Genomic DNA, 57,671 nt, shown 5'->3' with positions numbered 1-57,671 from the left:
GCGGCACCGAAAAACTGGATGAAGTTTATACTTTCATCGAAGAACTACGGAAAACCCAAACGTGGACAAGAGTTGCTAAATAAGCATTAATACTTGTTAAATATTTTTACACTATCTTTGCAGCACAAAATTCCTTCCTCGCCGGAAGGATTTTTTATGGACGATGTCATTCTTGATGAATCCGCAACCTGCGGAACCCTGAAAATTTCACGGATTTTCTAATTCATTTCTTCGTTACATTATAGAAAGAATGACGCAGCTCATTTTATTTTAATTAAAAACATTTCATTTGAATTTTACCGACTTACAATTAATAGATCCTATCGCAAAAGCGTTACAGGAAGAAGGTTACACCCAACCAACACCTATTCAGGCAAAAGCAATCCCAAGCATTCTGCAGGGAAGAGACCTTTTGGGAACCGCACAGACCGGAACCGGAAAAACCGCAGCATTTGCCATCCCAATTCTTCAGAATTTAACAGAAAAAAATATCCGTAACAATCAAATTAAAGCTTTGATTTTAACGCCTACAAGAGAGTTGGCGATACAGATTGAAGAAAGCTTTAATGCCTACGGACGACATTTAAAACTCAGAAACCTCGTGGTATTCGGCGGAGTAAAGCAGGGCGCGCAGGAAGCTGCTCTAAAAAAAGGTGTAGATATTCTGGTTGCAACACCCGGAAGACTTCTCGATTTTATTTCACAGGGAATTATTTCACTTAAAAATCTTGAAATCTTTGTACTCGATGAAGCCGACAGAATGCTGGATATGGGTTTCGTACACGATGTGAAACGGATCATAAAACTGCTTCCACAAAAGAGACAGACGCTTTTTTTCTCGGCAACATTTCCGGAAGAAATCAGCAAACTGGCCAATTCGATGCTCACCAATCCTGTAAAAGTAGAAGTAGCTCCTGTTTCCGCAACTGCAGATACCATTCAGCAAAAAGTATATTTTGTTGAAAAAGAAAATAAACTCGATTTGCTTACTCATATTCTGAAAAACGATATTTCAGATTCTGTTTTGGTGTTCTCGAGAACGAAGCACGGCGCTGACAAAATTGCAAGAAAACTGCAGTCACAAAAAATTTCGGCGGAAGCGATTCACGGAAACAAATCTCAAAACCAAAGACAGAACGCTTTAAATAACTTCAAATCCGGCAAGACAAGAATTCTTGTCGCTACCGATATTGCAGCGCGCGGAATCGACATTGATGAACTGAAATATGTGGTGAATTTTGAACTATCTGATGTTTCGGAAACTTATGTTCACCGTATTGGCAGAACAGGAAGAGCCGGCGCTGATGGAAGTTCCATTTCGTTTGTTGACGGCCTCGACTTGCTGAATTTAAAAAACACAGAAAAACTCATCGGAAAGAAAATCCCTGTGGAAACCGATCATCCGTATCATACAGACGGTTTGGTGCCGCAGAAAAGAGATTCGAACAACAAACCTTTCACCCCAAGACCAAAGCCGCAGAGCAAAGAAAATATCGGTTACAAAAAACCGAAGAATAAAAGTAATTTTTCAAGGAAAAAATAAATATCTAAAAAAACCGCGAAGCACATTTCGCGGTTTTTTAATTTTAATTCTTAGAAAAAATCCGTTCAGCATTTTCGGTCGTGATGCGGTCGATTTCTGAAAAATCTTTCCCGTAAATATTCACGAGCTTTCCGGCAACGAGATCAAGGTAAGAACTTTCGTTTCTTTTGCCACGGTGCGGAACCGGAGCCAGGTATGGCGAATCAGTTTCGAGGACGATTTTGTCTAAAGGAATTTCATGGAGAAACTGGTCGATTCTACCGTTTTTGAATGTTACTACTCCACCGATTCCTAACAGAAAATTCAAATTCACTGCATGTTTTGCCTGGTCGAGATTTCCGGAAAAGCAATGGAAAATCCCACGAAGTTTCGGGTGTTTCTTCCTTTCTAAAACCTCGAAGACTTCATCGAAACTTTCACGTGTGTGAATCACGATCGGTAAATCCTTCTGTATCGCCCAGTCGATTTGCTGCTCGAAGGCTTTCACCTGAATATCCAGGGTTGATTTATCCCAGTAAAGATCAATCCCAATCTCCCCGATTGCAGGAAAACTTCTTTGATTTAGGTAATCCTCTACAATTCTCAGTTCTTTTTCCCAGGTTTCAGGTTTCACATAACATGGGTGGAGTCCCATCATCGAAAAAATCTGATTCGGATATTCCTTTTCCAAAGCGAGCATTTGGTCATGAGTTGTAGAATCAATCGCCGGAAGGTAAAATTTGGAAACTTCTTTTGTAAGAGCTCTTTCTATCATTTCCTTTCGGTCTTCATCGAATTCTTCTGAGTATAAATGGGTGTGGGTATCGATCATTACATTTGTTTTTAGGTTGCAGCCCGACTTGAACGGAGCTCTTTTTGTGAAGCAAAGCGGAACAAAAAAGCGGGAGTGGAAGGCGGAAAAGCTGCCCAAATCAATTTAAAAAATTTTATGTTTCACTTTCGTTTGCTGTGCTGCAATTCGTTTTTCAATAGTTGAGAGAAATTCCTGATGTTTCGGGCTTTTTTCATCCGCAGGTTTGTGGTCTAAAGCTTTTGCGATCTTAAAGTTTTCCTCAACAAAATCCATGGTTTCATCAGAAAAATAAGCGCTCCCAAATTTTTCCCAAATGTACTGAACAGCCTGCCTGCTGGGATGAATTAAATCTTCTTTATAGAAGCGATAATCGCGTAAATCATCCATCAAAATCTCGTAAACCGGCAGATAGTGGCAGTTGTCGAACTCTGGCAGAATTTCATGAATTGCTGCGATTAATTTGGCTTTACTCAGATTATTTTCAACCATTCCGTCTTTGGTATGACGCACCGGAGAAACCGTGAACAGAATCTGAACATTTTCTTTGCAGATATCTTTCAGCAAGGTTACTGTTTCGTAAACAGCATCTGTGATTTCCAGATGTGTTAAAAGCCTTTTTTCAAAATATTTCCCGGGGATTTTATGACAGTTTGCCACCAGTTTTTTCTTGGGCATAAATTCATAGACAAATGAAGTTCCGTACGTGATAATCACCCAATTGGTTTCCTGCAGAAAACGGTTTCCCAACTCAATTTCAGCATTTATTTTTTCCAAAGTCTGATGAACAAACCGGGAATTGAATTTGCTGTGATGATCCAGGGAAATTACTTCTTCATTGAACTTTATTAAATCGTCTTCAGCATAAAATTCGGAATGGTACAGCTTTTTAACCGCCTGATTGATTGAAAAGGGGTTAAATATTGTTCCAAAAGGATTATTCAAAGTCTGAATCTGCCCTGTTTTCAGCAAATCTGATATTTCAGACGCAAAGCATGAGCCGATTGAAAACACGCGGTCATCAATTTCCAGCGCTGTATCTGAAACTGGTATTTGTACTTCGGTACGGAATTTCATTGGTGAGATTGAGAATTAACTTTCGCGTCGAAGAAGATAATTTGCAAGTTCGATAAACGGCTTCTTTTTCTCATCCGGAACATTAATCTGGTTAAGGTATTCCTGGGCGATTTCGTTATACTTTTGAATAAGAAGAAGGGTTTTTTCATCAACTTTTGTACGGCGGAAGATCTTCTCAACACTATACACTTTGTCTACATTATCGGTTTTTTTCGCATACCAGTAATCAAGTTCTTTCTTTTCTTCTTCGGTTCCGTGTTCTTTGGCTAAAAGATATAGAACGGTTTTCTTATTTTCGTAAATATCACCGGCATGTTTTTTACCGAACTGTTCCTGATTGCCGAAAACATCCAGATAATCATCCATAATCTGGAAGGCAATCCCTACATTTTTACCGAAGTTAAAAATCGCTTTAGCGTCTTTGAAATCAGCACCAGCGATCAGCGCACCAATTTCAAAAGAAGAAGCACTTAAAACCCCGGTTTTATAAGTGATCATGCGGATGTAATCATTAAAAGTTACATCTTCCTGGGTTTCAAAATTAATATCGTACTGCTGGCCTTCGCAAAGTAAAATACCGGTGTGGGTAAAGACCCTGATACATGCTTTGTAAAGTTCCGGCTCCAGATCATCGAAAAATTTATAGGCTTTCAGCAGCAGTCCGTCTCCCGACAGAATCCCGGCATTAATTCCATGTAAAGTATGAATAGTAGGTTTGTTTCTCCGCAAGGGTGCCTCATCCATAATATCATCATGAATCAGCGTAAAATTGTGGAAAAACTCAATAGCCAAAGCTGGTTTTATGGCTTTCTGAAGATCGCCGCCAAACATATCGTTCGCCATTAAAACCATAATCGGACGAAGTCTTTTGCCACCATGGGAAATGATGTAATTCATCGGATCATAAAGCTCAGTGGGTTTATCTTTGAATCTATATTTGTCGATCGCTTTGGAAACTATTTCCTGATATTCTTCTAAAAACTGCATAAAATTTCTTATTTGTACAAAATTACGATTTTAAAAACTTTCTTGCTTCACAAATGGACATAAAAAAACCACTTTGTTACAAGTGGTTTCATGTTTTTTCTGAATATTTTTTATCTTACTGCAATAACAAGCAGGTAAGTAACTCCTGCTACGATCGCCGAAATTGGAATGGTTAAAACCCACGCCCAAAGAAGACTTACTGTGATTCCCCAGCGTACTGCGGAAACTCTTTTTGTTAACCCCACCCCGATGATTGCACCGGTAATGGTGTGGGTAGTAGAAACAGGGATCCCAAGGTGATCGGTAATGAATAGAGTGATCGCTCCGGCAGACTCCGCACTTACCCCTTCCAAAGGAGTAACTTTAGTAATCTTGGTCCCCATTGTTTTTACAATCTTCCATCCGCCGCTCATTGTACCCAAACCAATCGCGAGGAAAGATACAAAAGGTACCCAAATGTAGTCGGTGGTGAAATGCTTAAACCGGTCTGCTGAATCCATCAATGCATAAGGATCATTTCCGCCAATCAGCGTTACGTGATAGTAGATTACTGCAGCACCAATAATTCCCATTACTTTCTGCGCGTCATTAAGGCCATGACCTAAACTGAAAAGTGCAGATGAAACCAGCTGCCATTTCTTAAAATGCGCGTCAGCTTTTCGCGGATTGCTGTTTTTGGCAAAATTTACGATAATCAAAGTAATGATTACAGAAACCAACATCCCGATAAACGGCGCCATAAATATGAACAGGAAAATAGGGATTACCTTTTCATACTTTACAACATTCTGAGTGAACAGCTGCTGAAAGGCCAGTTTCAGTTTCTCAAAAATACCCAAATCCGGACTCGCTAATGCTACGTGATGATAATCCATCACCAAAGCGTGCATTAAGGCCGCGCCAAGGAAACCTCCGATCAAGGTGTGCGATGATGAGGAAGGTATCCCGAACCACCAGGTAAGGAGATTCCATGCGATTGCTGCGATAAGTCCAGAAAATATAACTTCAAGGTTAATATAATCTTCGTTTACGGTTTTGGCAATCGTGTTACCGATTTTAAACTCACCAATGATGTACATTGCCACAAAAAACGCTGCGAAATTCCATACAGCTGCCCAAAGAACTGCCTGAAAAGGCGTAAGAACTTTTGTTGAAACAATGGTAGCAATGGAGTTGGCCGCATCGTGAAAGCCGTTGATAAAATCAAATATAAGTGCGAGGACAATAATGATTATTAATAATATTGGTAATTCCATTCTTAACTTTTAAGGTTACTTCCCTGGATTAAGCATATTTAATAACAATACTGTCCATCGTGTTTGCTACATCTTCAGCCTTATCGGTTACGATTTCAAGATATTCCAGAACAGATTTAATTTTGATGATGTTAATCGCATCATTGGTCTCGAAAAGTTTTACGGTAGCCTGACTTAAGACATCATCAGCAATATTCTCGTAGGAGTTAATTTTAATACACGATTCTTTCACGGCTTTTCCGTTTTTGAAATCCTTCAGGTTTTCCATTGCAGTTTGGATTTCAATACAAGATTTGTATATCAATAAGCTGAATTCGGTATAAGCAGGATCAAGCGGTGTTTTATAAAGGTAAATGTACTTTGCAGAAGCATACATATAATCTGCAATATCATCCAGCCCGCTCGCTAAATGGCTGATGTCTTCTCTGTCGAATGGCGTAATGAAGTTTTCGCCTAACTGTACAAAAATCTCATGGGTAAGATCATCGAGTTTGTGCTCGTAATCGCTCATATTGTTAAGCATCGTATCATCATTGATATCGAAATCCAGAAGCCCTTCATGAAATTCTTTAGACATCTCAGTCAAAGTTGCTGCTACTTTTTCAAACAGTACAAAAAACACTTTGTCTTTTGGTTGGAACGCTTTAAAAATATTGCCGATTCCCATTTTTTTTGATTTAAAATTAGTGGTGCAAATTTCCGAAAAACCGTTTTAACTTAGCCATTTTAATATTAATTTTTCGTAACATTGAGAAATATCTATCCACAAAATTACAAAAAATAAGTCCCGAAATAATATCGGGACTTATTAATTAATTGAGAAAGGAAATTAGTTTGCCACTTCGGCTCTCATTTCTTTTCCTTTAAATTTCTGGGTTTGTAAACCTTTTATCACTTCATCTTTAAATGATTTTTCAACTTCAAAGAACGAGAATTTTTCCAGAATCTCGATTTCACCGATATCAGGTCTCTTCTTGGATTTTGCGGTAGATTTGTTAATAATCTCGAGCATATCCATTTTCTTCAGCTGATCTTTTTTTCCTAAGTTAAAGAAGAAACGCACCATATCACTGTTGCTTTTTCTAGGCTTTCTGTCGCGGTCGCGTCCGCCGTCTCTGAAGCTGTCTCTACGGTCACCTCTGTCGCGGTCTCTGCCACGGTCACGATCTCTGCCTCTATCGCGGTCTCTACGGCTGTCGCCACGATCATCAGCATTGAATTTCTGATCTGCAAGGTCATTTTTATCTTTGTAGAACATCGCCAGATCTCTTAACTGCAACTGAAGAAGTTTGTGAACCAACTCTTCTTTAGAGAATTCAGATAAATCCGGAATTAAAGCATCATCGAAAGTGAAAAACTCTTCGTGTTCGGTAAATAATTTCTCGAAAACACCGCCAACCTGAGCTTTGATAATCGCCTCACCGGTGGGGATTTTCTTTTCAACAATGTCAATTTTGGTTGACGATTTAATCTGCTTCAGTTTTCTTGATTCCTCTGGCTTGATTAAAGCCATTGATACTCCGTCTTTTCCCGCTCTACCCGTTCTACCGCTTCGGTGAACAAATACTTCAGGATCATCCGGCAAAGAATAATGAATAACGTGAGTTAAGGAATTTACATCCAATCCTCTCGCCGCAACATCAGTCGCTACCAGGATATCGATATTTTTGAGACGGAATTTTTTCATTACCGTATCACGTTGAGCCTGTGACAAATCACCATGAAGTGCATCTGCAGCATATCCGTTTTGCATCAAGAAGTCTGCAACTTCCTGCGTTTCCATACGAGTACGGCAGAAAATAATCGAGTATTGATTAGGGTTTGCGTCGATCAGTCTTTTCAAAGCTTCTTTTTTATGACGGTAACCTACCACATAAAATTCGTGCTTGATGTTTTTCTTCACCTCATTAATCGATCCTACCGAAATACGGTGTGGTGAAGTTAAATAGTTTTTAGAAATTCTTTCAACCTCTTTGTTCATCGTTGCGGAGAACAGATAAGTTTGCTTGGTATCCGGAGTTTCTCTTAAAATGGTTTCCAGATCTTCTTTGAAACCCATTGAAAGCATTTCGTCGGCTTCATCTAAAACCAACCACTGGATTTCTGAAAAATCAAGTGCTTTTCTGTTAATTAAATCGATCACACGACCTGGCGTACCCACAATAATCTGTGGTTTTTCGCGGAGTGACCGGATTTGATCCATAATACTGCTGCCTCCGTAAACCGCGGTGGTTTTAACGCTCGGCATGTATTTCGAATAATTTTTAATGTCTTTCGTAATCTGAAGACACAGTTCTCTTGTCGGACAAAGCACCAAAAATTGGATTTTGCGACTACCCTCGTCAATCATATCCAAAATCGGAAGCGAAAATGCTGCTGTTTTGCCCGTCCCCGTCTGCGCTAGTGCGATCATGTCGCGTATATCTGTAGAGATAAAAGGAATGGTCTGTTTTTGGATTTCTGTGGGGCTTTCGAAGCCCATTTCGCCAATTGCCTTCAAAATTTCAGGACTTAGATTGGTTTCCGTAAATAAATTCATTAAGTATTTTAAAATATTCTGCAAAGATACACTTTTTTGAATTGATAAAAATTACATAGTTTTATTAAACTTTTGTTAAAGCAGTCTTCCGTTCTGCAGCTTTATAAATTTTCTCTAAATTTGAATAAAAATACCAGAAACATGTCTGCTGTCATCAAAAATTCAACTTTACTCTTTCTTAATGATCTTCATAAAAACAATAACCGCGACTGGTTTAATGAAAACAAAGGCCGTTATATTTCAGCTAACACCAACGTGACCGATTTTGTGGATGAACTGATTGAAGAAATCGGAGAATTTGATGAAGAAATCTTAAAGACAGATGCTAAAAAAGCACTGTTCCGGATTTACCGCGATGTAAGGTTCTCCAAAGACAAATCACCGTACAAAACCAATTTCGGTGCGGGTTTAGGAATGGGAAAAGGAAACAGAATTTCAGGCTACTATCTTCATATCGAGCCCGGAAAATCTTTTTTAGCAGGCGGTGTTTACCAGCCCGAACCTTCAGTTTTAAAGGAAATACGCAAAGAAATCTCCATGAACGGCAAAGAATTCCTGAGTATTTTACAGCAGGATGAATTCCGCAATAATTTTCGGGGATTAAGTGTAGAAAATAAGCTGCAGCGCGTCCCGGTCGGTTTCGAAAAAGATGATCCCATGGCGGAATTTTTAAAACTGAAAAGTTTTATTGTGGTTCATCCGGTTTCCAACGAAGCGCTAATGAAAGAAAATGCCGCTAAAAATTTCGCTCAGATTTATAAAAGCATTAAACCACTCAATGACTTTCTGAGGGCACCTTTCCTTTAAATATTTTTTCTAAAGACTGTTGTTTTTCAGCTGATCAATCGTTTTCTGCATTTCGGGATCGGTTGGACTGATTGCATAATATTTTGCGATTCCGCCTTTCTGGTCTACAATAATAAACCTTGGCACCCAGTTCAGATCGATATAATTATTGAAATTATTTTTCCAGCCTTCATCAAACCAGTAATTTTCATTTTCAGCAATCTGGTATTTTTCCAGACCTTTTTTCCATTGCTCGTGCGAGCGGTCGAGTGAAAAATAAACAAATTCAATTTCAGGGTTTTTCTCCTTAAGTTCTTTTGTGGAAGGCAGCGCGAGAATACAGTCGCGGCACCAACTTGCCCAGAAATCGATGATTAAAATTTTGCCTTCATGCTGTTTCAGAACTTCTGAAACCGAAAGCTTTTTACCGTTTTGCGAGGTAATTTTTTGTGCTAAGGCTTCCTTAGAAAACGATGTTTTGTTTACTGCCGGAACTTTCTGTGAAAAAACCGTACACGAAATGAATATAATGACTAAACTGAATATTTTTTTCATATTTAAATCTGTTCAAACAAAACCAACGAAAATTCAGTATTGATTATTGCTTTTCCGTTTTCAACTTTTATCGTTTTGCCGGAATACGCATCGCGGAGTTTTGTGCCGTTTTCGAAAATACCTGTTACAGAAACTTCTTTGGTTCCTGTATTTAAATCCAAACCAATCAAAACTTTGTCGGTATTGAAAGTTCTTGTAAACCAGTAAGGCGACGACGAAACCATCAGATGAACCCCCGATCCAACAGCAGGATGATTTGCACGGAATTTCCCTAATTTCTGGTAATGCTTTAATAAATTGTTCGTCGATGCACTTACTGCAAGATCATTCCAGTTCATATTGCTGCGAAGCGTTGCATCGCCGGATGCACCTTCAATCGTTAAATCTCTTGCGGTTTCGTCACCATAGTAAACCTGCGAAATACCAGGAGCAAGAAGCAGTTTTGTGCCGGCTTCAAAAGTTCTTGTTCTGTCTTTGTCGAATGGTGAACCATCGTCGTGGGAAGTCAGATAATTCATCACGGTTTTACCGTTCAGATCCCCGTGCAGAAGTTTTGAATAATTTGAAAACAGTTCTTCATAAGATTTATTTGCGTCACCTTTAAAATCGAAATTAATTAAAGATTTGAAACCGTTTTGGTAATAATTTACTTTTCGGTCACTAAAATTGTAATCCTGTTTTTGGGAAATCCCGTAACCGTAAACCTCGCCCACGGTGAAAAACATATTATTATCGAGAACTTTTGTAGGATTATTCCGTTTATAAATATCGAAAGCTTCCTGACAAACTTTCTGGAAGTCTTTCCAAACATCCTCATTCGTATGTTTTACTGTATCCACGCGATATCCGTCAATCCCGAATTCCTGCACGTAATCGGCAAGCCATTTCATGATGTAGTATTTAGGTGCTCTTGGATATCCGGTTCTGGCAAAAAAATCATTAAGTGATTTTATTTCAGCCTCATAACGGCCTTCTTTTTTCCATTTTTCCACCAACATTTGTGGCAGTTCGGCTTCCGCATTTGATTCTGTAAGAATGTCGGGAAGATTTGCGACCAGAGTACACGCCGTTGTGTTTTCGTAGGTATTGTACGTACACTGTGGTGAAGTCCGCACCCAGGAATCCGGGTAAACCGAATCAATTGGCGTTACCGGACCGGTGTGATTAATTACTGCATCCAAAACAATTCGGATTCCTTTGGCGTGAGCTTTTTCTACAAGTTCCTTTAGATCTTGTTTCGTACCGAAATTGGGATCCAGCGCCGTCCAGTCTTTCGTCCAGTAGCCGTGGAATCCGTATGTTTTACCAGTTCCCTCGTCAGTGGCTCCGTGGATTTGTTCCACAATCGGCGTTATCCAAATCGCATTGATTCCCAAATCCGAAAAATAATTGTCATCAATTTTCTGAATGATTCCGCGGAGATCGCCTCCTTCAAAACCCCTTAAAACTGCTGCTTTTTCAGTTCTTCCGAAGTTTAAATCATTGGTTTGGTCACCATTCTTGAAGCGGTCGGTCAACAGAAAATACATGTTGGCGCCCTCCCAGGAGAACGGCTGTTTATTGGCGTTTTGCACTGTTGCACACGATGTAAGAAGTGCAAATCCGGCGAGGAGAAATATCTTTTTCATAAAAAAACTGTTAGAAGGCTAAAGGTAGTGAAAAGCAGTTTTTAGACGAAACAATTTCATCATCAAACTTTGTTTTAACATTTATTTAACATAATTTACTATCTTTGTTTGCTGCAATCGATAAAACGTATGTCTTTATACCACCGAATTACTGAAAAATTACAGTTTTTTGCGCCGGCTTTTTACAAGGAAAGATATTTTAAACACTTAAAAAATATTTCTAAAGTAAATTATTCCGCACGCAACATCGAACCGGAACTGATCTGGATTAAAGATTTTTTACCAAAAAATGCGGTAATGATCGACATTGGTGCTAACGTAGGAAGTTTCATTTATCAGCTTGAGCAAAAACTTTCGCCACAGAATATTTACGCCTTCGAACCGAACAAAAAACTTTACATGCGTCTTAAAAGAATTTTCCCTCAGGTTCATGTTTATCCACTGGCGCTTTCCGACCGAAATGAAACTGCAGAGTTTAAAATTCCGGTCATCAAGGGAAAAATCTACACTTCACGGGGAACACTGAAACTCGATTACCGCGAAAATGAAGAGTCGAAACATTTTCTTCAGCAGGTGAAAGTAATAAAACTGGACGATTGGGCAGGCCTTGAAAACCTTAAAAAAATCGATTTCATTAAAATTGATGTGGAAGGAAACGAAATGAACACCCTGCGCGGCGCAAAAAAAGTGATTGAAGATTACCGACCAACTTTAATGGTAGAAATGGAACAGCGCCATCATGCGGAACCGCTCCAGCAATTAATCCGTGAAATTGAGCATTGGGGCTACGGGGCTTTTTTCCTGAACCGCACCACATTCGAACTCGAAAAACTTACTGAAAATATTATTGCCGGACTTTCCGGAAACAGTGTAGGCAGCAAAGAGACGTATATCAACAACCTCATATTTATTCCGAAACCTCTAAAAAACACCCACGGATGAGTGTTGTAGCAAGACAGGGTTTTAAATATTCGATTATTGGGTATCTGGGTTTTTTACTCGGAACGTTTTCGGCAATTTTCGTATTTCCGCACGATATGGAATTTTACGGAAAACTCCGTTACGTGCTTCCCACAGCAGAAATGCTTCTTCCGGTTGTGGTTTTCGGACTTTCTTTTTCAAATGTAAAATTCTACACCCAAAGCCGCGCAGACGGTAAACACCAGAATTTTCTGTCGTTGTCTTTACTGGGGATTCTGCTGAATTTCATCATCTTCCTCATCGGTTATTTTGCGGTAAACCTAATTTTTCCAAAACTTCAGGAAACTGAAATGTGGCAAATGAAGCGCCTGATTTTGCCGCTGATTCTCGTGCTGGCATTCAGTGCCGTTTTTAATAAATATTTATCAAACTTTAAGAGGATTGCCATTCCGAATGTTTTTGAAAACCTTCTGCCAAAGCTTGCCAATCTGGGTGCCTTCTGTATTTTCTTTTTCCTGGGATTCCCCGAAAAAGCAGCGTACCTGTTTTTTATCTTCATGTTTGTACTGGGGCTTTTCGGCTATGTGTATTACACAAACCGCCTCGAAAAATTAAAGCCTGATTTTTCCACAGATTATATTAAAAAAGACAATCTGTGGAAAGAAGTGCTGAATTACAGTTTCTACGGTTTCCTTGGAAATATCGGGAACTTCGTCGCTGTAAGAATCGACAGTGTGATGATCGGTGAATTTCTTGGTTTCGAGCCGAACGGCGTTTACAACACACTGTACTCTATCATTTCGCTCATTACCGTTCCGGCCATGGGATTGTACAGCATTTCGGCGCCGATTATCAACAAACATCTCGCCGGAAATGAGTTTGATGAACTCGACAGGCTGCATAAAAAATCTTCCCTTGTGCTGTTTTTTTTAGGGTTTGTACTGCTTTCCTGCGTTTTGGTTGGTTTCCCGTATCTCACTCATTTCATTAAAAACGGCGAACTTTTACGGCAGTCGGAACCGGTTATCTGGGTGTTGGGATTTGCCATGCTTTTTGATCTGGCTACAGGATTCAACGGTCATATTATTTCGCTTTCGAAATATTACCGTTTCAATATTGTAGTGATGCTGTTTTTAGCGGTAACCACGGTAACACTGAATCTTTATTTCCTCAACAATACCAACCTGGAACTGTTCGGCGTGGCGATTGCGACCGCAATTTCACTTACCCTTTTCAATATTGCGAAGATCGTTTTCAACTACATTAAATTTGGAGTTTTCCCACTGACGATTGAAATGATTTATGCTCTGATCATCGGGACTTTAGGAATTACGGTGGCGGTAATTCTTCCGGAATTTAAAAGTAGTTTTGTAAATCTGTTTTATAAACCCGGAATCGTATTACTCATGTTTTTCGTCGGCAATTATTTCCTGAAAATCTTCCCGCTGGAAGAATACATCAACCGAAATTTCCTGAAAAGTCTTTTCAAGTTTTAAAGAAGCTCTGCCAGTGTTTTTTCTAATGATTTTAAAACGGTTTCCTTCTCGAAATGTTCCTGAAAATCATAATCTATCCCATTTTGGCAGCTGTCAATCTGGTTTTCAACATTTTCTTTTTCAGGAATAATAAAAGGATATGAATCCGGATAATCGGCAGGAAAAATGGCTGTTTTTCCATATTTAATGGCGTCGCCCACGTTGCCGCTCATCTTGGTGATTCCGTAGAATTCTTTCTGACTGAAAAATTCAGTTTCTTTCTGAAGCGGACACCATAAAACATCGGCTTTGCGCATCCATTCATCAAACACAGGTTGACGAACTTTTTCTGTGAAATATTTGAAGGAAATATTCTGAATTTTGTCTTTTTCAAAATCCTTTAACCACCGAAGTTCCTTTCCTACAACTTTACCTAAAAAAACAAACTGAAAATGAGTCTTCCTTTTAAAATCTTTAATTCTTTTTAAAATATGAACATAATCACGTCTTTCCTGAGAAACCCCGCCCGGAATTACAATGGTTATAATAGATTTCCGGTTTATTTCGTATTCTTTAAAAAAGAAAACTGGCAAAAATTTCAATTTAGATTGAGGATTTGTCTTGAGTAAAGACTCATCCAAAACCAGAAGATTTCTGGCATTTTCAAATACTTTGGGTGCAGAAAGCAAATCTTCTTTCAATAAAAGTTTTAAACGGTATTTAAAATCTTTTTTAAAGATATTTTTAAGAAGTTGAAACCTGGAAATCTTCGTGAAATTCAGATTGTGAACGATTACTGAAGTATTGAACTGTTTTGAAATTTTTAAAAACGCATCAAAATACCGGTGAACAGTCCCGATAATCACCAAATCATAATTCTTTTCTTTCAGAATATTGAAAATATCAGAACTCTCCGCCACAAATATATTGTCAGCCGTTTGCCCGATTTGCTTTGAAATCTTATTACTGAAATAATAATCCACAGAAAATTCACTGGAATCCTTCATGAGATCCATAAAATTCCTTGCAATTTCAGCGTGCGTATCGAGCTCGATGTAGGCGATTTTCTTCAACGGTTAATGAACTTTTTTTCCGTTGGAGTACGTTGTATTAACTTTTGTATCAAGAATTTTTCCTTCTTCAACAGTCATTAAATCCTGATTCAGCACCACGAAATCCGCAGATTTCCCTACTTCAAGACTTCCTATTTCTTTTTCCTGAAAAGCAGCTTTTGCAGCCCAGATCGTCATTCCGCGCAGCGCCTGTTCTCTTGTCAGCGCGTTCTCTTTCTGGAAACCGTTTGCCGGGAAATTCTTCGCGTCTTTTCTTGCCACCGCAGCATAGAAAGTTTTTATCGGATTGATTTCTTCCACAGGAAAATCGGTTCCCAAAGGAAGCCAGCCGTTCTGTTTCAATAAGTCTTCGTAAGCATAAGAATATTTCAGCCGCTCTTTTCCTAACCGCTCTTCTGCCCAATACATATCCGAAGTCGCGTGTGTAGGCTGAACAGACGGAATAACAGAATATTTACCGAACAAATCGAAATCGGTTTTTTCCACAATCTGTGCATGCTCAATCCGCCATCTTCTATCATTTTTTATGCCTAAAACATCGCCGTAAATTTTCAGAATGGTACGGTTGGCAGAATCGCCAATCGCATGCGTACACATTTGAAGATCGCTGTTTTTAAGTTTCTTCGCCAAATTCTCAAAATGTTTCTGATCACTTAAAAGAAAACCTTTCCAATCTTTTTTATCTGAATAATCGTGTAGCAAACACGCACCACGACTTCCCAAAGCACCGTCTGAATAGACTTTATAACCACCAAAAGTGATGTTACCATTGGTAAATCTGCCCTTTTTAATCCATTCGTCGTAACTTGTAGGATTGTCCTCAAGCAAGGCAAAAATCTTCATCTGAAGTTTATTCTGCTTCTGCATTTCTTCCAGAAGCGAAAAAGTATGCGTTGAAATTCCACAGTCGTGAAGTGAAGTAAGACCGTAAGAAAAACACTCTTTTTGAAGATCTGCAAAGTAGTTGATCGCCATTTCGCTGCTGATTTCAGGAATGTGTTTTTCCACCAAAAGCATGGCGTTATCGATTAGAATACCGGTGAGTTTACCATTTTTCTGTTCGATTTCTCCACCGGTTAATTTTGTATTCACCGTAATTCCTGCAATATCCAAAGCTTTCTGGTTGGCCACTGCGGCGTGTCCGTCGATTCTTTTTAAATATACCGGACGGTCCGGAAACAGCTGATCAAGTTTTTCCTTCGTCGGAAATTCCTTTACCGGCCAGTCGTTCTGGTCCCAACTTCTGCCGTAAAGCCATAGCATGGGAGCGTTTTTGGAGTATGCTGTAAGCCGCGAGATAATTTCGTCCCAGGATTTTGTTCCCCACAGTTCACATTTCCACTTATCGGTTGCGTATCCTGTAAAATGGCAGTGTGCATCGATAAATCCCGGAAAAACCGCTTTACCGTCGAGATTCTGAATGTTTTGGGATTTATATTTTTTCAGAATATCCTTGATTTTCCCAACCGCAAGAATTTTTCCGTTGGTAACCGCCATCGATTCTGCTACATCGAATTTCTGGTTAACTGTATAAATTTTTGCATTCGTAATGATGAGATCCGCAGATTTTTGTGCAGATAATCCTAAAGAAAGCAGGACAGAAAAAATTCCAAAAATGTATTTCATGATTTTATTTTTTTTTAAGCATTTCACGCCAGCGCAAATTGCGAATGAACTGAAGTTCTTCTTTCTTCAATGACCTTTCACCTTTCTGCGTGAGAAACGATTTCATTGTCAGAAAAAATTCAGAAAATGATCTGTTTTTAAAAGAAGATTTTGCTGAGGAAATTACAGCCAAAGGTAAACTCAAACCGATATTGTAAAAATACTCACCAAGTTTTACGGCTATTTGATTTTTGTATTTGTAAGCGGTTGGCCGTAGGTGCTTCACCCACAAATCTTTAATCGTCACCACTTCCCAACCGTGTTTTTTTGCCAGCATTACGTCGATATTATCCCAACCGAGAACAGGCCGCAAACCGTTCATGTGCTGGAAACATTCTTTACGGTAAGATTTTATCGGTCCGCGAACATGATTTTTTGAGGAAATATTCTCGAAAATCCAGTGCTTTTTTTCGTCTCTGAAATCGAAAGCCAGTTTCTTTTCGAAAAGCGATTTTTTAATTTTTACGATTCCGGAAACCATTCCTGCTTTTGGATTGTTCTCGTAAACTTCATTTACTTTTTTGAGATAATCGGGCGGAAAAATAATATCTGCATCGAATTTACAGATGATATCAAAGTCATTCAGACCAACCGCTTGCAAACCTTTGTTGAAAGTACGAACCACTTTTGCGCCGGGCTGATGTTCCGATTTTTCTAAATTCTTTAGTTCAAAATCTCGATGATTTGCGAGAAATTCCTCCAAAATCTTTTGAGTATTGTCACTCGAGCCATCATTTACAACTACAATTTTATAGTCTTTGAAAGTTTGATTTTTCAAGGATTCCAGACAGAAAAGAATGTTCTTTTCTTCGTTGTGTGTAGGAATAATGATGAGGAATTTCATAGTTTAAAACCGTTTATTTCCGTTTGCTAATGCGCCTCCAGCCAGTTATCTCCTACTCCAACTTCCACCAGCAAAGGTACTTTGGTTTCAATTGCCGATTCCATTTCGGATTTTATTAAATTTTTGGCGATCTCAACTTCCTCTATCGGAGCTTCAAACAAAAGTTCATCATGAACCTGAAGCAGCATTTTGGTTTTTAAATTCATTTCCGTCAGTTTCTCGTCGATTTTAATCATTGCCAGTTTAATCACATCGGCAGCACTTCCCTGAATTGGTGCATTCACAGCGTTTCTTTCTGCATGCGCTTTCACCACAAAGTTAGCGGAATTGATGTCTTTTAAGTGACGCTTCCGGTGAAGAATTGTTTCCACATAACCCAGTTCCTGCGCTTTTTGCACCTGCTCTGCCATATACTTTTTAAGTCTTGGATAGGTTTCAAAATACGCTTCAATCATCTGTTTGGCTTCGGTTCGTGAAAGTCCGGTCTGTTCAGCCAAAGCAAAAGCGCCCTGGCCGTAAATAATGCCGAAGTTCACCGTTTTCGCCTGAGAACGCTGGGTTTTACTTACTTCTTCGAGTGGAATATTAAATAATTTCGAAGCTGTGGAAGCGTGAATATCTTCTCCGTTCTGGAATGCCAGAATCATATTCTCCTCATTGGAAATTTCTGCTATCAGACGCAATTCGATTTGTGAATAATCTGCAGAAATAATTTTTTTCCCTTCACCTGCAACGAAAGCCCCGCGAATCTGCTGACCTCTTAAAGTACGGATTGGGATATTCTGAAGATTCGGATTTACCGAAGCCAAACGGCCTGTAGCTGCCGTTGTCTGCGAAAAATTGGTATGAACCCGCTGATCATTTTTGTCGATCTGCAGAGGTAATGCATCAACATACGTTGATTTCAGTTTCTGATAGGTTCTGTATTCTAGGATATATTTAATGATTTCATGCTTACCGGCAAGCTTTTGCAATATATCTTCGGAAGTGGCGTACTGACCGGTTTTAGTCTTTTTCGCTTTCGGGTCGAGCTGCATTTTTTCAAACAGAATTTCGCCCAGCTGTCTTGGGGAATTCATATTGAATTCTTCACCGGAGAGTTCAAAAATATTCTTTTCAAGCTCTCGCAGATCATTTTCGAGGTCTTTACTTTCCTGTTCAAGCCAGTTTTTATCCAGCGAAACACCCTCAAGTTCCATCTTGGCCAGAACTTTCAATAACGGCATTTCAACTTTATAAAATAAATCCTGAAGATTTTCTTTGTGAAGCTGTGGCGCAAAAAGCTCGTAAAGTTGCCACGTAATATCTGCATCTTCAGCCGCATAATTCGTTTGCTCTTCAACGGAAACTGCCCGCAAAGTGACCTGGTTTTTTCCTTTGCCAATCAGCGTTTCAATGGATACCGGTTTGTAATTAAGATAGATTTCAGACAGATAATCCATGCCATGCCGCCCATCGGGATTCAGCAGGTAGTGGGCAATCATGGTATCGAAAATTTCACCTTGGACCTCGATTCCATAGCGCTTCAGGATTTTGTAATCAAATTTAAGGTTATGCGCTACCTTAAGGATTTCTTCTTTTTCAAATAAGGGCCTGAAAATTTCGAGCGTTTCCAAAACTTCCTCCCTGTTTTCAGAAAGTGGAATGTAATAGGCCAAACCTTTTTTATAGGAAAAACTCATCCCGATTAATTCGGCTTCCAGCTCATTTAAGGAAGTGGTTTCGGTATCAAAACACACCGCTTTCTGCTGAAGCAGGTTTTTAACGAGAATCTTCTGCGCTTTTGGCGAATCGATGTATTGGTAAAGATGATCGCTTTCGGCAATATTCGATTTGGTATTGGTCGCCTGATCGAGTTCTTCATAGCTGGCAAACAGATCGAGCTGAACCGATGCCGCGCCAAGATTTCCTAAAGGTGCAGCATTTTCAACTTTATCATAACGGGAAATTTTATCCGGACTTTGAGCCTGAGCTTCCGTTGCTGGCGCAAAAGCCCGGTAAAGATTTTCGTACAGTCTGCGGAATTCGATCTCGTCGAAAACTGATTTCACTTTTTCGAAATCGGGAGTTTCCAGATCGTACTGTTCCTGATGAAATTCTATTGGTGAATCACAAATAATCGTGGCCAGTTTTTTTGATAAAATACCGCGTTCGGCACTGGCTTCTACCTTTTCGCGCAGTTTCCCTTTGATTTCGTGCGTGTTTGCCAGAAGGTTTTCGATGCTTCCGTATTCTTTCAGGAATTTTTTTGCAGTTTTTTCGCCTACACCGTCCAGTCCCGGAATATTATCTACTGAATCTCCCATCATGGCAAGGAAATCAATCACCTGTTTCGGGTCATCAATTTCGTATTTGGCTTTTACTTCTTCAACGCCTAAGATTTCAAATTCCGCTCCCTTTAATCCGGGTTTGTAAATTTTAATTTTATCGGTCACCAACTGCGCAAAATCTTTGTCCGGCGTTACCATATAGGTCGTGTACCCTTCTTTCTCTGCTTTGCATGCAATGGTTCCGATAACATCATCGGCTTCATAACCTTCAACTCCAAGAATGGGAACATGCATCGACTCCAGAATCCGGTGAATGTAAGGAATTGCTATCTTAATGGCTTCCGGGGTTTCGCTTCTGTTGGCTTTATAATCTGAAAAATCAGCAGTCCTCACGCTGGCTTCCCCAACGTCGAAAACTACGGCCAGATGCGTAGGTTTTTCCCTTCGTATGAGCTCGATTAAAGAATTGGTAAACCCAAAAATGGCAGACGTGTCTTTTCCGTCGCTCGTAATCCTCGGACTGCGGATTAGGGCGTAATATCCACGAAAAATCATCGCATACGCATCGATGAGGAAAAGCCGTTTATCGTTGTTGTGTGACATAAAAGCAAAGATAATATTTTTGACTGTAAGCCGGGGACGAAAACAGAAGTTTTGGCGCGAGCGAAGCGAGCGCCAAAAAGTATAATAATAAAATCAGTGAAAAATACGCGCTGTCAGGAATTTGTTTTCGCTCTGTTGTAAATCACTTTTAATGAAAGTGTCGCAAAAAAACCGCCCAGGAAAAAGCCCATTAAAGCTCCCATGATAAGATCCATCGGGAAATGTACCCCCAGATAAATGCGGCTGTAGGAAACCATTGCCGCCCAGAAGAATAATAAATAGGGCAAATATTTGTGGGTTTTCCGAAGCAGGATGCTCATTAACGTGGCAATAAAAAAAGTATTGGAAGCATGGCTGGAATAAAAACCGAATTGACCGCCACATTTCACCTCCCTTACCAAACCTTCCAAAGTTGGGTCATGACACGGTCTGAGCCTTGCAATCCCGGTTTTGAAAATCCCGGCAAGCTGATCAGACACCGTCACGCCCAAAGCGATGAAAATAAGGATGAAAATTAAATTCCGAACCCTGTATTCTTTGTACAGTAAATAAAGAAAAATAACATAAAGAGGAACCCAGATCCAGGTCGCAGATACCATAATCCAAAACTGGTCGAACGGCTGGCTCCCCAGATTATTGAGGTAGAGAAAGGCTTGTTGGTCTTCCTGAATGATTTCGTGCATATTAACGGCTTACAGGTCCTTCGTGCTGGTCGTCGTCAGCAAGATTAACTTTAGGTTGTACCTTTTCAGCGAGTGCTTCTTTATGCTGTGCCTCAGCAAGTGGATTATAATCTTTGGCCGCCTGCTTTACTTTGTCGATTTCACGCTTTATTTCAGATACAGGATTATCGGTTTCTTTTAAAATCTCAGTTTTCACGTCCTCCATAGCACCGCGCATCTTACGCACACCCTCTCCCAAATCTCGTGCAATCTGAGGTAATTTATCTGGACCGAATAAAACGACGATTGCAACAGCAATCAAAAGCATCTCTCCTATACTTAATTCCATGGCGTAAAATTACGAAAGTTTATGAAATCAATTTTCATTTTTAAAAATTTAAATCTTCGCGGGGAAGTTAATGACTCCTTTTCTCCCGAAAAACATAATATACGATTACCGCACTGATGGCCATCAGCAAAAATCCAAGGAAAAACGGCGCTCCTGGAAATATAAACGGTGCTGAATCGTGCGTAAAATAATAAAAAGTATTGGTCATGAGCGGTGGACCTACAATGGCGGTAAGACTAACCAGACTTGCCAGCGCGCCCTGAAGCTCGCCCTGTTCACTTTTTGGCACTTCCGAAGAAATGACCGACTGCAGCGCCGGACCTGCAATTCCGCCCAGACCGTAAGGCACCAGAAACGCGAACATCATCCAGCTTTCACTGGCAAAAGCAAATAAAATCATCCCGACGGCATACAGCGAAAGACCGTAGAAAATACTTTTTTCGTTTCCGATTTTAGGTTGAATGAAGCGGATTAAGTAGCCCTGAACCAAAGCCGCCATAAAACCGGAAACTCCTAAAGAAATTCCGACCAAAGTTTCAGTCCATTTGAATTTATACATCGTGAAGAATGTCCAGTTGGTCTGTACCGCATGTCCTGCAATATATACGAAAATTAAAGCTGTGATAAGTCCAAGGATTTTCGGGTATTTTTTCAACTGCAAAAGCGAACCTATGGGATTTGCACGCCTCCAGTTAAAGGGACGGCGGTGTTCTTTATCAAGACTTTCAGGGAGAATAAACCAGCCATAGAGAAAATTGACAAGACATAGAATCGATGCTGCGTAAAACGGAACCCTTGCGCCATACTGCCCCAAAACACCACCGATCACCGGTCCGATGATGAAGCCCAATCCGAAAGCCGCTCCAATCATTCCAAAGTTTTTAGCGCGGTCTTCATCGGTAGAAATATCGGCAATATAAGCACTGGCCGTTGTAATACTGGCTCCCGTAACTCCGGAGAACAGCCGGCCTACAAAAAGCCAGAAAATAGTCGGCGCTAAAGCCTGAATCATAAAGTTAATCGAAAACCCAAGCAGTGAAAAAAGAATAATCGGTCTCCGCCCAAACCTGTCGCTTAATCCTCCCAGAACCGATGCAAAGACAAACTGCATTGCGGCGTACACAAAACTCAGCCAGCCTCCGTATTGAGAAGCCACACTGAGATCCGGATTCTGAATTAACTCCTGAATAAGCTTGGGTACCACAGGAATTACAATTCCCCATCCTGTAATATCGATGAGCAATGTGATAAATATAAAACCGATGGCTGCGGATTTCTGATTCTTTTTCATGACAGAATGCAAAGATAGTTTTTGTAAAAGCAAGTTTTATTACAAAGCCAAAAAAAATGCCCTTTTTTCAAAGGACATTCTATTTATATGAAATAAGATTAAGCTTCTTCAGGCGTAGCTTCTTTCTTAGCAGCTAAACTTTTCTTGGTTCCTTCCACCCCTTTCTTCTTCAGCAAATCATAAGATACTGCTGATGCGATAAACCAGGTAGAATACGTACCAAAACCAACCCCGATAAGCAGGGCAAACATAAATCCTCTTAAGTTTTCACCACCGAAGATAAAGATGGCAAGAATTACAAGGAAGGTCATGAATGCGGTATTAAACGTTCTTCCCAAGGTACTTGAAATGGAGTCATTGAATAATCCTTCAAGGGTCAGGGCCTTTTTCTCGTTTAGATATTCACGGATTCTGTCGAAGATGATTACCGTATCGTTGATGGAGTACCCCAGTACCGTAAGAATTGCCGCGATGAAATCCTGGTTGATCTCCATATTGAAAGGCATTACATTCTTCAGGATCGAGTAAGCACCCAGAATTACAATGGCGTCATGCACTAGCGAAGCCACTGCGCCGGTTGAAAACTGCCATTTCTTGAAGCGTACCAAAATGTAAAGAAAAATCCCGGCCAGCGCAATAAGCAATGCAATAACACCGCCTGATTTAATATCATCCGCTACCGTAGGTCCTACTTTTACAGAACTTACAATACCGTAACTGCTTCCTGAATCTTTAAACCCTGAAAGCTGTGCATCTGCAGGAAGATAAGGCTTCAGTCCGTTAAACAATTTGCTTTCAACATCCTGATCGGCTTCTACACTTTCTTCATCAATTCGGTAATCTGTTGTTATTTTAAGCTGGTTATCGCTTCCGAAGGTCTTCACATCCACTGCGTTTTTCTGGCCTTCTTTGTTAACGAACTGTTTTTCAAGATTATCGGCAGCGTCATTTGCCACTACAGGTTTCTCAAAACGTACCACATAACTTCTGCCTCCTTTAAAGTCGACCCCGAATTTAAATCCTGAAGTTACGATGGAAGCAAGACAGATGATGGTAATAATTCCGGAAATGATATAAGCATATTTTCTTTTTCCAATGAAATCAACCCAGGTATTTCTGAAGATGTTTTTACTGAACTTAGTCCATACAGAAAGTCCTTTTCCTTTTTCAAGTCTGCTGAAAATAAGTACTCTCGTTAAAAGTACACAGGTAAACATCGAAAGGATAATACCGATACCCAATGTTACCGCAAAACCCTGAATCGGACCTGTACCGAAGATATAAAGCACCACCGCTGTAAGAAGTGAAGTTATGTTGCCGTCGATAATCGCCGAAAGCGAGAAGTTGAAACCTTCGTTGTATGCTTCACGGATATTTTTACCGGCAAAGAGTTCTTCTTTGGTTCTTTCATATACAATTACGTTCGCATCAATCGACATTGCCATGGAGAGTACGATACCCGCGATACCAGGAAGCGTAAGCGTAGCATCCACAGAATCCATGATTCCCATCAGGTAAAACAAGTTGAAAGAAATCGCGATTACCGCATAAATCCCTGCCCCACCGTAATAGAACAGCATATAAAGAATAATGATTACAAAGGCGATGATGAAGGAATACATCCCGGCATTTACCGATTCTGCTCCCAGTGACGGCCCTACCACTTCTGCCTGTACAATTTTTGCACCTGCAGGCAGTTTACCTGCTCCAAGAACGTTTACCAGGTCCTGCGCCTCTTCCTGTGAGAAACTTCCGGAAATCTGTGTTCTACCGTTAGGGATTTCGTTTACAACGTTCGGTGCGGTATAAACCACATTATCCAAAGTTACGGCAACGGGTTTGTTTACGTTTTTACCGGTCAGTGTTTTCCAGTCTTTAGAACCTTTAGAGTCCATCTGCATGTCGACCACGATTCTTCCAAGGTCATCATAGTTTACCCTTGCAGATTCCACCGCACCGTCTACCGGAGCTTTTTGGTTGATGTTTCCACGGATGGCGTAAAGTACAAGATTGTTTGCGTCACCTGCTTCCGGCTTATATCCCCACATAAACTGGGTATATTTAATGTTCTGCGGTCTTAAATCGTGAGCAATTTTGCTGTTGATGATTTTATTAATCGCAGCAGTATCGGAAAGTTTTACATTCGCAACACCGTTAGATCTTAACGAATTTAACTGTAAAAGGTTTATGAGGTTGGTATTTTTGGCAACACCCATAGAATCACCTTTCGTAGCGATTACAGCATTAAGCTGTTCCAGGTAAGGATACACTTCCTGAAGCTGCTGAACTTCCCAAAACTGTAGTTTCGCAGAGGTCTGAAGCATTTTTTTCACCCGGTCGATGTCTTTCACGCCAGGCATTTCCACAGAAATTCTTCCTGTTCTTGGTACACGCTGCACATTAGGCTGGGTAACCCCCATTTTATCGATACGGGTTCTGATTACTTCGTAGGCAGTCCCTGTAGAAAGCTCAATTCTGTTCTCTATAATTTTTTTAACCTGCTCATCGGGCGTATTGAATTTAATCTCGGAAAGATTAGTATTCCCGAAGATTTCAGCGTCTGCAAGTTTCAGGTTGGTTCCTTTTTCTTTATTTACCAGATCAAATTGGGTAAAGAAATCCTTGATATAAGGATTGGTAGAGTTTTTCTGCATCTGGTCGGTACGGTCCAGCGCCTCCAGAAGAACCGGATTGGTAGAATAATTGGTTAAGTTATTTACCAAATCTCTTTGGTTGATCTCCAAGAGTACGTTAATCCCGCCTTTCAGATCCAGACCTAGCTTCATTTCCTTTTCTTTCGCCTGGGAGTAATAAAGTTTTGTAAAACCGAGATTCAGGGTGTCTTTAGAAAGTCTGGCCATCTCTTTCTGATACTTTTCCGGGTTGTTACCGGCGAGTTCAGTGGCCTGTTTTTCAATTTTGCCTGCATACCAGGTTGGTAACAATTCATTAAGACAAATAAGTCCCAGAATTATCGCAACCAGCGTAATAAGTCCTTTTCCTTGCATTGTTAATAGTTTACAACATTAAAATTATAGTCGGCAAATATAATGATTTTCAATAGAATTAAGAATTTTTAACAAAATAATTTAGATTGAATTATAAATGGATAAAAACTCTCAAAACATTGCTAAACCAACGGCGTTTTGCGGGTTTCCCGACTGAAATATAAAAAGCGGCTCAATGGCCGCTTCCCTATTAGATCGTCATAGAAAATATTCTTGTTTCCGGTTTGTTGCGCATCATTCTGAGATCGAACGTCATGGCAACGTTTCTGGTAAAGGCCCGTCCTTGCTCGGTGATCTTTATGGAACTATCGCGCAGTTCCACCAAACCGTCGGCTTCCATTTCCTTTAAAGATTCCAGTGCATTTTGAAGCTCCGGAAAATCGGTGGATTCATCCCAAGAAGTTTCGAGGCGACACATTAAATTGAGAATATGTTGACGCACCAAAAGATCTTCCTGATTTAAAATATGACCTCTAAACACAGGAATCATTCCTTCCTCTACCCTTTTTTGATATTCTTCGACGGTTTTTTCGTTTTGTGCAAATGCATACCAGGAATCCGAAATGGCGCTCATTCCCAAACCAACCATCAATTGGGTTTTGCTGGAAGAGTAACCCATGAAATTTCGGTGAATATCTCCAGAAATCATGGATTGATAGAGGTCGTCATGCTCCAATGCGAAATGATCCATCCCCACTTCGATATAGCCCAATTCTTCCAAGAGTTTTTTTCCGTTTTCGTAAAGTTTTCTTTTCTCCTCTCCACTTGGCAGATCGTTTTCATCAAAACCTCTCTGTCCAACCCCTTTGATCCACGGAACGTGTGCATAAGAATAGAAAGCCAAACGGTCGGGTTTCAGTTGCAAAGTCTTGCGGATGGTATATTCCATTTTTTCCCAATTATGAAAAGGAAGTCCGAAAACCAAATCGTGAGAAACGCTTTTATAACCGATTTCTCTAGCCCAATTGGTCACTCTTTCTACATTTTCGAAAGGCTGAATTCGGTTGATCGCTTTCTGAACTTGCGGATCATAATCCTGTACCCCGAAACTGCATCGCCTAAAGCCTAAATCATATAAAGTTTGCAAATGCGCTTTCGTGGTATTATTGGGATGACCTTCAAAAGAAAACTCTGGATCTTCAGCAATTTCTGCATGTGCGAAAATTCCTTCCAATAAAATTTTGAGATTCTCGGGCGAGAAAAATGTTGGCGTACCACCACCCAAATGAAGTTCTTTGATTTTCGGTTTTTTACCAAATAATTGCAGGTATAATTGCCATTCCTTCAGCACGCTTTCCAAATAAGGTGTTTCCACAGAATGTTGTTTGGTAATGCGTTTATGACAAGCGCAAAACGTGCAAAGTTGCTCGCAAAACGGCAAGTGAATATAGATGGAAATCCCTTCAGCATCGTTGCTTTCATTGAAAGATCGGATGACTGATTGCTGCCACAAATCCGAAGTAAATGCCGCTTCGTCCCAAAAAGGAACGGTAGGATAAGAAGTGTAACGCGGTCCGGGAATATTATATTTGTTGATCAGAGAAGTGTTCATGGTGCAAAAGTAGGAAATTTATTTCCTTTGTTTCACTGATTAATGTCAACTGAAAAATTGCCTATCATTAAAACGAACAAGCTATAAGATTTTACTCGATGGGCTTTAGCTCATCGTTTTATTTTGATGATGCAACCGTTGATTGGTAATTCATTAGTTATAGGAATTGATATCATTCTATAGCTTTTGTTCTCCACCCATCCATAAGAATTCCATCTACCCTATTTAAAAAATCCATTAAGAGCGATGGATTTTTTGGTTTGAATAGTTTACATTTGGAGTCAACAATTCTTTTGTTTGCAGTTTAGAAGGATAAAAATATGAGTGAGATTTTAAGACGTCAAATTGAGAAAATTACGCCATTAACTGACCAAGAGTTCGAGTACATCCTGTCTCATTTTACCTTGAAAAAAATTAAAAAGCATCAGATTTTAATTCAAGAAGGAGATACCGTACAAAATGATTATTTTGTGATGAATGGTTTGTTAAAAGCTTCTTACCTGAATAAAGAAGGGAAAGAGCACATCATGCAATTTGCAATGGAAGATTGGTGGATTACCGATTATCAAGCGTATTTTAATCAAACGGAAGCTACTTTTACCATTGATGCATTAGAATCTACCGAAGTACTTACTTTGTCTCTCTATAACCGAGAGAAACTCTGTGCAGATATGCATAAAATAGAACATTTTTTCAGGAAAAAGTCTAATAATGGTTATATCGCGCTCCAAAGAAGGATTTTGTCTCTGCTGAATAGCAATGCCAAAGAACGCTATGAACAATTTATTTCTCAATATCCCACACTTTTACAACGATTGCCCAAAACATTAATCGCTTCATATTTAGGTGTTTCCAGAGAAACCTTGAGTAGGCTTTCGGTGTAATGTGATGTAGGTCACAAAAAAGTTGTGAGGTAGGTCCTGTTGTTTGTGGGGAGCTGCATTTACCTTTGTACTATCAAATCAATAGTAAAATGAATCACAACAAGTTTTTATCCAAGATTATTTTCTTAACGGGTTGTATTCTTTTTTTAGGGATTAATATGATCAATGCACAAACAAAAAAATCTAACAAAATGAGCAAAAAAGTGTTATTCGTGGTTACGAGCCACGGCGAATTAGGAAACACTGGTGAATCTACCGGTTATTATTTAGGTGAAGTTACGCATCCTTGGGCTGTATTAGTAGATGCTGGTTACGAAATAGATTTCGTGAGTCCAAAAGGTGGAAATCCGCCATATTATGGAAATACTCCAGATGATAAGGTTAATGAAAGATTTTTGGCAGATGAATATTATCAAAATAAAATTCAGAATACCATGACGCCTTCAGAAGTAAATCCTGATGAATATGTGGGGATTCTTTATGCTGGTGGTCACGGTACGATGTGGGATTTTGCAGATAATGAAGAATTGGCAGTAATCGCACAAAAAATCTACGAAAAAAATGGAATCGTAAGTGCGGTTTGTCACGGTCCTGCTGGATTGGTGAACATTAAACTCAGCAACGGAAAATACTTGGTAGATGGCAAAAAAATCAATGCTTTCACCAACGAAGAAGAAGCTGCTGTGAAATTAGATGAAGTGGTTCCATTTAGATTAGAATCTAAATTAATAGAACGCGGAGCCAAATTTGAAAAATCTGGTTTATGGCAAACTCACGTTACCGTAGACGAAAGAGTGGTAACAGGACAAAATCCTCAATCTGCTCATGCAGTTGGCGAAGCTGTTTTAGAAGAACTTAAAAAACTCTAATAATTAAGAATACAAAAGAGACGGTTTTCAGTCTCTTTCTTTTTATGCTAAATTGAAATTTTCTTTGAAAAATCAAGATAAATCTTGTATACAAAGCAAAGGTTCAACCTTTCACAAAATCATATAAAAAAATGGAGCCGGGGAAATACCTGGCTCCATTTAACTGTATTAAATATTTGTGTTCGATTGCTTACTTTACTGCTAGTAGATCTACCATTTCAAGTACAGGATCTTTCGCAAGTAATTCAGAAGCATTGGCCATTAAAGCCTTTGCAATCTCACCATTCAAGTGAGCCTCTCTTGCATCTGTAGTTCCGAACGTATCGAATATTCCAAAAGTAGAAGGGCCGATTTGTAAAGCATACCATCTTACGGTTCCCGGCTCACCTTCAGCAAGCGGCAAAGCCGACTTTAGGAATTCCAATACGTCATTTTCTTTACCCGGTTTTGCTTCTACTCTAGCTAATATTGCAAACTTTTCCATAATTTAAAAATTTAATGTTATAAAGAGTGTTCTTCAACTCTTTCTAACAAAAATAGGTTTTACTAACCAGTCTAAAAACACAAAAGATGTTAAATAACGTTAATGTGGATCATCGAAAGTCAGCATCATTTGTGCTGCCCACCTACAATTTGTTCAGCAGAAAGTAGTTCAGACGATTCCTTGGGTAGCTTTAGTATTATTTTTTATAATAATCTCCGGCTAAACTTGCACCGCCGCCACAAAAGTAATTTAATACGAATCTATCGTCAAATTTCGAAGTAAATACTTCAGCTGTTTTATCCTTAAATAAAATCGTCATCGTACCTTTTAAATCTTTATTGATGGTTTTTAAATCAACATCAACCTGATTATTCACTAACTTTCCTTTGCCCTCAAACGTACATCCTTTCGCAGCACCGGTAAAGGAAATTTTCACTGAATAAATACTGTCATTTTCAGATTTCAATTCCAGAATTTGGTTGTATCCTTTTCCGCTTGCGTCGGTGTTATACGTACCGTTCAACTGAGCCGGCGTATATGCTTTTATTTCTCTAAAAATATAATTTTTGGCTAGTTCTCCACTTACTTCTTTCTTATCACCATCCAATCTTACCAAGGTTTTGTTGGGTTTTACCAGATAATATTCCTTGGGCGAATTTGGGATGGACACTTCAATAATGTCATCATTCTTTGTCCAGGTACCATACTCGTTTTCAGAAGTACCGTCGCTGTCTAAATACGATGTACTTTTAACCGCTTTGTTGTCTTTTTGAAAGGTAATATAGGTTTCGATTCCCATACAATCTGCGCAAGGCAATGTTGCAGTGTAGATTCCTGAAGAAAAATCATTTTTCTGCTGCGCCTCAGTTTTTGCCTGCTCTTTATTTGCAGTTTCAACGGTCGATTTACTGTCGCTGCAAGAAACAAAAATGGTGGGTAGTGCTGCTACGGTTAAAAATTTAAATGCGTTCATTATTTTTTTTTGATTAATTTAAAATGTTTGATGACCTAATTATTTATTCTAAAAGACAGATTTAAGTCTTGAGAAGTACTAAAATTTGAAGTAATTATTTTTGAGATAAGAATAAATTTCCATCGAAAAACTGCTGTTATCGTTGCAGGTGATTTCCCATAGAGGAAAAAATAACAAACTTAATTTTTGGTAGCTTAACTCCTCGCACAACTTTGTAATATCAGTTAAAAAAGGCTACAACCGATTTACAAAAAAGAGACCATTCTAGAGGTCTCTTCAGTATTTTTAAATTTTTTATCGATAAATCCATAATGCTAAAAAAATCTTTCGAATCTTTCGTTCAAAAGAAATCTATTTCAGCGTTTTTTATTTTTATTTTGATTCGATGATTTTTCAATTCATTGTCGGCTTTTTAAGAAGGACAAAAGTCTGGTTATAATCTGCAGTCTTTATTATTCCAAATTGTTATCTGTAGCGTATATGTGGGCGCGCATGCAGGGTGAGTAACATTCGGTCTGCATGCGGATGCATTCTCTGCTCAGCACACTTGAAGATTAAGTTTTTATTGATTGAAAAGTCTGGTCAGCGCAGGGTCATTTTCACAATTCTGTCTTTACCCGCAAAAATCAAGGTGTTTTTGTCGAGCCATTCGCACACATACAAGCCTTTCTCATCGGAAATCTTCGTCCAGGTTTTCCCATAATCACTGGAGAATTCGATATTCTGGTCCCCAACGGCAATGATGTCTTTTCCTTTAGATTTCGGCCGGATTTTTACACAGGTTTTATACCCGGCATTTTTCCCTGAAGCCTGAATCTGCCAGGTTTCGCCGCCGTCATGGGTGGTCGCGATGTTGTTGATGTTTGCGGCCTGTTTGGTGTAATCGCCACCCACTGCGATACCGAATTTATCATCATAAAAATCAATGGAATAAATGCCCTGCGAAGAAGTGCCCTGGATGAAAGGGGTATCGAAAACTTCCCAGCCGCAAGATTTAATATTTTGCCTGAAAATTCTCGAAGACAGCCCGCCGGTTGCAAACCACATCTGTTTTTTTGATGAAGCAATATTGGTATTACTGGCTGCAAATGCAGCTTCACCAGTTTTAAATTCCGGCAAACAGCTCGCAGGACATTTTTGCCAGAGTTTACTGCCGGTTTTTAAGGAAGAAGTTGCTGCTTCTTTTCCGTTTGGGTCACTTAAAGCAAATCCAAATCCGTCGTTGCTAAAATGCAGTGCGTCATAAAAAGCGGTTTTCGCAGTATCTGTAAAAACGATTTTTGAGTTTAAAGACTTTTTGTCAATCTTAAAAAAATAAGCCGGACTTTCAATATTAATAGCGTAAAAAGCATTTTGATCCTGCCCCAGCGTTCTGAACTGTAAGTTCTTTTCAGAAAGTTTCAGCTGCTTTTTATCCGCTGTATCCCTCAGACTCACGTATCCGAATTTGGAATCGGTGCCGGAGTACCACACTTTACCGTCATACAGCTGCAGGGCTCGGATGGAGATTTTATCTTTCAGAAGAATTTTTGTTTCCAGCTTTTGTGAAAAGATGATTTGGCTGAACAGACACAGAATAATTAAAGCTGATTTTTTCATAAGCATAGTAAAAAAAGTCCGCATCAATGCGGACTTTGGAAATTAATTAATCTTTGTTATCGATGTCGACATCTACTTTTTCCAGAGGCTCCTGCTCGGCTTTGAAAGTCTCACCAAAACCGCCGTTCTGAAGGTTCGAATGTTTTTTACTGTAAAGAAAATAAATCACAGTACCGATAAGCAGCCAGATGAACGAGTACGTCTGGGCTTCAATACTCAGGTTAATGATCAGGTAAACATTGATGAGGATTCCCAATGTAGCGATCACCGGTAAAAACGGCACACGGAAGCTTCTTGGCAGATTAGGCTGCTTCACCCGCAACATCCAAACCGCTACACACACCATGGTGAACGCGAACAAAGTTCCGAAACTGGTCATGTGCGCCAGGTCATTGATCGGGGTAAAAGCCGCAACCACAGAAATTACAGCGCCCAGAATCATCAGGTTTTTTCTCGGTACCCCGCTCGCAGCGTTTACTTTAGAGAAGGTTTTAGGAATTAAACCGTCCTTCGACATGCCAAGGAAAATTCTTGACTGTCCCATGATCATCACCATTAATACAGAAATTAATCCTACCGTCGCAGCAATGGTAATAATATACCCTGCCCACGCCTGCCCTGCAATATCGAAAGCATACGCTACAGGCGCCTTAATCGCATCAGGATATTTCCCCAGCGGATTGAAATCGGTGTAATGCATCATCCCGGTAAGTACCAGAGATACCAAAATATATAGAATGGTACAGATCACCAAAGAGGTAATAATCGCAAACGGTACATCTTTCTTAGGATTAATGGCTTCACCGGCCTGCGTAGAAACAGCGTCGAAACCTACATACGCAAAGAAAATAGCAGAAGCTCCGGCCACAATTCCGGCATAACCATAGGCCTCATGTGAAACTCCGTTTTCTGTAATTACAGTAGGCTCAGGAATAAAAGGCGTCCAGTTGTCCACATTGATGAAGAACAAACCGGCGATAATTACGAAAATAATGGCCGACACTTTAAGGATTACAATAAAATTATTGGCTTTCGCAGCGCCTTTGGTTCCTCTTACGAGAATAGAAATCACGAAAAGCACGATCAGCAGTGCCGGCAGGTTCATGGAGAAGCCTGTTCCGCCCGCTGCCGCAAAGGTTTGCGGATCGGTCGTAAGCCAGTTTGGCAAATGAATCCCAAACATGTGCAGGAATTTGGTAAAGTAACCCGACCAGGATACGGCGACCGTCATGGATCCCATGGCATATTCCAGGATGAGCCCCCAACCGATAATCCAGGCGAACACCTCGCCCACGGTTCCGTAAGCATAAGCATAAGCCGATCCTTCCACCGGTAATATGGAGGCAAATTCTGCATAACACAAAGCAGCAAACACACACGCAATGCCTGCAATAACAAAAGAAAGCGCAAGCGCCGGGCCTGCATGATAATACGCTCCGGTACCTGTTAAAACAAAAATACCGCCGCCAATGATGGCACCGATACCAATTGCTGTCAAACTCCATTTCCCCAATACACGTTTCAGCTCGCTTTTTTTAATGTCTGCTTCATACGCTTCCATGGGTTTCTTAATCCAAATATTTGCCATACGTTTTTAATTTTTTTAAAGATTTCCAAAAATATAAAATATTTTGAGATATAATTATTTTCTGGTGATTTTATTTGAGTTTTAATGGCTTTTATTGGCTTATTCACTGATTTTGAAAGGAAAAAGATAATTCAACTGATCATTTTTATTCCGAAGCAAATCATATTATGCAATGTAACTTCTGTTACCGAACACCGTGCAGGCTTGCCCTACCTTTGCATCATTAAATAACAGTAAAAATACAGAGCTATGTTCGATTCGATTAAAAATTTGTTCGGGATGGAAACCACCGATTTCGCTGCACTGGTAAAACAGGGCGCCACCGTAGTGGATGTAAGAAGCAAAGGCGAATATGCCGGCGGCCATATTAAGAATTCCATTAATATCCCGGTAGACCAGCTGGCCGCAAACCTGGCAAGACTTAAAGATAAAAACAAACCGATCATTACATGCTGCGCGTCGGGAATGAGAAGTTCTTCGGCCCTGACGATTCTGAAAAATGCCGGCTATACCAAAGTGTACAACGGTGGCGGCTGGATGAGTTTAAACAATAAAATTTAATATCATGGATGCACATTTTTATAACGTAGATATTAACTGGAAAAGCGGACGCACCGGCGAGATGACTTCTCCCGAACTTATCACCGCAGTAGAAGTGGCTACCCCACCTCAGTTCCCGAACGGTGTGGAGGGAATCTGGTCGCCGGAACATCTTTTTACCGCCGCTGTGGCAAGCTGCCTGATGACAACTTTTCTGGCGATCGCGGAAAATTCTAAACTCCAGTTCAAAGAGTTTACCTGCAAATCGGGCGGCAAGCTCGACCGGATTGAGGGTAAGTTTCTGATGACGGAAGTAATGCTGGAACCTACCGTAGTGATTCTGAACGAAGAAGACCGTGAAAAAGCAGAACGTGTTCTTCAGAAAGCTGAAGCCAACTGCCTAATCTCGAATTCAGTAAATTCAAAAATTACGATGACTCCGAATATTGTAGTCGGATGATAAAACAGAAAATTGAAAATGACAGGACCCCGGTATTATCGGGGTTTTTCTTTTGCTGAATTCTTATCTGGAAAATGCTGTCCGACCGCGCACGATAGTCAGGCAAAAAAATTATCTTTGAGTCATGAATTTCTACGATCTCTTCCTGAAACCTTACGAATCCTACGAAACCTATCAGATTATTCTGGAAATTACTGCGGCGGTCTTCGGCCTGCTGAGCGTGTATTTCTCGATTAAAAAGAATATCTGGGTGTATCCGACCGGGATTGTTTCTACGGCACTTTACGTTTACATCCTCTTCAAATTCGGGTTACTGGGCGACATGATGATTAATTTCTACTACACGGTGATGAGCATTTACGGCTGGATTTTGTGGGCAAAAAATGCTGAAGACCATGTACATGTAGAAGTTTCTGCAGCCACCAAAAAAGACTGGCTGGTAGCGGCGGTTTTATTTGCCCTAAGTCTTATTTTTGTTATGGTGGTGTATTATTACAAACCATTAATCGACAATCAGTTTTCTACTGAAAATGTAAACTTCGGACTGTATCATCTCGACTGGGCCAACTGGCTCGACATCTTCACCACTGCTATTTTCCTTGTCGGGATGTGGCTCATGGCGAAAAGAAAGACCGAGAACTGGATTTTCTGGATCATCGGCGACCTCATCTGTGTACCCATGATGCTTTACAAAGGGCTCGGCATTACATCTGTTCAATATCTGGTTTTTACGGTGATGGCGGTGATCGGGTATCTGGAATGGAAAAAAAGCAGGGTTCCGAACCCTTAAAGACGAACCCATATTTTGTAAAAACTTTAACGCAGGAACTTAAAATGAAATTACCGGTTTTAAGTATATTTGCTGCCATATTTTATAACCATTTAGGTTTATTATGCAGAAAACCATAGAATTTTATAAATACCAGGGAACAGGCAACGATTTCGTGATGATTGATAATCGCGACCTGCAGTTTCCCAAAGAAAAAGAGTTGATCGAAAAACTTTGCGACCGCCGGTTCGGAATTGGTGGCGATGGGCTGATCCTTTTGGAAGATGATGAAAATTCAGACTTCAGAATGGTGTATTATAATTCCGACGGTAACGAAAGCACCATGTGCGGAAACGGCGGAAGATGCATCGTAGCCTTCGCTCATTTTCTGGATATATTTGAGAACACTGCTACGTTTGAAGCGGTGGACGGGCTACATGAAGCAGAAATCCACAACGGCATCGTAAAACTCAAAATGATTGATGTGGCAGGCATCAATAAAGATGGAGACCACAGTGTTCTGAACACCGGTTCGCCCCATTTCGTGCAGTATGTGGAAGATCTGGAGCATTTTAAAGTCTATGATCAGGGTAACAAAATCCGTAATTCGGCGACTTACAGAAATGAAGGAATTAACGTAAACTTTGTGGAAGAGATAGGTGACCACGAAATCTTTGTGAGAACCTACGAACGCGGAGTTGAAGACGAAACGTTGAGCTGCGGAACCGGCGCTACAGCTGCGGCACTCGTTTATCTGAAAGACAGAGACGAAAATATGGTGAACGTAAAAGTTCTTGGCGGAAACCTTAAAGTATATGCCGAACAGCACGGTGGTTCATTTACGGAGGTTTGGCTCGAAGGTCCGGCAAAACAGGTTTTCAGAGGAAAAATAGATCTCTGATCAGAACAACAATCAGAATAAAAAAAACAGTAAGAAGCATATGAAAAAAGGAAATTCGGCTGTTGCCGTTATCGCACTGGCCATTCTTTTAATCGGTGGATTTTTCGGGTTCCGGTATTACCAGAAGTTTTTCGGAAACAATGTGGAAAAAGAAGGCTACATCCTGATTCCGCATTCGGCCAGTATGAATTCTATTCTGGATTCCATTGCTCCTTATATTAAAAACAAAGAAAGTTTTGAAGCGGTAGCCAAAGACAAAAACTTGGGCAAACACTTCAATGCGGGTCGCTACCGCATTAAATTAGGAACGAGCAACACCGATCTCGTGAACATGATTAAAGCCGGCAACCAAACTGAAAATACGTACAGGATTGGTGATTTTGGTGATGTGTACCAAATGGTGGGACGCGTTACTAAGAAAACCGAACTGGATTCTCTGAGATTTGTTAAAGATCTGAACACCATTGCGGTTAAGAAAGGCTACAGCAACGCCGAAGACCTGAAGAAATACTTCTTTATCGACACCTATAATTTCTTCTGGACGGTAACACCGGAACAGTTTTTCAAGAAATTCGAAGACCAGTATAACGACTTCTGGACTGCGGAAAGAAAAGCCAAAGAAGAACAAAGCGGCTTAACCCGTGACCAGATTTACGCCCTGGCCTCCATCGTGTACAAAGAATCCGGCGGTAAACCGGATGAGCAGAAAACCATTGCAGGGCTCTACCTGAACCGTTACCGAAAAGGCATGAAACTGCAGAGTGATCCTACGGTAATTTACGCCATCAACAAAGACAGCAATTTTACAACGCCAATCAAAAGGGTTTTTTACAAGCACCTGAAACACCCTTCTCCCTATAATACGTATGCCAACGCGGGAATTCCGCCGGGACCTATCTGTATTACTGATAAAAACTCCGTGGATGCGGTTCTGAATCCTGCGCAGCATAATTACATCTTCATGGCTGCTGATCCGGATAAATTCGGGTTTCACCGCTTTACTGCAAGCGATACAGAGCATGCTAAAAATGCCCGGGACTACCAGGAATGGCTCAATTCCAAAAATATTAAATAAATGTTTAACATTATTTAACATCTTCTGGTTTAACATTTCCGCGAAAACAGCGTCTAATTAACTGTTACATTAAAAAAATTGCCATCTAATCGTCTGTACCTGCCATCCCGGTAAGGGTGCTGAGCGATTACAAAACGACTAACATGATTAGAACTGAAATTACTCAAAATTTAACCAGAAAAACTTTAGGCTTAACCTTTATGCTCTCCGCTGCGGCGTTTGCATTTGCACAGGAAAAAATGAATGTAAGCGGCCAGATCGTCGACAAACAGAACCAGCCGGTTCCTTATGCTTCGGTAAGCTTCAGCAACAAAGCAAACAAACTTTTCAGCGACGCCACACTCACCGATGAAAAAGGAACCTACCAAGTGGCACTGGTTCCCGGAAATTACGACATCACTATTGAAGCGATCGACTTTAAGAAATCTACACTCAACAAACAAATAGCAAAACCGGGCAGTCTGGGTAATTTTACTGTAGAACAAGAAGGTTCTTTAACCAATACAAAAACCCAGGATATTCAGGGCGTGACCATCACCGCTGCTGCAACAAAACCATACCGTGTTGAACTCGATAAAAAAGTATACGATCCTTCCACCGACCTCATCAGTAAAGGCGGTAACCTACAGGATGTGTTGACCAACGTGCCTTCGGTTTCTGTAGAAACTGACGGAACGGTATCGATGAGGGGGAACTCGAACGTACGATTCCTGATCAACGGAAAACCTTCAGCCTTACTCGGAATCGACAGTGGCGCTAACGCTTTGCAATCGATCCCCGCTGACCAGATCGAACGAATTGAAGTGATTACCAATCCTTCTTCTAAATTTGAAGCCAGCGGAACTGCAGGAATTCTGAATATTATCCTGAAAAAAACAAAAGGAATGGGCTTCAACGGAAGTGTAACCGGAAGTGTCGGCTATTTACCAAGCACCAACCTTAACACCAACCTCAGCTGGAAAAAAGGCAACTGGACCTGGTTCCTGAATGGCGGCGGCGGCTACCGTGAGAGCGAAGGAAAAAACGATAGCGATACAAGATTTTTTGATCCTGCAACTGGTGCGACTACTTCATACTTCGAGCAGAACTCGCTTAACGCCAGTGAAAATAAAAATTACAATGCCAACGCAGGTTTTACAGTAGACCTTTCAGAGAAAACATCATTCAACATGTCGGGAATGGTTCGTACCTTCGAAAGTGAAAACAACAATACAGTAGATAATTTCGCATATAATGCTGCAAGAGTTGTTGATTCCTATTCCCAGACCCTTGCTTTAGGCAACAGTAAAAACCTTTCACTTCAGGGTGATTTAGGTTTGGATCACAAATTTAATACAAACGGACATAACCTTTATCTCTCTTTAAGTTTACAGAAAAGCGACAATAAATCCAGCGAAGATTCCCGTGAGTTCGACAACACTCTTTTTAAGTACGGATCAACCGGAGCCAACAATACAGTAAATAAATCGGTGATCGGTAAGATTGATTACGAATTACCAATCGGTGAAGCTTCAAAATTAGAGGCCGGTTACCGTATCGACAGTAATAAAAACGATTACGACTTCCTTAACCGTGAGACTGATACCTTCCTGAATTATGGAACGGTAGACGCATACAGCGGAAACACGGTATACAGCGAAACCATTAACGCGGCTTACGCACAGTTTAAAAGCAAAATCGATAAATTTGGTTACCAACTTGGTCTGCGTGCTGAAAATTCCGATATCGGGATCGACTACAGAAGTTTAAGCGGCAACGTTTCGCGTAAGGACAAAAATTATACAGGATTTTTCCCAAGTGTATTCCTGAGCTATGATTTAGGAAGCACCAACAATCAGCTTTTACTGAACTATTCAAGAAGAATCAATCGTCCGCGTTCATGGTTCATGATTCCTTATCCGACTTCCCTGGCAAACCGCCAGAATTTATTCCGTGGTAACGAAGACCTAAACCCTGAATACATCGACTCTTTCGAATTGGGTTATGCCATCCAGAAGAAAAAATTTACCATTAACCCTACCCTGTACTACCGATCTACACAGGACGAAACTCAGTTTGTAGTGATGAGTGAGAGCCCGGGATCAAACGTACTGATTACCCGTCCGTACAATATCGGCAGCGATCAGCAGTACGGTCTTGATCTGAATGCTACTGCAGATCTGTTCTCGTGGTGGAAGATTATGGCCAGCGCAGATCTGTTCGGGTATAAAACTGAGGGTGAATTTTTCGATGCTGCAACCATGACCAAACCACTTTCTTTCGACGGTTCAGGTTTCTCAACAAGATTTAGACTTACCAACAGTTTTAAAATTGATAAAACTTTGGGAATGCAGGTTCAGGGATTCTATCGAGGCGGTCAGAAAACACCTTCCAGCGAAAGTAAACCAATGTACGTTCTTAATTTTGGTGCTAATAAAACCATCTGGAATGGAAACGGAACTCTTGCCTTCAACATCCAGGATATCTTAGGAACCAGAGGCCGTGAAATGACAAGTTTCGGAAACAATTTTGAGAAAGAATCATTTATGCGGTGGATGCCAAGAACATTCAACCTTTCACTCACCTACCGTTTCAAACAGGGTGAAAAGGTTGATCAGCCAAAACGTAAGAAAGACATTAACAGTAATTCTTCCGGCGATGATGAGCCGCAAGGACCAATGTAAAAAAAGTGTTAGTTTTATTATAAAACAGTCCCGTTCGATATTGAACGGGACTGTTTTTTTTTAGCTTAAATAATATTATTCCATTAATTGTTTCTGGATTCCAGATACTTCTGCCATTCCCAGGTGGTGCGCAAAGCTTCCTCTAAACTTGTTTCAGCTTTCCAGCCAAGTTCTTTTTCCGCTTTATCGGCGTTGGCATAAGCAATGGTAATGTCTCCTGCCCTTCTTTCACAGATCTGGTAAGGAACTTCAACCTGATTTGCGTTTTCAAAGGCCTGCACCACTTCAAGGACCGATGATCCTTTACCGGTTCCTAAATTGTAAATGTCGATTACTGTTTCCTCTTCAGAAAAAATGAGTTTCTGTAATGCTTTCACATGGGCTTTTGCCAAATCAACCACATAAATATAGTCTCGGATGGCAGTACCGTCTTCCGTAGGATAATCATTACCCCAAATGCTGAGTTTTTCGCGGATTCCGGATGCTGTTTGGGTAACATAAGGCACCAAATTATTAGGAATTCCGATAGGCAATTCGCCCAGCAAAGCTGTAGGATGTGCACCAATTGGATTAAAATATCTTAACAATGAAATCTTTCTTTGGTGAGCCGTTGCGAAATCCTTCAGAATCTCTTCACCCATCTGTTTGGTCTTGCCGTAAGAGGATTCCGGAGTTTTCAGCGGCGTATTTTCATCAATCGGCTGCTGGTCTGCCTGTCCGTAAACTGTACACGATGAACTGAAGATAAAGTTCGAAATATTTCTGGCCTTAAATTCCTGCAGAATATTAATCAACGAGAACAGATTGTTTTCGTAATAATCAAGCGGTTTTTCCTGGCTTTCGCCCACTGCTTTGTACGCAGCAAAGTTAATGCAGCCATCGATTTCATACGCATCAAAAACTTGGGTAAGCAGTTCTTTTCTTTTCAGATCAAAGGGAAAAAACACCGGTCTTTTGCCGGCAACTTTTTCTATATTGTCTAAAATAAACTTTTCTGAGTTCGATAGGTCATCAACAATGATGACCTGAAAATTATTTTTTAAAAGTTCTACAACAGTGTGTGAACCGATATAACCGAGTCCGCCGGTAACGAGTATTGTCATTGAATTTGATTAAAGTGGGTATTAAGATTCAGCACTCATAAATTCCAGAACTGCGTCGGTAATATATTTCAGCTGTTCTTCATCAAGTTCCGTATGCATCGGAAGCGAGATTACTTCATTTAAAAGTCTGTCAGTATTTGCAAAATCTTTGTCATCACTTTCCTGGAAATAAGCCTTCTGTTTTCTTAAAGCCACCGGATAATAAATCATGGCCGGGATTTCTTTTTCGGCTAAAAACTGCTGAAGTTCGTTTCGTTTACCGTTCAGGATTCTTAATGTATATTGGTGAAAAACATGGGTTGAATTTTCTGCTCTTTTCGGGGTTAAAATATTCGGGTTCCCGGCAAATGCCTCATCATAATAATCTGCAGCTTTTCTTCTGGCTTCGTTATACGTGTCCAAAAGCGGAAGTTTTTTTCTTAAAACTGTCGCCTGAATACTGTCTAAGCGCGAATTCACTCCTACCTCATCATGGTAATATCTTTCGTACATGCCGTGGTTTACAATCCCGCGAATTTTGTGCGCCAGTTCAGCATCATTGGTGAAAATTGCACCGCCATCGCCATAACAACCGAGATTTTTTGAAGGGAAAAATGAAGTGGTTCCAAGAATTCCCATCGTTCCGGATTTTTTTGTGGTTCCGTCTGAGAAAGTAAAATCAGCACCAATGGCCTGCGCATTGTCTTCAATCACAGCAAGATTATGCTTTTTCGCTACCTTTAAAATTTCTTCCATGTTCGCACACTGCCCGAAAAGATGCACAGGAATTATGGCCTTGGTTTTCGGCGTGATGGCTGCTTTCAGTTTTTCCACATCCATCGTGAAGGTTTCGTAATCTACATCAACCAAAACAGATTTCAGTTTCAATAAATGAATTACTTCTACAGTAGCTGCAAAGGTAAAATCGGCGGTAATCACTTCGTCGCCTTCCTGTAAATCCAGTGCCATGAGTGCTATCTGCAGAGCATCGGTACCATTTGCGCAGGGAATTACGTGTTTTACATCCAAATACGTTTCAAGCTCAGTTTGAAAAGATTTTACTTCGGGCCCATTGATGAATGCGGCAGAGTCCAGCACATTAAGCACCGCATTATCTACATCAGATTTTATCTTGTAATACTGACTTTGAAGGTCAACCATTTGAATTTTTTTCATATATACTATATTTTTTTCCTGTCTCAACGTTCTGATGTAGCAACTGTTAAAAATTCAGATTTAAGCCAGTTGCGAAAAGAATTTTACCAACAGAATATTTGCTCAAATTTAAGAAAATTAAATTTTGGACAGAAGGAAAAGTCAATATGTTTTCAGGAAAGATTTCGTTAAAAAACATCATTCATTAAGAAAACCTTAAAAAATTACGTCAATTAAAATTTAAATCAACAATAAAGACGAAATTTTCATCATTTTTATTAATTTTGTCTGAATTTAATAAGATAGATAATGATTAAAAAAACACTTTCGGTTCTTGTTCTTATCGTTTTTACTTTTGCCAGCGGGCAGACCGAACTGGTTTTTGTTTTCTTTAAAGACAAACCGAACAAAGCGGCGTTTTACGCAAATCCGCTGAGCGAGCTTTCACAGAAATCGCTGGACAGAAGAGCAAGATACGGCATCGCACTTAATGATCAGGATGCACCGCTCGAACAGTCTTATGTTCAAAACATCAGGAATTTCGGCTTTACGGTAACCGATTACTCGAAGTGGATGAACGGAGTCGCGGTCAACGCAACGCCGGCGCAAATCACAACTCTTCAGGCTCAGCCCTATGTTCAGTCGGTGGAACGTTTCATTAAACATCCTGCCGGGGGAGGCAAAACCGAAATTAAAAAGGTAAATAAGTTTGAGGAATTCAACAATACCATCGGAAAAACAGATTTCAATTATGGCGCAGGACTTTCCCAGATTAACCAGATTAATCTCCGCCCTCTGCATGTTGCGGGATACACCGGGACCGGCGTTACCATCGCGGTAATTGACACCGGATTTCCGACCGTAAATACAGGAACCGCCTACGCAAGAATCCGCAACAACGGACAGATTAAAGGCGGCTACAATTTCATCAGCAAAAACAACGATATCTACAGCACTTCTTTGAACAATCATGGCTCTTACTGTCTTGGTGTAATTGCAGGATACGTTCAGAACCAGTATGTAGGTTCAGCGCCCGATGCAGATTTCTACCTTTATGCCACCGAAGATGCGTATAATGAAATTCCCGAGGAAATGATTTACTGGACAGAAGCCGCCGAAGAAGCCGACAGAAAAGGGGTAGATGTTATTTCGACTTCACTGGGATATTATGATTTTGACGACAGCCGGTATAATCTTCTGTATTCAGATATGAACGGTACCACTTCCTTCATTGCAAGAGCCGCCCAGATTGCTTCAGAAAAAGGAATTTTTGTTTTGGCAGCGGCAGGAAATGAAGCCCAGAAACCCTGGAAATATATCATTACTCCCGCAGACAATGAAAAAGTTTTCACCATAGGAGGAGTAACGTCAACAGGTGCAAGTTCGTCTTTTTCATCACACGGGCCCAATGCTGCAGGCGTGATAAAACCTGATGCCAGCGCCCGGGGAACCGGCACTGCGATGGGATATAATAACGGAGCGACTTCGGGAAGCGGAACTTCCTTTGCAACTCCGCTTGCCGCAGGTGGTGTTGCATGTCTGATTCAGGCCGTTCCTTCCAAATCTTTGCCTGTTTTAAAGGATTTGCTTCGTGAAAAGGCGTCGCTTTATCCCAACACTACTCCACAGATGGGTTACGGCATCCTGAATTTTAACGAAACCCTTGCTGATGCAGTGCTGGCCACTGCAGAAAACAATCTGAAATCTAAAATTAAAATCTATCCGAATCCTGTGATTACTGATTTTAGCATTGAGACTTCGGAAAAAATAGTGTCGGTGGAAATGTATGATGTTTTAGGAAGAAAAGTTCAGCAACTGCAGAATACCAAAACCAACAATATTGAAAAATTCGGGAAAGGTATTTACTTTGTCAAAATAAAAACCGAAAAGAACGAGTACATCGAAAAACTCATTAAGCAATAGTATAAAAGACCTTCGAACGAAGGTCTTTCTGTTAAAATATGGACGTACAAATCATGTAAAAAAGCGCAGCTTACAGGTACAGTGTTTCATTCTGCGGTTACCGGATCGATGATACTGGTTATTTTACTCACCGAGTTTGCGGGAAAACCTCCCTGAGCCGCATGCTCCCTTATCATATCTTCGTTGGGTGCATTGTAAATACAATATACTTTGTCATTTGTAACATAACTCTGAACCCATTGGATCTGGGGCCCCATCTGATTTATCACTCCACAGGATTTCTGCGAAATTGCTTTCAGTTCTTCGGGAGACAGGTTTCCGGCTCCGGGAATTTCTCTTTCGATGACGTACTTAGGCATTGTTTTTTTTAATTTAATTTCATGCTTACTCTGTCCGGTTTTCAGCTTCCCCGTATGACTTACATGATGATTGAAAATCATTATATATTTCCCACTTTACGCTGTTTATCAATCGTGTTTTCTTTAATAACGAAGCATAAAATTACGGAATCCGATGGGTCTGTCAATCTTTTTTTCACCCTTTCTGCCATCCCAAAAAACCATGATTTTAATTACTGCTCAACTGAAATTCACCAGAAAACACCTTTACCTGAAGCTGCTGCTTCATTATTAAGCTGAATTTCTGCTTGCATTAATATTCCCAAACAGCGAGCGCATTACGAGTTTTTCGTAAGCTTCCCGGTTGCCCTCATCCTTCTGGATTTTCATCAGCGCATATTGCTGGATACTGAGCAGCGGCAACACAATTTTCTCGCGGATTTTCACCGATTTTCTCGAAAGTGGCTCCTCTTCCATCAGCATTCTAAATCCCGTCAACTCAAGCATCATGGACTTCGAAAGTTCGAATTCATCAAAAAGAATATTCCAGAAACTGCCGAACTTTCTGTTATTTTTCATGTAATACGTGAGCGGAAAATAAGACTTATTCATGCTCATCATGGAATTCAGCACTAAAGTTTTAAAGAAATCTGATCCTTTGTAAAGCGATTTCACCTCTGCGAATCTTCCCTGATTTTTAAGTTCATTCAGCGCAAAACCGAATCCGAAAAACCCGGGAACATTCTGTTTCAGCTGACTCCACGAACCTACAAACGGAATGGCGCGCAAATCCTCAAACTTCAGCTCGTTGGTACCGCCCCTTTTGCTTGGCCGGCTTCCGATATTGGTACGTCCGTAATATTCCAGCGTGCTCATTTCCTGCAGATACGGCACAAACATGGGGTGCGCCTTTAAATCCGAATATTTTTTAAAACTGATATCCGCCAGTTCTTCGATGAGTTGCCTTTCTTTTACCGTTAAATCTTTTTTTGAATTTTTAAAGACATCATTTTCAATTCCGGCAGTTAAAAGCTGTTCGAAGTTGTATTTTGCCTGGTCTTTGTTCCCGAAAACACTCGTTATTGTTTGTCCCTGAATGGTAAGTTCAATTTTATGATTGGCAATTGTTTTTCCTTGGGAAGCATAGAAATCGTGGGTTTTACCTCCACCACGTGCCGGCGGGCCACCGCGTCCGTCGAAGAAAATGACTTTAATATTATTCTCATCTGAAATTCTGGTGAGCTGTTCTTTGGTTTCATAAATTTCCCAGTTGGCCTTCAGATAACCGCCGTCTTTTGTTCCGTCGGAAAAACCGAGCATAATCGTCTGTGCATTCCCTCGTCTTTCCAGATGTTTTCTGTACGCCGGAAGTTCGTAAAGTTCCTTCATTACCTTTTCGCCCGCATCCAGACCTTCCATGGTTTCAAAAAGCGGAACAATATCGATATTGATTTCCTCCTCGCTGTACCCGCAAAGCCTGAACATTCCAAACACATTCAGCACATCTTTCACCTCATCAGAATTTGAAATAATGTACCGGTTTAAACCTCTTTCTCCGTTTTTTTCCTGAATACTTCTGATATTGCTAATATTCTGTAGCGTGTCTTTTGTAATTCCGCTGAAATCATCGGGATTTAAAACAGTTTCCGTTTCCAGCAGCCATTTCAGTTTATCTTCTGTGGTGATATTTTTCAGATAAAGACCGGATTTTTCACCGATGATTTCGTCGATCACCTGCTGATGGATCCTGCTGTCCTGGCGCACATCCAGCGTTGCGAAGTGGGTGCCGAATATCTGTACACGGTCTTTGTAATCCTCCAGCAGATTATGGAAAAGTCCGTTATGCTGTTCTGTAAGAATTTTTTCAGCTTCACTGATTCTACTCAGAATATGCCGGGTTGTAATGTTTTGGTTCTTGAAAATCGCATCATAAAGTTCATGGCTCAATTGTTCCAACACCTCGGAAACTCCTCTGAAGCTTAATCTTCTTCTTAAATTTTTCAGGTGTTCGTAATAGGACTTAAGGATTGAGAAATGCAGTTCCTGTGCAACTTTCTGGGTGATCTCCGCAGTAACGAAAGGATTTCCGTCGCGGTCGCCGCCGGGCCAGAAGCCTAACTGGAAAATATCGTGAGGCAGCTTGAAATCTTGAGTTCCAAAGGAATTTTTAATCTTTCTGTACAATTCACCAAGAGAATCATAATACACGTACCGAAGGTAAAAAATAATACTCATCGCTTCGTCGAGCGGCGTAGGTTTTTCGCGGTTCAGGAATGGTGTTTTACCAAGTTGCTGCAAAAGCATATCGATTTCCGTCACCGAATCTTTCATAATGGCTGACCGCAGATCGTGCAGAATCCGCTGTACGGAATTGGGATAAAACTGGGTTGGATGCGCCGTAAACACAACCCGTACCGAAAAACCCCTCATTTTATCGTGGGTAGCCGTTACAAGATGTTCCTGCAATGCCCGCTCGTGAAGCTGATGAAGTGTTCCCGTTTCGCTCGGAGGATGGAGTTCGCAGAAAGCCGCATCTTCAATACTGTCGAAAAGCACCACCTGTCTTTCGATATACTGAATGATTTTGAAGAGAAGTTCAGTCTTCTGCTCTTCGGTTTCGAGTTCGGTGTGTTTGGCAAAAAACTCTTCTACAATTTCTTCAGGACTTTTCCCCTTTTCATAACCAATTTTGCTTTCTTCATAAAGAAAAGGCAGCAACATGCCTATATTGGTCATTTTGTCGTACGGCAAACTCATGAAAAGTGAGTTATAAATCTGAAACTTGTTTTCGACGAGCTGTCGGAATTTTTCGGTTTTTTCTTCGTTTTGCATAAACAAATTTAGTTCTTTTTGAAATTTATTTGCCTTAAGATTCTTTAAATTAAACAAATCACAACGGAAAAACCGTATCTTCATGTTATGAAATTTACAGCTGTTTTATTACTTTTTGTATTCTCGTTTATCACAGCGCAGAAGGGATTTGAAATTTCAGACCACAAGAAAACAGTTATTCCCTTCCAGCTCATCAACAATTTAATTTTTGTTCCGCTCAACATCAATGGTGCTGACCTTACATTTCTGCTCGATTCCGGGGTTAACGAAACCATTCTTTTCAGCTTAGAAAACAAGGATGTAAACTTTAATGACATTGAAAAAATAAAATTTTCGGGCCTTGGCGAAAGTAAGGACATCGAAGGTTTACGTTCCGACAACAATATTGTGAATATCGGCAAGGATTATAAAGATTTCAAGCACACCGTTTTTATAATTCTGGATGAAAGCATTAATTTTTCTTCGCATGTCGGGATTCCGGTCAATGGGATCATCGGTTATCATTTTTTTAAAAATCATCCGGTTGAAATTGATTACATCCGCAAAAAAATTACAGTTTACAGCGATGATGAAACCTTCAGAAAAAGAAATAAAAAATTCACACCATTTCCCATTACCATTGAAGGTAACAAACCCTACCTCATCGCCGGCGTAGAAATGACAAGTCAGAAAGTTGATTCTAAACTTCTTGTAGATTTGGGAAACAGCGACGCGATCTGGCTTTTCCCGAAACTGATTAAAGATTTTGTGTACAACCGCCCGAATATTGATGATTACTTGGGACAGGGTTTTAACGGCGACATTTTTGGAAAACGAAGCCGGATTCACCGTCTGTATATTGGCGATTTCGTTTTCGAAAAACCTTTAACCGCAATGCCCGACGAATATTCGATTCAGAATTTAAAGCTGGTTCCCGATCGGAAAGGTTCTGTCGGGAGCGATGTTTTGCGGAGGTTTACTGTACTTTTCAATTATCCCGAGAAAAAGATTTATTTCAGAAAAAACGCCAACTTCAAAGATCCGTTTCTCTTTAATAAAAGCGGCCTTGATATTCAGCACGACGGCATGACCTGGGAAAGCAATCTGGTGAGGGTTGAAACCAAAAAAAACAATCAGGAGAGTGAGGGAATAAAAGTGTATGACGCCAAGGAAGGGTTCCAGTACAGTTTCGTACTCAAACCGAAATATTCCGTCGCAGGTTGCGGGCCCGATTCACCCTGCTTCGTCGCAGGTCTCAGAAAGAACGATAAAATCATCAGCATCAACCGAAAAAAAGCCGGAAATTACACCTTGCAAAGCATTAATAATCTGCTGAGGAATGAAGACGGCACCAAAGTAAATTTCGAAGTGGAAAGAAACAGCCAGATCCTGAATTTTCAAATCATATTAAAAGATCCAATTCCGTATCAAGATGAAAATTGAAGAAACCGCCATCGACCATATCCGGGCAAGACCGAGATTTAAAATTTTTACTGAAATCAGCAGAGAAAATTACACCACATTTCTTAAACATTTTCTGGCTTCCAGATCCGATGAATTTTCCGGAAGTATCAATGCGGAAACTGCCGTGATTACCGTAAAAACCGGCCAAGACGATTATTGGAAACCCTGCCTGGCGCTGCGTACAGAAACCGAAGAAAATAAAACAGTGATCCGCGGTGTTTTCGGGCCAAGTTCTGCAGTGTGGACTTTCTTTATGTTTCTTTATTTTATTTTTGCGATTTTGTGGATGGTTTTTATCACGATTTGGTTTGTGGAAAAACAGATTAAAAGCAACGATTTTCCTTGGGCTCTTAGTGCCTCATTTCTGATGCTTTTTCTTCTGCTGGCAACCTATGTCGCAACCAAATTCGGCCATTATAAAGCCAAAACCGAAATGCAGAAACTGAGAAAATTCGCCGAAGAATCAATCACGGAATTCGAAAACTAGCAGGCTACTCTTCCACCAGCGAACCGGCTTCCACTTCTTCCCTGTTTTTCTGTTCTCTGAGAATTTTGTTGAGATGCGGCTTTATGATTTCATTCATTTCGTCCAGAGAAATATCATTAGACACAGGATTGTTGATCAAATTTTTCCACGGTTTTTTGCCGCCCCATTGGTAATCACCAAATACAATCACCGGCGTGCCGTTTGCTTTCAGCGTTGCACCGCCTTTGTTCAAAATCCACGTATCCACCCAATTGTAGAGGTATTTTGCGTCATCCATCAGCAGCCTCAGACAGGAATGCGATGCCGGGAAGCCGGGCAGGTCATACTGGTGCCACCCAATCCCAAGCGTGTTGTGCACATTAACATTAAACGGGAGTTTCCAGTCACTGTCAACCGTAGAAATCGCCAGTTCTTTTTTCCAGTTTGCAAACATAAGCCCCCGTTTGGTTTGGGCAGATTTCTTTCCCATACTGGTAGGTCCCCACTTAATCAGCTTACCGCTTTCATACAATGCATACGCCTGAATGGGATAAGAAAAAAACACCATTTTTTTCACCTCTTTCAGGGTTTCGATATTTTTCGGAAATGGCGAATAAGCCATTAAAGTATGGTCGAATATATCAGGAACTGCAAGCGTATCGGCACGCCATTTATTTTTGGAGTCCAGCCGGTTTAAGGCCAGAATCGTATAGCGTTCCTCCTCTGAAAACTCTTTATTGAAAGCCGCCATGGCGGAATCTTTCTTTTTTGTGGGAAAAATGAAAGCGCTATAGGTAATTTGAGGTTTAATTTCTTCAACCTTCTTTACGGTGTCATTTTTAATGGTTTCGGAAGAAGGATTCTTCGCATTCCCTGAAATGTGATTGTCTTTTTTACACTGTACAAGAACTGCAAGAATAATTATTGCAAAAAATAAATTTAAAAATCTGAAGTGCTTCATAAGGTCTGCAGGCATAATTTATCGGTTTCGGGTGAACTTTGCAAGAACAGTACCAAGAACAAAGGATTTCTTGAAATATCGTAGAACACTTAAGGCAACGAAGAGCGATCTGTTTTATCTTTTGTACATTTCCAGATATCTTTCCGCGGATTTTTCCCAGGAAAAATCATAATTCATGTTTGAGTGTAACAGGCGCTGCATCAGTTCTTTATTGTGATAAATATGAAGCGCACGATGAATAGCATGTACCGCATCTTTGGCCGTAGCCGCACCGAAATTAATTCCGCTGCCGCCACTGGAAACATCTTCTACGGTATCGCGTAGACCACCGGTATAACGCACGATCGGCACAGTTCCGTAACGCATTGCATAAATTTGGTTCAACCCACAGGGCTCTACACGCGAAGGCATCAGCAAGAAATCAGATGAAGCATAAATTTTATGAGAGAGATATTCTTTATACCCCAAATCAAGCGCAAAATTTGAGTAGGATTGGGTAAGTTCTTTTAGCTGATATTCGATATTTTTGTCACCGGAACCTAGAATAATGATATTCAGTGCGCCATAGGTCTCCTGTATGCTTCTCCAGACGATATCCGGCAGCAAATCTGCACCTTTTTCGCCGGCAAATCTTCCGATAAAACCAAACAGAGGCAGATCCGGATCCAGATTATATTCTTTACAGAGGGCAATTTTATTCTTCTGTTTACCGATCACCACATTTTCTTCTGAAAAATTAAAATCTAAAAACGAATCAGTGGCGGGATTCCACACCTCCACATCAATTCCGTTGATGATTCCATAAGCTTTTGCATGTTCCTGACGCACGAGGCCTTCCAGACCTCGGAAACTTTCGAAAAGTTCGTGCAGGTAACCTTCGGAGACCGCATTGAAGGCGTGGCAGCACTTAATCATCGCCGCCAAAGGATTGATGAACCCATTCCAGTCGAGCTGTCCCCACTGTTCGCCATAAAACCACGGAAAATAACCCGACATTTCCCAGTTCATCTGTCCTTGGTATTCGCCGTTGTGAATCGTGCCGATCGTTTTTACGCCTTTCAGAAAACGGAATTCCGGGCAGTTTTCGATCATGAATGGAACTAAACCCGTATGGTAATCGTGGCAATGTAAAATATCTGGACGAATTTTCATTGCGGTAAGCCAGTGAAGAACTCCATGCTGGAAAGCGAGAAACTGCTGGCTTTCGTCCCAGTAACCGTAAGGATTATCACGGTCCAGAAGTCCGGGGATTTTAACCAGATAAAGATCAAAACCCAAAACTTTCGATTTTTCCTTCATCACCTGTACCTGAAAAGTGTGGTGGCTCTGATGAATCCAGCCATCGAAAACAATTTCAAACTCGTGTTCGTGAACAAAAATTTTGTTATACCATGGCATCACTACGCTGGCTTCAATTCCCTCAATTCTGTTGAGATATTTAGGCAATGCACCCACCACGTCTCCCAGGCCGCCAACTTTTGCAACCGGGTAACATTCCATGGAAAGATTAAAGATTTTCATATAAGATTTTCAGACGAAAGTTGTAAGTGCAGATTTAGAATTTAAATAGTTCTTTTCCTACTTTTAGAGGCAGATTTTGCTTTTTTTATATTCTGAACAGATTTTTTCTGCTTTAAAATTACTCCGGCAAGCGGTGGCAATGTCAGCACGATGGCATTGGGGCGATACATCCACTCGTCGTCTTCTTCATCTACAACTTCAGCTTTTACGCCGCTACCACCATATTTCTCATCATCAGAATTCAGAATTACTTCCCAGTTCGTCCCTTCATTCACGCCTATTTTATAATCGAAAACTCTTGGAGTAAGATTCAAAACCGTCATGGTAACATCATCCTCTTCCTTCCCTTTTCTCAGATAAATAAAGATTGAATTATCACCATCATTGGCTTCAACCCATTCGAAACCTTCGGGTTTAAACTGGTTTTGGTACAGTGAAGTTTCGGTGGTATAAATGGCATTCAGATCTTTAACATAATTCTGCATGCCTTGGTGAACAGGATATTGCAGCAAATGCCAGTCGAGACTTTGGGTATAATTCCATTCCGCGGTTTGGGCAAATTCATTACCCATAAAGAGAAGTTTGGCTCCCGGATGGGTGTACATATAAGTGTACAACGCCCGCAGATTCGCAAATTTCTGCCATTCGTCTCCAGGCATTTTGTAAATCAAACTCGATTTACCGTGTACGACCTCGTCGTGGGAAAGCGGCATCATATAATTTTCATTATACATGTACATCGATGCGAAAGTAAGCTTGTTATGCTGGTATTTTCTGTTGATAGGGTCTTCCTTGAAGTATTTTAAAGTATCATGCATCCAGCCCATCATCCATTTCATTCCGAAACCGATTCCGCCATCATGCACGGGTTTTGTAAGCATCGGAAAATCTGAACTTTCTTCCGCAATGGTCATGATATCGGGAAACTCTTTGTAAACTGCAGTGTTGAATTCCTGCAAGAACTGTTTAGCTTCAAGATTGATGTTTCCGCCTTCAATATTCGGTTCCCATTCGCCTTCGTTTCTGGAATAATCGAGATGAAGCATAGAGGTAACCGCATCTACACGCAATCCGTCGGCATGATAACGATCCAGCCAGAACATCGCATTGGAAATAAGAAAAGATTTTACTCCCGGTCTGCCGTAATTGAAGATATGCGATTTCCATTCGGGATGGAACCCTTTTCGTGGATCTTCGTGTTCGTAAAGGTAAGTACCGTCGAAAAAATGCAGACCATTAGCATCGCCCGGGAAATGTGACGGAACCCAGTCGAGGATAACGCCAATTGAGTTTTTGTGGAGTTCGTCAATTAAAAACATGAGATCCTGTGGTGAACCAAAACGTGAAGTAGCCGCGAAAAAACCGGTCACCTGATAGCCCCAACTTGGATCGTAAGGATATTCCATCACCGGCATAAATTCCACATGAGTGAAATTCATTTCCTTTAAATAAGGCACCAACCGTTCTGCAATTTCACGGTAACTGAAAAACCTGTTGGGATCATCAACGCCACGCATCCAGGAGCCTAAATGCAATTCGTAAACCGAAAGTGGTGCTTCAAGATTATTCTTTTTCCAGCGGTTTGCCATCCATTTTTTGTCATTCCATTCGTACCATGTTGTTGAAATGATGGAACTGGCCTGAACATTCTGCTCCCAGCTCAGTGCAAACGGGTCACCTTTTTCCAGAAGAACTCCTTTGTTTGATCGGATGGCGTACTTATAGAGATTTCCCCAGTTGAGGCTGGGAATAAAGCCTTCCCAAATACCGGATTCATCCCATCTTGGTAACAGTTTGTGTGTTTCTGAATGCCAATTATTAAAGTTTCCTATTACAGAAACTTCTTTCGCAAACGGTGCCCAGACTGCAAAATAAACGCCGCGTTTTCCGTTAACTTCTACACTGTGGGAGCCGAATTTATCGTAAAGTCTGTAATGCTTGCCTTCTCGAAAAAGATAAATGTCGTGATCTGTAAACAACGAATGAGGAACAACTTTTTCCATGGTTTCAGGGATTTCAGTTTTTGAATGGTAAGTATAAAACAACTTTACTTTAATCCATCAAATATATCCAAATTTACGGTAAAAAGCTTGGAAAAATCTGTTAAAACTGATTTAAACACTAAGTATCTTCACTAAAAACAGATGAAAATTTCAACTGAACCTTATTACCATCACTCAATATAGAAATCCCAGAACATTGTAAGGCCACGGTATAAAAGTGAAGTTTACGCTTCGTTCACTTTCGGTACTTTCACGGCAAGTTCGTAAACATTGCCACGCATCAGGAATTTAATTCTTTCTCTGGTAGTAACCGTGTTCACTTCGCCGTCTTTCAGCACGATAATCCGGTCTCCGGTTGCGATATTCTGATCTGAAAGCCAGTCTTCCGGAGCTACATCATTTTCGAGTTTTTTCATTTCTTCCAGAATTTCCTCCGCCATTTCCTGGAAACCTTCCTCGTAGGAATACAGTACTTTATATTCCGGATCCAAACCTACTTTAAAGGTTTTCTTTTCAGCGATAAGGTTGGCTTCCGAATTCGGCATCGGATTATCTGAACCATCGGTAAAACCTACTTCAATAAGTTCGCCGTTGTGTTTCGCAGCATAATCCAGAATATCCTGATACGTTTCGAAATTGGTTACAACGGTATATTCATCATATTCGTAGCGCTGTAGTCTTTCATTCTTGTCCATAATTATTTAATTTTTAATGTTAGTGATCTTTTTTATCAGTAATTTCTTCCTTTACCTCGTGCCACTCGTTGTCTTTAAGTTTGGCTTCTATTTTTTCGACTTTAAGACTTTGCCTCAAATAGGCGAAAAGACTCATATATACATTGGCGATAAACACGACTGCAAAAAATGAAATCAGATAGCCCCGCCAGTCGTCAAAAAGAAGTTTGTAGCTTGTGATAATTATAAAAAATGCGGTTACATAGTGACTGAAACAATATTCGCATGTAAAGAGATAGAAAAATTTTCGCTGATAGAGCTTTTTGCATTCCCTAGATTTCCTGACACAATACTCTCTGGGCTCTCTGAAAATCTCTTCATGCGTTACCGTCCACGCAATACATGCTACCGGAACGGCGAGAAGAAAAAGCCATAAAATCTGTTCGTAAAGAAAGTTCATGCTGAAATTTTCTTCTAAACTTCAAAAGTAATGCCACACAATTTATGGTGCTGAATTTGTATATTTGAGCTGAAATATCCCAGATTATGTCGAAAGAATGCTGTACTACAGGCGAACACACAAAACCAGTCTCTCCAATTCCACAAAATAATCTTCAACATGATCATGAAGGTCACGATCATTCACATGATCATTCAGACCAAACGGTTTTTCAGCTTTTTCTGCCTGCAGGAATTTCTTTCATCCTCCTTGCCGCCGGACTTCTACTCGATTATTGGCTGAAACCCGATTGGTTTACAGATTGGATTCGGCTGGCACTTTATCTTCTGGCTTATATTCCTGTAGGATTTCCCGTGATTAAAGAAGCTTTCTCGAGCATTAAAAACGGTGATTTTTTCTCTGAATTCCTGCTTATGACTATTGCCACAGGGGGTGCTTTTGCCATTGGAGAATATCCCGAAGGCGTGGCCGTGATGCTTTTTTATTCTGTAGGTGAGGTTTTTCAGACGCTGGCCGTTCAAAAAGCCAAACTTAACATTAAGACTTTACTTGATCAGCGTCCGGACGAAGTAACCATACTGAAAAACAATATTCCTACAACCATTAAAGCAAAAGATGCATCCATAGGAGAAATCATACAACTGAAACCGGGTGAAAAACTGGCACTGGATGGTGAACTGCTCTCTGAAACAGCTTCGTTCAACACCTCTGCATTAACAGGCGAAAGCAAACCCGACACCAAAAAAACAGGAGACAGCGTGTTGGCGGGAATGATCAACCTCAACACTTTGTCTTTGGTAAAAATCAATACCGCTTATGAAGATTCCAAACTTTCGCGGATTCTCGAATTGGTACAAAACGCAAGTTCACAGAAAGCAAAAAGCGAACTTTTCATCCGTAAGTTTGCGAAAATTTATACCCCTATCGTGGTGGTCCTTGCTATTGTAATTACTTTCCTGCCCTACTTTTTTGTCGAAGAATATGAGTTCCGAAACTGGCTCTACCGCGCACTTGTCTTTTTGGTAATTTCATGCCCTTGTGCTTTGGTAATCTCTATTCCGCTGGGTTATTTTGGTGGAATTGGTGCCGCAAGCCGCAACGGTATTCTCGTTAAAGGCAGCAACTTTCTTGATATTCTTGCCAGCGTAAAAAATGTGGTGATGGATAAAACCGGAACCATGACTGAAGGCGTTTTTAAAGTTCAGCAGGTTCATATTGAAAAAGGATTCAACGAAGAAGAAATTCTAGTTTTGCTCAATATCCTCGAAAGTAAATCGACTCACCCGATTGCCGCTGCGGTTCATGAATATGCAGGCGAAATCAGCCATGATAATGTGATGAAAGATTTTGAAGAAATCGCAGGTCACGGATTGAAAGGTACGATCGATGGCAAAGAAGTGCTCGCAGGAAACTTCAAACTGATGGAAAAATTTGATATTCCACATTCTTTGAACCATATAGAAGTTTCAGACACCTTGATTGCTGTCGCAGTGGACGGACAATTTGCAGGTTATGTCACCATATCAGATCAAATTAAAGAAGATTCATCTTCTGCAGTTACCACGCTCCAAAAAATGGGTATTAAAGTGACCATGCTGAGTGGCGACAAACAGGTGGTGGTAAAGGAAATCGCTGATAAAATCGGTATAACCAATGCATTTGGAGATTTACTGCCCGAAGACAAGGTGAATAAAGTAAAAGAAATTAAAGCCCAAAACGAGACGGTCGCTTTTATTGGCGACGGTGTAAATGATGCGCCGGTTGTGGCACTAAGCGATGTAGGCATTGCCATGGGCGGCTTGGGCAGTGATGCCACGATTGAAACTGCCGATGTGGTAATTCAGGACGACAGGCCTTCAAAAATTCCGATGGCAATAAAGATCAGTAGGGAAACCCGAAAAATTGTATGGCAGAACGTTATTCTGGCGTTTGGGGTAAAAGCGGTTGTCCTGATTCTAGGTGCCGGCGGACTCGCAACAATGTGGGAAGCGGTTTTTGCCGATGTGGGCGTAGCACTTTTAGCTATCCTAAATGCCGTGCGTATTCAGAATATGGATTTCATTAAAAAGTAGGCATAAACATTCACTACTTTTTGGGAACTTCAACCTCTGGACTTCATTTTTCCAGGTTCACAAAAATTCCTTATTTTTAGGCGAAATTTTGAATACTGATTTCAATTCTCAGATATAATAATAGATTTATGATAAACAAGAAAAATATATTGCTTGCGGCAGTGATATTTCCTGCAGTAATGGCCTTTGGGCAGCAATATGGCGGAATGTGGATTCCTACAGAACTCAATGAAAAAGAAATGAAAGCGATGGGTATGAAAATTTCTGCCAAGCAGATTTTCGACCCGGCAAAACCTTCCATTAAAGATGCAGTAGTGCAGTTCGATGGTGGATGTACCGCTGAAATTATTTCACCAAAAGGACTTCTTTTAACCAACCACCATTGCGGTTATGATAACATCCAGTCACACTCTACGGTTGAAAACGATCTTCTTGCGAACGGTTTCTGGGCAAAAAACATGGGCGAAGAACTTCCGAATCCCGGAGTAACGGTTGATTTTGTTCTCGACATTAAAGATGTCACCGGACAAATTCTGGGGAACACTAAAAATCTTGACGCCAAACAGGCCGAGCAGGTGATTAAAAACAATATTGATGTGGTTTCGAAATCCTTTAAAACAGAGCCTCACCAAAAAGTAATCATCCGCCCAATGTATTATGGCAACAAATATTACGCTTACATTATTGAAACCTTTAAAGACATCCGTATGGTTGGTGCACCGCCGAGCTCTATCGGTAAATTCGGTTCAGATACCGATAACTGGGTGTTTCCGAGACATACAGGAGACTTTATGATGTTCAGAATTTATGCCGACAAAAACAACAAACCTGCAGAATACAGCAAAGACAATGTTCCGTACAAGCCAAAACATTTCCTTCCGGTTTCTATAAAAGATAAAAAAGAAGGCGACTTTACTTTTGTGTTTGGCTTCCCGGGCAGAACTACTGAATATTTACCGTCGATTGCGGTAGAAAAAATCCGTACCGAAATCGATCCTGCGATGATTGATGTACGTGATGTTGCTTTGAAAACTTTGGACGAGAAAATGCGTGCAGACCAGG

General features: G+C 40.5%; 48 protein-coding genes (2 of these 48 only partly in view). 18 read left to right on the top strand and 30 right to left on the bottom strand.

Annotated features, from left to right (window positions below; genetic code table 11):
- Both OK344_RS02800 and OK344_RS02795 read left to right on the top strand, forming a co-directional pair.
- On the top strand, positions 1–83 hold the 3' end of the coding sequence (locus OK344_RS02800; protein ID WP_265143347.1) for a DUF6438 domain-containing protein. Its footprint begins 406 nt before the window's first position; only the last 83 of its 489 coding nucleotides appear in the window; its start codon lies beyond the left edge, outside the window; the stop codon is at positions 81–83.
- A gap of 206 nt (positions 84–289) precedes the next feature.
- The gene (locus OK344_RS02795; protein ID WP_265143346.1) at positions 290–1,543 is read left to right on the top strand and encodes a DEAD/DEAH box helicase; all 1,254 of its coding nucleotides are present in this window, start codon (positions 290–292) and stop codon (positions 1,541–1,543) included.
- 43 nt (positions 1,544–1,586) lie between these two features.
- Here the strand turns inward: OK344_RS02795 and OK344_RS02790 are convergent, their stop codons facing one another.
- From OK344_RS02790 to OK344_RS02765, 6 genes are all read right to left on the bottom strand, one after another.
- Entirely contained in the window at positions 1,587–2,354 is a 768-nt protein-coding gene (locus OK344_RS02790) for a TatD family hydrolase (protein ID WP_265143345.1), read from the bottom strand.
- A gap of 105 nt (positions 2,355–2,459) precedes the next feature.
- Positions 2,460–3,410 carry a GSCFA domain-containing protein gene (locus OK344_RS02785; protein ID WP_265143344.1) on the bottom strand — a complete coding sequence of 317 codons (951 nt, stop codon included), beginning with the start codon at positions 3,408–3,410 and terminating at the stop codon, positions 2,460–2,462.
- Between the two features lie 15 nt (positions 3,411–3,425).
- On the bottom strand, positions 3,426–4,397 hold the full coding sequence (locus OK344_RS02780; protein WP_265143343.1) for a polyprenyl synthetase family protein: 972 nt from the start codon (positions 4,395–4,397) through the stop codon (positions 3,426–3,428).
- Positions 4,398–4,507: 110 nt separating this feature from the next.
- On the bottom strand, positions 4,508–5,653 hold the full coding sequence (locus tag OK344_RS02775; RefSeq protein ID WP_265143342.1) for an inorganic phosphate transporter: 1,146 nt from the start codon (positions 5,651–5,653) through the stop codon (positions 4,508–4,510).
- Between the two features lie 28 nt (positions 5,654–5,681).
- A complete protein-coding gene (locus tag OK344_RS02770) occupies positions 5,682–6,320 on the bottom strand; it encodes a DUF47 domain-containing protein (protein WP_265143341.1) in 639 nt (212 codons plus the stop codon).
- Between the two features lie 162 nt (positions 6,321–6,482).
- A complete protein-coding gene (locus OK344_RS02765; RefSeq protein ID WP_265143340.1) occupies positions 6,483–8,192 on the bottom strand; it encodes a DEAD/DEAH box helicase in 1,710 nt (569 codons plus the stop codon).
- A 141-nt stretch (positions 8,193–8,333) separates the two neighbouring features.
- On the opposite strand from OK344_RS02765, the gene OK344_RS02760 reads away from it, so the two are divergent.
- The gene (locus OK344_RS02760; protein ID WP_265143339.1) at positions 8,334–8,999 is read left to right on the top strand and encodes a DUF2461 domain-containing protein; all 666 of its coding nucleotides are present in this window, start codon (positions 8,334–8,336) and stop codon (positions 8,997–8,999) included.
- Between the two features lie 9 nt (positions 9,000–9,008).
- On the opposite strand, the gene OK344_RS02755 is transcribed toward OK344_RS02760, so the two are convergent.
- Both OK344_RS02755 and OK344_RS02750 read right to left on the bottom strand, forming a co-directional pair.
- Positions 9,009–9,533, bottom strand: coding sequence for a TlpA family protein disulfide reductase (locus OK344_RS02755; protein ID WP_265143338.1), 525 nt, complete (start codon positions 9,531–9,533; stop codon positions 9,009–9,011).
- A gap of 2 nt (positions 9,534–9,535) precedes the next feature.
- The gene (locus tag OK344_RS02750; protein ID WP_265143336.1) at positions 9,536–11,161 is read right to left on the bottom strand and encodes an alpha-amylase family glycosyl hydrolase; all 1,626 of its coding nucleotides are present in this window, start codon (positions 11,159–11,161) and stop codon (positions 9,536–9,538) included.
- A gap of 129 nt (positions 11,162–11,290) precedes the next feature.
- Between OK344_RS02750 and OK344_RS02745 the strand changes: the two genes are divergently transcribed.
- Entirely contained in the window at positions 11,291–12,103 is an 813-nt protein-coding gene (locus OK344_RS02745; RefSeq protein ID WP_265143335.1) for an FkbM family methyltransferase, read from the top strand.
- Positions 12,100–13,578, top strand: coding sequence for a lipopolysaccharide biosynthesis protein (locus OK344_RS02740; RefSeq protein ID WP_265143334.1), 1,479 nt, complete (start codon positions 12,100–12,102; stop codon positions 13,576–13,578). Before OK344_RS02745 ends, OK344_RS02740 begins: the two co-directional genes overlap by 4 nt.
- Here OK344_RS02740 and OK344_RS02735 read toward each other — a convergent pair.
- The 9 genes from OK344_RS02735 to hemN form a co-directional block, all read right to left on the bottom strand.
- Entirely contained in the window at positions 13,575–14,630 is a 1,056-nt protein-coding gene (locus OK344_RS02735; RefSeq protein ID WP_265143333.1) for a hypothetical protein, read from the bottom strand. The genes OK344_RS02740 and OK344_RS02735 overlap by 4 nt on opposite strands.
- Before the next feature lie 3 nt (positions 14,631–14,633).
- Positions 14,634–16,256, bottom strand: coding sequence for an amidohydrolase (locus OK344_RS02730; RefSeq protein WP_265143332.1), 1,623 nt, complete (start codon positions 16,254–16,256; stop codon positions 14,634–14,636).
- Between the two features lie 4 nt (positions 16,257–16,260).
- Complete coding sequence (locus OK344_RS02725) at positions 16,261–17,139, bottom strand: glycosyltransferase family 2 protein (protein ID WP_265143331.1); 879 nt, start codon at positions 17,137–17,139, stop codon at positions 16,261–16,263.
- A 26-nt stretch (positions 17,140–17,165) separates the two neighbouring features.
- Positions 17,166–20,012, bottom strand: a complete 2,847-nt coding sequence (polA, locus tag OK344_RS02720; RefSeq protein WP_265143330.1) for a DNA polymerase I — start codon at positions 20,010–20,012, stop codon at positions 17,166–17,168.
- A gap of 113 nt (positions 20,013–20,125) precedes the next feature.
- Positions 20,126–20,695, bottom strand: a complete 570-nt coding sequence (locus OK344_RS02715) for a phosphatase PAP2 family protein (RefSeq protein WP_265143329.1) — start codon at positions 20,693–20,695, stop codon at positions 20,126–20,128.
- 1 nt (position 20,696) lies between these two features.
- A complete protein-coding gene (locus tag OK344_RS02710; RefSeq protein WP_088468748.1) occupies positions 20,697–21,023 on the bottom strand; it encodes a Sec-independent protein translocase subunit TatA/TatB in 327 nt (108 codons plus the stop codon).
- A 67-nt stretch (positions 21,024–21,090) separates the two neighbouring features.
- Positions 21,091–22,314: a TCR/Tet family MFS transporter gene (locus tag OK344_RS02705; protein ID WP_265143328.1), complete on the bottom strand. Its 1,224-nt coding sequence runs from the start codon at positions 22,312–22,314 to the stop codon at positions 21,091–21,093.
- 98 nt (positions 22,315–22,412) lie between these two features.
- Positions 22,413–25,322: a protein translocase subunit SecD gene (gene secD, locus OK344_RS02700; RefSeq protein ID WP_265143327.1), complete on the bottom strand. Its 2,910-nt coding sequence runs from the start codon at positions 25,320–25,322 to the stop codon at positions 22,413–22,415.
- A gap of 190 nt (positions 25,323–25,512) precedes the next feature.
- Positions 25,513–26,874 (bottom strand): oxygen-independent coproporphyrinogen III oxidase, encoded by a 1,362-nt coding sequence (hemN, locus tag OK344_RS02695; RefSeq protein ID WP_265143326.1) that lies wholly within the window; start codon positions 26,872–26,874, stop codon positions 25,513–25,515.
- Positions 26,875–27,194: 320 nt separating this feature from the next.
- Between hemN and OK344_RS02690 the strand changes: the two genes are divergently transcribed.
- Both OK344_RS02690 and OK344_RS02685 read left to right on the top strand, forming a co-directional pair.
- Positions 27,195–27,758, top strand: a complete 564-nt coding sequence (locus OK344_RS02690; RefSeq protein WP_265143325.1) for a Crp/Fnr family transcriptional regulator — start codon at positions 27,195–27,197, stop codon at positions 27,756–27,758.
- 191 nt (positions 27,759–27,949) lie between these two features.
- Entirely contained in the window at positions 27,950–28,627 is a 678-nt protein-coding gene (locus OK344_RS02685) for a type 1 glutamine amidotransferase domain-containing protein (RefSeq protein ID WP_031503614.1), read from the top strand.
- A gap of 190 nt (positions 28,628–28,817) precedes the next feature.
- On the opposite strand, the gene OK344_RS02680 is transcribed toward OK344_RS02685, so the two are convergent.
- From OK344_RS02680 to OK344_RS02665, 4 genes are all read right to left on the bottom strand, one after another.
- Positions 28,818–29,111: a putative quinol monooxygenase gene (locus tag OK344_RS02680; protein ID WP_265143324.1), complete on the bottom strand. Its 294-nt coding sequence runs from the start codon at positions 29,109–29,111 to the stop codon at positions 28,818–28,820.
- Between the two features lie 196 nt (positions 29,112–29,307).
- A complete protein-coding gene (locus OK344_RS02675) occupies positions 29,308–30,084 on the bottom strand; it encodes a copper resistance protein NlpE (protein ID WP_265143323.1) in 777 nt (258 codons plus the stop codon).
- Between the two features lie 582 nt (positions 30,085–30,666).
- Positions 30,667–31,683, bottom strand: a complete 1,017-nt coding sequence (locus OK344_RS02670) for a WD40/YVTN/BNR-like repeat-containing protein (protein WP_265143322.1) — start codon at positions 31,681–31,683, stop codon at positions 30,667–30,669.
- Positions 31,684–31,729: 46 nt separating this feature from the next.
- Positions 31,730–33,271: an APC family permease gene (locus OK344_RS02665; RefSeq protein ID WP_265143321.1), complete on the bottom strand. Its 1,542-nt coding sequence runs from the start codon at positions 33,269–33,271 to the stop codon at positions 31,730–31,732.
- A 249-nt stretch (positions 33,272–33,520) separates the two neighbouring features.
- Here OK344_RS02665 and OK344_RS02660 point away from each other — a divergent pair, with 249 nt between their 5' ends.
- From OK344_RS02660 to OK344_RS02635, 6 genes are all read left to right on the top strand, one after another.
- Positions 33,521–33,832, top strand: a complete 312-nt coding sequence (locus OK344_RS02660; protein ID WP_265143320.1) for a rhodanese-like domain-containing protein — start codon at positions 33,521–33,523, stop codon at positions 33,830–33,832.
- A 4-nt stretch (positions 33,833–33,836) separates the two neighbouring features.
- Complete coding sequence (locus OK344_RS02655) at positions 33,837–34,271, top strand: OsmC family protein (RefSeq protein ID WP_265143319.1); 435 nt, start codon at positions 33,837–33,839, stop codon at positions 34,269–34,271.
- A gap of 124 nt (positions 34,272–34,395) precedes the next feature.
- A complete protein-coding gene (gene pnuC / locus OK344_RS02650; RefSeq protein WP_265143318.1) occupies positions 34,396–35,061 on the top strand; it encodes a nicotinamide riboside transporter PnuC in 666 nt (221 codons plus the stop codon).
- 103 nt (positions 35,062–35,164) lie between these two features.
- The gene (gene dapF / locus OK344_RS02645; RefSeq protein ID WP_265143317.1) at positions 35,165–35,941 is read left to right on the top strand and encodes a diaminopimelate epimerase; all 777 of its coding nucleotides are present in this window, start codon (positions 35,165–35,167) and stop codon (positions 35,939–35,941) included.
- A gap of 40 nt (positions 35,942–35,981) precedes the next feature.
- Positions 35,982–37,016, top strand: a complete 1,035-nt coding sequence (mltG, locus tag OK344_RS02640; protein ID WP_265143316.1) for an endolytic transglycosylase MltG — start codon at positions 35,982–35,984, stop codon at positions 37,014–37,016.
- Positions 37,017–37,159: 143 nt separating this feature from the next.
- Positions 37,160–39,679, top strand: a complete 2,520-nt coding sequence (locus tag OK344_RS02635; protein ID WP_265143315.1) for a TonB-dependent receptor domain-containing protein — start codon at positions 37,160–37,162, stop codon at positions 39,677–39,679.
- Positions 39,680–39,762: 83 nt separating this feature from the next.
- Here the strand turns inward: OK344_RS02635 and galE are convergent, their stop codons facing one another.
- Positions 39,763–40,782, bottom strand: coding sequence for a UDP-glucose 4-epimerase GalE (gene galE / locus OK344_RS02630; protein WP_265143314.1), 1,020 nt, complete (start codon positions 40,780–40,782; stop codon positions 39,763–39,765).
- Positions 40,783–40,803: 21 nt separating this feature from the next.
- Entirely contained in the window at positions 40,804–41,937 is a 1,134-nt protein-coding gene (locus OK344_RS02625; RefSeq protein ID WP_265143312.1) for a DegT/DnrJ/EryC1/StrS family aminotransferase, read from the bottom strand.
- Positions 41,938–42,225: 288 nt separating this feature from the next.
- Between OK344_RS02625 and OK344_RS02620 the strand changes: the two genes are divergently transcribed.
- Positions 42,226–43,839 carry a S8 family peptidase gene (locus OK344_RS02620; RefSeq protein WP_265143310.1) on the top strand — a complete coding sequence of 538 codons (1,614 nt, stop codon included), beginning with the start codon at positions 42,226–42,228 and terminating at the stop codon, positions 43,837–43,839.
- 86 nt (positions 43,840–43,925) lie between these two features.
- On the opposite strand, the gene OK344_RS02615 is transcribed toward OK344_RS02620, so the two are convergent.
- Positions 43,926–44,198: a DUF4242 domain-containing protein gene (locus OK344_RS02615; RefSeq protein ID WP_265143309.1), complete on the bottom strand. Its 273-nt coding sequence runs from the start codon at positions 44,196–44,198 to the stop codon at positions 43,926–43,928.
- A gap of 270 nt (positions 44,199–44,468) precedes the next feature.
- A complete protein-coding gene (locus tag OK344_RS02610; protein WP_265143308.1) occupies positions 44,469–47,009 on the bottom strand; it encodes a phosphoenolpyruvate carboxylase in 2,541 nt (846 codons plus the stop codon).
- Between the two features lie 87 nt (positions 47,010–47,096).
- Between OK344_RS02610 and OK344_RS02605 the strand changes: the two genes are divergently transcribed.
- A complete protein-coding gene (locus OK344_RS02605; RefSeq protein ID WP_265143307.1) occupies positions 47,097–48,431 on the top strand; it encodes a PDZ domain-containing protein in 1,335 nt (444 codons plus the stop codon).
- Positions 48,421–48,939, top strand: a complete 519-nt coding sequence (locus OK344_RS02600) for a hypothetical protein (RefSeq protein ID WP_265143306.1) — start codon at positions 48,421–48,423, stop codon at positions 48,937–48,939. Before OK344_RS02605 ends, OK344_RS02600 begins: the two co-directional genes overlap by 11 nt.
- A gap of 4 nt (positions 48,940–48,943) precedes the next feature.
- Here the strand turns inward: OK344_RS02600 and OK344_RS02595 are convergent, their stop codons facing one another.
- From OK344_RS02595 to OK344_RS02575, 5 genes are all read right to left on the bottom strand, one after another.
- Positions 48,944–49,894, bottom strand: a complete 951-nt coding sequence (locus OK344_RS02595) for a L,D-transpeptidase (RefSeq protein ID WP_265143305.1) — start codon at positions 49,892–49,894, stop codon at positions 48,944–48,946.
- 99 nt (positions 49,895–49,993) lie between these two features.
- Entirely contained in the window at positions 49,994–51,400 is a 1,407-nt protein-coding gene (locus tag OK344_RS02590; RefSeq protein ID WP_265143304.1) for a glycogen synthase, read from the bottom strand.
- 41 nt (positions 51,401–51,441) lie between these two features.
- Positions 51,442–53,403, bottom strand: coding sequence for a 1,4-alpha-glucan branching protein GlgB (glgB, locus tag OK344_RS02585; RefSeq protein ID WP_265143303.1), 1,962 nt, complete (start codon positions 53,401–53,403; stop codon positions 51,442–51,444).
- A gap of 224 nt (positions 53,404–53,627) precedes the next feature.
- A complete protein-coding gene (locus OK344_RS02580) occupies positions 53,628–54,098 on the bottom strand; it encodes a hypothetical protein (protein WP_265143302.1) in 471 nt (156 codons plus the stop codon).
- A gap of 19 nt (positions 54,099–54,117) precedes the next feature.
- Complete coding sequence (locus tag OK344_RS02575; RefSeq protein ID WP_265143301.1) at positions 54,118–54,537, bottom strand: hypothetical protein; 420 nt, start codon at positions 54,535–54,537, stop codon at positions 54,118–54,120.
- An 86-nt stretch (positions 54,538–54,623) separates the two neighbouring features.
- On the opposite strand from OK344_RS02575, the gene OK344_RS02570 reads away from it, so the two are divergent.
- Together OK344_RS02570 and OK344_RS02565 are read left to right on the top strand one after the other, a co-directional pair.
- The gene (locus tag OK344_RS02570; protein ID WP_265143300.1) at positions 54,624–56,609 is read left to right on the top strand and encodes a heavy metal translocating P-type ATPase; all 1,986 of its coding nucleotides are present in this window, start codon (positions 54,624–54,626) and stop codon (positions 56,607–56,609) included.
- A 131-nt stretch (positions 56,610–56,740) separates the two neighbouring features.
- A protein-coding gene (locus OK344_RS02565) for a S46 family peptidase (RefSeq protein WP_407936697.1) crosses the window boundary here: on the top strand, positions 56,741–57,671 show its start. It continues 1,211 nt past the right edge of the window; 931 of the gene's 2,142 nt are visible here — the first part of the coding sequence; its start codon is at positions 56,741–56,743; the stop codon falls past the right edge of the window.

The organism is Kaistella yananensis (assembly GCF_026107505.2).
Taxonomy (GTDB): Bacteria; Bacteroidota; Bacteroidia; order Flavobacteriales; family Weeksellaceae; genus Kaistella; species Kaistella yananensis.
Note: the sequence above shows the minus strand (reverse complement) of the source record. Positions and strands in the feature narration are given on the sequence as shown.

Excerpts from the sequence above, each read along its gene's own strand:
- OK344_RS02570 (WP_265143300.1), top strand. The coding sequence starts at position 54,624 with ATGTCGAAAGAATGCTGTACTACAGGCGAACACACAAAACCAGTCTCT.
- OK344_RS02660 (WP_265143320.1), top strand. The coding sequence starts at position 33,521 with ATGTTCGATTCGATTAAAAATTTGTTCGGGATGGAAACCACCGATTTC.
- OK344_RS02590 (WP_265143304.1), bottom strand. The coding sequence starts at position 51,400 with ATGAAAATCTTTAATCTTTCCATGGAATGTTACCCGGTTGCAAAAGTT.
- OK344_RS02595 (WP_265143305.1), bottom strand. The coding sequence starts at position 49,894 with ATGCCTGCAGACCTTATGAAGCACTTCAGATTTTTAAATTTATTTTTT.
- OK344_RS02785 (WP_265143344.1), bottom strand. The coding sequence starts at position 3,410 with ATGAAATTCCGTACCGAAGTACAAATACCAGTTTCAGATACAGCGCTG.
- OK344_RS02605 (WP_265143307.1), top strand. The coding sequence starts at position 47,097 with ATGAAATTTACAGCTGTTTTATTACTTTTTGTATTCTCGTTTATCACA.
- OK344_RS02765 (WP_265143340.1), bottom strand. The coding sequence starts at position 8,192 with ATGAATTTATTTACGGAAACCAATCTAAGTCCTGAAATTTTGAAGGCA.
- OK344_RS02755 (WP_265143338.1), bottom strand. The coding sequence starts at position 9,533 with ATGAAAAAAATATTCAGTTTAGTCATTATATTCATTTCGTGTACGGTT.
- OK344_RS02740 (WP_265143334.1), top strand. The coding sequence starts at position 12,100 with ATGAGTGTTGTAGCAAGACAGGGTTTTAAATATTCGATTATTGGGTAT.
- OK344_RS02635 (WP_265143315.1), top strand. The coding sequence starts at position 37,160 with ATGATTAGAACTGAAATTACTCAAAATTTAACCAGAAAAACTTTAGGC.
- OK344_RS02615 (WP_265143309.1), bottom strand. The coding sequence starts at position 44,198 with ATGCCTAAGTACGTCATCGAAAGAGAAATTCCCGGAGCCGGAAACCTG.
- secD (WP_265143327.1), bottom strand. The coding sequence starts at position 25,322 with ATGCAAGGAAAAGGACTTATTACGCTGGTTGCGATAATTCTGGGACTT.
- galE (WP_265143314.1), bottom strand. The coding sequence starts at position 40,782 with ATGACAATACTCGTTACCGGCGGACTCGGTTATATCGGTTCACACACT.
- OK344_RS02775 (WP_265143342.1), bottom strand. The coding sequence starts at position 5,653 with ATGGAATTACCAATATTATTAATAATCATTATTGTCCTCGCACTTATA.
- OK344_RS02610 (WP_265143308.1), bottom strand. The coding sequence starts at position 47,009 with ATGCAAAACGAAGAAAAAACCGAAAAATTCCGACAGCTCGTCGAAAAC.
- OK344_RS02760 (WP_265143339.1), top strand. The coding sequence starts at position 8,334 with ATGTCTGCTGTCATCAAAAATTCAACTTTACTCTTTCTTAATGATCTT.
- OK344_RS02715 (WP_265143329.1), bottom strand. The coding sequence starts at position 20,695 with ATGCACGAAATCATTCAGGAAGACCAACAAGCCTTTCTCTACCTCAAT.
- mltG (WP_265143316.1), top strand. The coding sequence starts at position 35,982 with ATGAAAAAAGGAAATTCGGCTGTTGCCGTTATCGCACTGGCCATTCTT.
- dapF (WP_265143317.1), top strand. The coding sequence starts at position 35,165 with ATGCAGAAAACCATAGAATTTTATAAATACCAGGGAACAGGCAACGAT.
- OK344_RS02745 (WP_265143335.1), top strand. The coding sequence starts at position 11,291 with ATGTCTTTATACCACCGAATTACTGAAAAATTACAGTTTTTTGCGCCG.
- OK344_RS02685 (WP_031503614.1), top strand. The coding sequence starts at position 27,950 with ATGAGCAAAAAAGTGTTATTCGTGGTTACGAGCCACGGCGAATTAGGA.
- hemN (WP_265143326.1), bottom strand. The coding sequence starts at position 26,874 with ATGAACACTTCTCTGATCAACAAATATAATATTCCCGGACCGCGTTAC.
- OK344_RS02625 (WP_265143312.1), bottom strand. The coding sequence starts at position 41,937 with ATGAAAAAAATTCAAATGGTTGACCTTCAAAGTCAGTATTACAAGATA.
- OK344_RS02620 (WP_265143310.1), top strand. The coding sequence starts at position 42,226 with ATGATTAAAAAAACACTTTCGGTTCTTGTTCTTATCGTTTTTACTTTT.
- OK344_RS02600 (WP_265143306.1), top strand. The coding sequence starts at position 48,421 with ATGAAAATTGAAGAAACCGCCATCGACCATATCCGGGCAAGACCGAGA.
- OK344_RS02665 (WP_265143321.1), bottom strand. The coding sequence starts at position 33,271 with ATGGCAAATATTTGGATTAAGAAACCCATGGAAGCGTATGAAGCAGAC.
- OK344_RS02730 (WP_265143332.1), bottom strand. The coding sequence starts at position 16,256 with ATGAAATACATTTTTGGAATTTTTTCTGTCCTGCTTTCTTTAGGATTA.
- OK344_RS02710 (WP_088468748.1), bottom strand. The coding sequence starts at position 21,023 with ATGGAATTAAGTATAGGAGAGATGCTTTTGATTGCTGTTGCAATCGTC.
- OK344_RS02705 (WP_265143328.1), bottom strand. The coding sequence starts at position 22,314 with ATGAAAAAGAATCAGAAATCCGCAGCCATCGGTTTTATATTTATCACA.
- pnuC (WP_265143318.1), top strand. The coding sequence starts at position 34,396 with ATGAATTTCTACGATCTCTTCCTGAAACCTTACGAATCCTACGAAACC.
- OK344_RS02575 (WP_265143301.1), bottom strand. The coding sequence starts at position 54,537 with ATGAACTTTCTTTACGAACAGATTTTATGGCTTTTTCTTCTCGCCGTT.
- OK344_RS02690 (WP_265143325.1), top strand. The coding sequence starts at position 27,195 with ATGAGTGAGATTTTAAGACGTCAAATTGAGAAAATTACGCCATTAACT.
- OK344_RS02580 (WP_265143302.1), bottom strand. The coding sequence starts at position 54,098 with ATGGACAAGAATGAAAGACTACAGCGCTACGAATATGATGAATATACC.
- OK344_RS02750 (WP_265143336.1), bottom strand. The coding sequence starts at position 11,161 with ATGAAAAAGATATTTCTCCTCGCCGGATTTGCACTTCTTACATCGTGT.
- OK344_RS02670 (WP_265143322.1), bottom strand. The coding sequence starts at position 31,683 with ATGAAAAAATCAGCTTTAATTATTCTGTGTCTGTTCAGCCAAATCATC.
- OK344_RS02790 (WP_265143345.1), bottom strand. The coding sequence starts at position 2,354 with ATGATCGATACCCACACCCATTTATACTCAGAAGAATTCGATGAAGAC.
- OK344_RS02725 (WP_265143331.1), bottom strand. The coding sequence starts at position 17,139 with ATGAAATTCCTCATCATTATTCCTACACACAACGAAGAAAAGAACATT.
- glgB (WP_265143303.1), bottom strand. The coding sequence starts at position 53,403 with ATGGAAAAAGTTGTTCCTCATTCGTTGTTTACAGATCACGACATTTAT.
- OK344_RS02680 (WP_265143324.1), bottom strand. The coding sequence starts at position 29,111 with ATGGAAAAGTTTGCAATATTAGCTAGAGTAGAAGCAAAACCGGGTAAA.
- OK344_RS02770 (WP_265143341.1), bottom strand. The coding sequence starts at position 6,320 with ATGGGAATCGGCAATATTTTTAAAGCGTTCCAACCAAAAGACAAAGTG.
- OK344_RS02675 (WP_265143323.1), bottom strand. The coding sequence starts at position 30,084 with ATGAACGCATTTAAATTTTTAACCGTAGCAGCACTACCCACCATTTTT.
- OK344_RS02780 (WP_265143343.1), bottom strand. The coding sequence starts at position 4,397 with ATGCAGTTTTTAGAAGAATATCAGGAAATAGTTTCCAAAGCGATCGAC.
- polA (WP_265143330.1), bottom strand. The coding sequence starts at position 20,012 with ATGTCACACAACAACGATAAACGGCTTTTCCTCATCGATGCGTATGCG.
- OK344_RS02655 (WP_265143319.1), top strand. The coding sequence starts at position 33,837 with ATGGATGCACATTTTTATAACGTAGATATTAACTGGAAAAGCGGACGC.